Below are 44,498 nucleotides of genomic sequence, written 5' to 3'. Positions count from 1 at the left end.
CGCGGAGCGGGTACCCCATCGCTGCGCGATGGGAAAACGAAACGAACCGCTTCGCGGTTCGGACGAAGCGTTGGAAAGCCGCTTCGCGCCTTTCGGATTTCCGCTTCGCTCCAATCCACGGGCTTCCGCTTCGCTCCATCCCTGAAGCGGGGCGGGTCCGCTTCGCTCCCCCGCCGGGTTCCGGCTTCGCCGGAACGGCTGGCTACACGGTGACGGTGCATCACTGCTGGCCTGTGTAGTGTCCCGAAAAAAACCGGCCATCCCTGGGTCGTGACACCCCATCATCCCTGGCCCGGTTGCCGGCCTTCAGTGGCGGGGTGCGGATTTCGCTGCGTTCCATCCGATTCCGCTCACACCCCCTGTCGCACGGAACGAAGGTCCGGAACTTCCCTCCCCGCTGAACCGGGGTACGTTACGGTGATACCTGTGCATCATCCGCGTATCCGTCACATCATGTGTCTCTGATGTACTGTGTAGAATCCCGAACCGGTCGCCACCACCTCTGGTGGACCGCCCTGGGTTTCCGGAGATCCGCTATGCCGAGTACAGGGAAATTCACGCTCCGACCTCATCAGATCGAAGCCGTTGACGCTGTCGTCCGCGGCCTTGACATCCCGCCGGGGAAGAGGATCCCGCGGGCCGGGCTGAGGGCAACGGTGGTGGCGGCGTGCGGCACGGGCAAGACGTTCATCGCCGCGCACTCCGCGCTTCGTCTGGCCCGCAACGGGCGGGTCCTGGTCCTCCTGCCGACCCTGGATCTGCTGACGCAGACCGTGCGGGAATGGAGGGCGGCCGGCCACCACGGCCCCGCCGTCGCGGTCTGCTCACTGGAAGACGACCCGCACCGCAGTTCGTGCGCGTCCTCGGTGCGGCGGTCGACCTCCACCAGGAGCACCGGCACGCCAGCCTCGGGCGCCCGCACCACCAGGTCGGCCCGCTGCACGAAGCTGCTGCCGAGCCGGTGGCCGATCTCCGTCTGGAAGCCGAGCAGGTGGCCGATCCCGGCGCGGTGAAGTTCGGCAGCCGTCGAGCAGCTGGCCGGTGTGCGGCTGCTCCTGGTCACCGGAGGCGGGGCCCCGACCCGCGTTCTGATGGGGCCAGTCCGACACCGCCCGGAGGTCTGGCGAGGGCTCCGTCCGTCGCAGCGACGGCTCCATCAGAGCCCCTCAATACGATCCACAGGCCAGTATTCGCACCCTCACGAACGTCTGGTTCGTCACATTCCACCGGCCGCTGCCGGCAAGATAGTGTTACGAGTTTTCAGCTCTTCGGCGCGGCGAACACCCCGGAAACACTCCCCGATATTCTTACGCTTCAATGCTCAAGCCTCAAAATACTATTTCTCCGTCACCCGTGCGTGTGGTTACACCAATTAACAATGAGGGAATATACAAAGCGGGAACAGAAAGTGTGGGCCCAGCCGTATCTCAGGCTCCGGTGGTAAATGAACAGGCACTCGCTCCTGGTTCCCGTTCAACTGTCCCGGAAGGGCGGTGTCCCTCGGCGCATCGCACGCGCGCGAAGAACTCCTGGAGGCGATATGACCTCAGCATCTACTCCCGCACCGACAGAATCATCATTACCTGCGCAAAACGTGACCGGAGATGTCCGGCGCCCGGTCATGGAGGCATCCGATCCGACGTGCGATGCGCAGGGACCCGCGGGTCCTCAGGGGCCGCCGGGTCCTCAGGGGCCGCCGGGTCCTCAGGGCACGCGGGGCCTCACGGGCTGCTCCGGTCCTGCCGGACCCGCCGGCGCGACCGGGCCAGCGGGCCCGGCGGGGGCGCCGGGGCCGGACGGCCCGCCCGGCCCGCAAGGGCTGCCTGGCATCAGGGGGCCGGCGGGACCGGAGGGTGAGAGTGGTCCGCCCGGCCCCGAAGGCCCCGTCGGGGCCACGGGCCGCGAAGGACAGCCCGGCAGGGACGGCAGGGACGGGAAAGCGGGCGCCAACGGACTGCCGGGAGCCGACGGCCAGGAAGGGCCGGCCGGCCCCAGGGGGCCGCAAGGCCCGAGGGGTGACCTCGGTCCCGAAGGGGCCGAGGGCCCCAGGGGACCCCGTGGCCCCAAGGGAGAACCCGGTGATCCGCCCAGCCCGGAATACCTGAGGCAACTCGTCAGGGATGTCCTGGCCGAGATCGGATTCTGTATCCCTACCTGACCCCACGCTTCACGAGACATGCTGTCCGATGTGAGGATCCATGAAGTGGGGAGTGCCTTCCAGCGCCGAGAAAGAGACCCTGAAAGGTTTTCCCGCCAGCGTCGGAGGCACTTTCCACAGGTAGACCAGACGCCTCCTCACCGACACGGTCTTGCTGCGGGCGGAGAACGTCGGACTCCATGCTCCCACGAGGGTGACATACCCGAAGCGGTGATATCGGACGCACTGGGGACCGGGGAATCTGGGGACCTGTATGGACGGTCATGCGCACTCTCGCTGACCTCTACAGCCCGGACAACGCCCGCCTCATCATCTGGTTCTACTGAGCTTGTTCTTTATCTACCGCGATCTTCCGGGCTTGCCGATGGCCTTGAGGGTCTCGGGGCGTTTGACGGTCTTGCCGACGTCGTAGCGGAGTGCCCGGTGGCTGTTCTTGGCGCCGGGTGGTCGTCCGGAGCCGGCGCCGCGGGGTTTGAGGACGCGGACCGGGCGAGCTTCGAACAGGACGAAGCGCTCGAACAGATCGACAAACGCTGTCGCTCGAAGTGAACGGAACCACGTGGTCCAGGTCGACGGAGACCTGTGGTGACGACGACGCCGTCCACACGGGGGGCGGCACGGGCCGCAGGGTCCGTGACATCACCGGACATGGCGGCGAGCTCGTTCTTCCACGCGGTGGTCTCGGCGGTGGTTATAGACATGGTGTTTCCTCTCATCGGGTGAATGAAAGTGCCTTCGCTTCCATGCGTGCCACCGCATGGAGCGTGGGTCCGGGCAGGTAGCGGTCGCTGTCCTACTCGGCTCTGCTGGGGCCGGCTTCGGCCGGGGTCGCTGTCGTGACGTCGCGGCCCAAGTGAAAGTCATCGACTCGCCTCGCTGTTCAAACTGCCCATTAACCGTTTGGCCAGCCTGCCGCAGTGAGTCGCTAGTGCTCCTCCATGCCAGCAGCCCGCCTGATCCGACTTCGTTGTCCGAGAACTGCCGAGCAGAGCTCGGCGACCCGCCGACCGGGCGCGCCGCGTACACCAGCGCGTGGATGCATCTGTTCTGGCAGCCCGGGCAGCCGCTGGTGCCGGCTGCCGGCATGTTCACCGGCGCCCTCGTCTACGGGGGTGCCTACGGTGCAGACGTCGGTGGCCGCGGCCGGTCTCCAGGTGGTGCCGTTCACCGGTCTGTTGCCGGGCGGAGGCTGGGCAGTGGGCGTGGCTGCCCTGGGTATGGCCGCCTTCACCGCCCGGGCCCGCAGCCGTCAGTCGCGCACAGAGAGGCGATCAGCTGCGGCGGGCGTCGAGAAGGCGCTGCCGGTGCCGTGACCGGCCAGGTGAACGCGTCGTTTGCCTGTTGGACGCCGCACACGGCGACAACACCATGCGGAGGGCGGGAGACATTCCGAGTGTCGCAATCCAACCAGGCGTCGATCGCTCCACCGGATGCTCCTGCCACCGAAACCGCCCACGTAGCTGCGGAGGCACTGGTACCGCGCGCCCAGGCACGCTGGGCTTGGCTGCTCAGTGACGGCGGCGAGCCCCGGAACTGGATGCTCATTCTGGCCCCGTTGCTGGGCTGGCACGCCGATGGCTGGACGGGCTTGGGCTGGGGGGCGTTCGCTGCGCTGTTCACCGCGGTGGGACCCACGCTGATCCTTCACGTCGGTGAGCGCCGCCGATTGTGGGGCGACCGGCATGTGCGGCGCAGGCAGGACCGTATCGTGGCGGCCCCCGGGGTGCTGGCCTCGGTCCTCGCCGGCACCGCACTGTTGTACGCGGGGGATGCCCCTGTGGCAGTGGCGGCGCTGGTGACGGCGATGGTCGCCGTCCTACTGGTCCTGCTGGCGATCACGTTCTTCTGGAAGGTGTCGGTGCACTCGGCTGTCGCCTCCAGCGCCCTGAGTATTCTCGTGACGGTCTTCGGCCCCTGGATGCTCGTGCTGGCCCCCGTGGTGGTGCTGATCGGCTGGTCCCGCGTACGGCTACGCTGCCACACCGTCGGCCAGGTCGCCGTCGGGATGGTGACCGGCGCCGCAGTGAGCGCACCCCTCTTCGCGCTGGTGGGATGAGGCAGGTGAAGTGGTTCGCCGGCCCCGGCCTGTTGCCTCGTCCCGGTCAGGGCTGAAACCGGAGCTCCCGCCCGCACGGCGGCCCTGCTGTTCCATTGTGATCCGGCACGTCCGGTCCAAAGAGGTCGAGGGAGGGAGGTCGGGGGAAGAACCGGAAATCCTGCAGGCAGCTGGCGGACACGGACCTGACCGCCAGCGCGCCTGCCGTCCTCAACGATGCTCGCGCTGGTCACCTGGCTCGCTCAACGCTCCACAGCGGCAGCTGCTCGAAGAAGCTGACCGCTTCCTCCCGCCACCGCTGCCGCCAGCCGGGGCCACTGAGGCTGCTTGCTGCGCGTAACGGCGCATCTCTGCCTCCATGTGGCCCGGTACGCCGCGGCGTTCGCCGATCTCCCTGATGACGGCGAGGGTCTCCGGGGTGCAGGCCGCGTCTCCGAGCGCGGTGTCCACCACGCGGCGCTCGGCGTCGTCGACGGCGGCCAGGAGGGCCTGGACGGTGTAGCTGCGCTTGCCGTCGCGGATGTCGGTGCCTGCCTGCTTGCCCACGGTGGCGGCGTCCCCGAACAGGTCCAGGTAGTCATCGCGCATCGTCTCGCCGATCCCGACCAGCCGGGCGTAATCCCGCAACTCCTTGTCGAAGCGGGAGGGCTGCTCCCCTGCGGCCAGCAGGCCCAGCTGCACGGGCGCGAGAATCGAGTAGCGGGCGCCCTTGTAGTCGGCCACGCAGTGCAGGACGTCCTCGTCCAGGCGGGTCATGAAGTCCCGCTCGACGTCGATGATCTGCCCCATGAAGGTGTCGGCCGCAGCCCGGGTGTGGACCTCGGTCATGGCCTGCCGCACCTCAGCAGGTACCTTCGCCTCCAGCAGCACCTGCAAAGACAGCGCGAGCGCGAGATCACCCGCGAGCACGGTGAGTCCGACCGCCGCGCGGGGATGGTCGGGAAACCTCGAACGGTAGGCGTAGTAGGTGGAGGGTCCTCCCCGGCGGACGGGCCCGTCATCGATGACGTCGTCATGGATCAGGCCGGACACGTGCAGCAGTTCGAGGCTCAGTGCGGCAGCGTCCAGCCCCTCGACCGGCTCATCGACCACCAGGCGAGCCGCCTCGTTCACCAGGACGGCCCTGAACCGCTTTCCGCCGCGCAGGCAGACGTCCCGCAGCAAGCCCAGGCAGTCCGGGGTGAAGCGGCTGAACGGCGGCACGTCCAGCCTGGTACCCAGGGTGTCGAAGTATTCCTCGAAGAGCGTGTTGAAGCGGCGTTCATATCCGGCAACGCGGTGCATTACCTGCTCGGGCATCGAGATTCTTTCTCTTCATGTCGGGCGGCAATTGGGCCGTGCGGCAGCCACGGCCGTAGGAGGAGCACGGTGGCCCGGCCTTGCTGTCAGGAGGTGTACTGGGTGGCCTTGGCGGCCAGGCCACGCAGTGCGCGGTTCGCGGCGGGCGGCAAGCCGGCCTGGTCCAGGACGCGCAGCACGTGCCCGTAGCGGGTGGCGATCATCCGCTCGGTCTCCTTACGCGCGCCTGTGACCTGCAGAATGTCCCGGACTTGCGCCGCTTCATGCTCTTTCAGGTCCGCGCGGCCCACCAGGCGGTCGAGCCGTTCCCGCTGGACCGGGTCGGCCAAGGACAGCCCCAGGGGCAGCAGGACAGTCTTCTTGCCTTCTCGCAGGTCGCTCAGTCCCGGCTCGCACGCCCCGTCCGGGCTGCCGAAGACGTCCAGCAGGTCGTCCCTCAGCTGAAACGCCTCCCCCAGCGGCAGACCCAGCTCGGTGAAGGTGTCCATCACGGCGCCACCGGCACCGGCCATGGCGGCTCCCAGCTGAAGAGGCCGCTCGATCGTCGCCGTAGCCGTCTTGTAACGGATGATCCGCAAGGCCGCCTCGATGTCGTCGGCTCCCCGGCCGGTCCCCATGACGTCCAGGTACTGCCCGTACATCACCTCCCCCAGCATCGCGTCATACAGCTCGTGCACCCGCCGCAACCGCCCGGACTCGACCGGAGCGGTGTGCAACAGCTCCTGCGCCCACATCAACGCGACGTTGCCCACGAGCAGCGCGCCGCCCGCTGCCAGGAAGCCGCGCACGGTCTGCACCACCTCAGGCGGATGCCCCCGGCCAGCCGCTACCCGGGCCTTCTCAGCCAGGAACTCCTCAAGCACCGCATCAACCTGACTCCGCACCGCGCGCAGGTTGGTCGCTCGTGCGTCGGCCACACTTGATGTCACCGGCTCACCGCTCCCGAGCGGGCAGAGCCCGGCCCAAGGAGGCCGGATCGAAGTGAACCTTGCGACTGCGCCGTGCGCCGGCGAGAGCCCATGACTGGCCACGTCACCCGTTTGATCTGCATGATCAATTCAACGATCCAGCCCGCTGAAGAACACGCCCCCATACCTGTGCAGCTGCTCAACCGTGAGGTGCGAGCCTGCAGCATTTTGATTGTGAGAAGTGGCAGGAGTTCCGCTTGCCTCCAGGGGCAGTTGACCCCGCCCCATGGACCGAGCCGCTGGCAGGAAGCCTGCGTGGCAGACAACTCGGGCGAGCACTCCGTGGCAGCGTCGGGGCTTGTCGGCATTTCCTGCCAGATCGCCCGGTGTCCTTTCCCCGGTCAGTTCAGCTCCACCGTGGCTCCGGCAAGGTGCAGTGCCCGCTTGGCCTTGTGGGCCCGTTCCTCGTCCACGGTCTCCAGCACTGTAGTGGGCACACGGCCTGTCATCGCCTTGGCCTCCGCAAGGCCAAGACCGGTCAGTTCCTTCAATGCCTTGCAGACGGCGACTTTGTCGACGCCTGCGTCCACCAGCACCACAGTGAACTCGTCCTGCTCCTCACTCATCTTCGGGGTCCTTCAGTCATCGGTTTCGACGTGCTCCCGGATCTGCCGTGCCACAGCTCTACGCGGTGATCAGCAGGTACAACCACAGCGCTTCCGGAAAGGACACGGGTCAGCCGACAGCGCGCGATTCCGTGCCTGAGGCGCTGCCGCTGGCGACTCGGTAGACGGGGTCTCCCGCCCACCATCGGGCGAGCTCGGCAACGGTCTTGCTGGTGGGAGCCGGTGGTCAGCGCATCCCCAGGGCGCTGCCGGGCCTGTACCACCGGGGCGCCGGGCGGCCGGCTCGTACGGTGCGCACCGTACGACGGCACGGCCGGGGGCGGGTGGTCAGCAGATGGGCAGCGGTTCCGGGTCGGCCCGCGCAGTACCTGGGTCAGGGGTGCAGGCGGCAGGTTCGCCGCGACACTGCCTGGCTGTTCGCTCGTTGATCACCGGACCGTACGAAGAGACAGGAGTGAATGGTCATGGCCATCCAGATCACCGAGGACTGCATCAACTGCGGCGCCTGCGAGCCCGAGTGCCCGAACGAGGCGATCAAGGAGGGTGACGAGATTTTTGTGATCAACCCCGATGCCTGCTCGGAATGCGTGGGCCTCTTCGACGAGATCCCGTGCCAGGCCGTGTGCCCGGTCGATTGCTGCCTGCCGGACCCCAACAGGGTGGAGACCGAGGAAGTCCTGATCAACCGGACCCTGCGTCTGCACCCTGATGACGCCGCGCTCCGGGACAAGGCAGCCGCCGACGACTACCCCAGCCACTTCCGGAAGTGACCTCTCACCACTCTGCGGGTCAGGAGTGGAGACCGTGTTCGGCGTTCCGTTCCCGCACCGCCCGCAGGGTGGCCTCCTGCCGTGGCGACGGCCCGGTTCCCCGGTAGCAGGTGGCGGGCCGAGCGAGGGCTAGGCGGCTTCGCCGATGTGACGGCTGCGGAGGGGATGTGAGCACCGGTGTGGGGATGGTGGCCGCGAAGGCGTGCCGGACGGTGGGCCGCCGTGGATGCAGCTGTCTCTCGTCACGTTCGCGCGGTTGTGCGCGTCTTGATGGTGAGGGCGGCCAGGGACATCATGACCGCGCCGAACAGGGCGGCGCAGGCGTACATGGTGAAGCCGATGTCGGCGTTGCCGGCTTCGATCAGCGCGCCGCCGATCCAGGGGCCGAAGATGGCGCCGAAACGGCCCATGCCGGAGACCCAGCCGATGGCGGTGGGGCGGTCCTCGTCGTTGTGGTGGGTGCCGACGGCCGCGTAGACCATGGTCTGGCCGGAGAAGAGGAGGAGTCCGGCGAAGAAGACGACGGCGTAGAGGATGCCGACCGACATTTCGACGCCCATGAGGTAGACGAAGACCGCGGTCAGTACGAACCAGGCGATGACGACTGTGCGGGGTCCGATCCGGTCGGCGGTGCGGCCGGCGATGAGCATGCCGCAGATGCCGCCGACGTTGAGGAACGTGGAGAAGAGGAGGGAGTCGCCGGTGTCGTAGCCGAGGTCGACCATGATCTTGGGCAGCCACTGGCCGACGCCGTAGACGAGGAGCAGGCCGGCGAACGACGTCAGCCAGAAGCACAGTGTGGTGGCCCACTGGCTGCCGCGGAAGAGGTTCTTCAGGGCGTCCAGCTTGTCCGTGGTGTTCGCCTTGGGTTCAGGCAGTTCGGTGCCGAAGTCGGCGGCGAGTGCCTGGGCCTCGGCGCGTCGGCCGCGGGTGAGCAGGTTGGTGGGCGACTCGGGCAGGAGTTTGAAGGCGATGGGGAGCAGGATCAGGGCGGGTATCGCGGAGGCGATGAAGGCCGTGCGCCAGCCGTGGTCGTCGACGAGCCACAGCGCGATCAGCGGAGCCAGCGCTCCGCCGGTCTGGTGCGCGGTCATGATGACGCCGGTTGCGAGGGCGCGGCGGCCCTTGGAGGTGAATTCCATGCCGTAGGAGATCGCGATCGGCAGGAGCGCGCCGAGTCCGAATCCGCAGACGAAGCGGAAGGTCCCGAACTGGCCGGCGGTGTGCGACCAGCCGGTGCCCAGGGTGGCGAGGGTGAAGATCACGACGCTGGTGAAGACGGTGACACGGCGGCCGATCCAGTTCGAGGCCATGCCGGAGAGGATCGTGCCGAGCAGCATGCCGAAGTTGGCGTAGCTGCCGATGGTGCCGGCGGTGTCGGGGGTGAGGCCGAGGCTGTGTCCGCCGAGCATTTTCGGGAGCACGGAGCCGTAGATGAAGGTGTCGATGCCGTCGAGGAGGACGAGCGCCCAGCACAGGGCGATGACGGCGTTTCGGCTTCTGCGGGCTGTGGCCCCGGTCGCCTGGGCGAGCGGGGAGGTGGCGGAGGAGGACATCGTTGTTTCCTCTCGTGCGGGATGTCAGGGCGGGGCTTGTCCTGAGTCCTGGGGTGCAAGGGGTGGTGGGGCCGGTGCGGCTCGCGGCCGGAGGGCCGCAGGGGGTGGGGCCGGGCGTCCGATGGGGCTGGGGACTTCGTGGGAGCCGGCGGATCGGTGTGGCTAGACATTAAGAAGGCGCGCCCAGCTCGTCAACACTTTTGTTAACAATTTCGGCAACGATTAGCCCCGGGGTGCCGCGCGAGCCTCGGAAGGTGCGTGTCGCGGCGGCCCCGGGGCCGAGGTCGCAGGTCAGGCCTGGACGGGTGGGGTTCCGTGGGTGTGGAACGACTCGATGGTCTGCAGACCCCAGGCCTGGCCCTTCTTCCGCTCCTGCTCGGTCCAGGTGACCAGGGGCCAGTCGGGGGCGAGTACGAGCCGGGTGAGCGGGTTGCAGAGCTCGATGCGGTTGCCGCCGGGCTCGTAGACGTACAGGAAGAACGTCTGCTGGATGGCGTGCTTGTGCGGGCCCGTCTCGATGAACACCCCGGAGTCGATGGCGAGGTCCGCGGCGCGCAGGATGTCCTCGCGGGTGTCGGTGGCGAAGGCGATGTGGTGCAGGCGGCCCTCGCTGCCGGTCCAGTCGGACGTGTAGACCACGTCGTATGACTTGTCGGTGAAGGTCAGCCAGCGGGCCGCGATCTTCCCGGAGTCGAGCCGGATCTGCTCCGTGGGGCGGGCCCCGAGGACCTGTTCCTGGAACTCGGCGTTGGCCAGGACGTCGGCGGCGAGGAAGTTGATGTGGTCGAGGCGGCGCACGCCGACGCCGCGGTTGGGTTTGGCCTGCGGCTGGTTCTTGAGGGCGGGTTTGAGCGCGTCGGGGGCCCGGTAGTACTCGCTCTCCCAGTACAGGGCGTGCTCATGGCCGTCGGGGTCGGTGGTGACGTAGAGCCTGCCGAGTCCGGGTTCGTCCTCCGCCCAGTGCCCCGTACCGCCCGCGGCCTCGACGGCTTCGACGCGGCGTCGGAGGGCTTCCTCGCTGGAGGTGCGCAGGGCGAGCCGGCCGAGGCCCGGCTGCTCGCGGGCGGTGAGGACGAGGCTGTGGTGTTCGTAGTCGTCGAAGGTGCGGAGGTAGACCGTGTCGCCGTCCTGTCCGTTGACGGTGAGACCGAGGAAGTCGGTGAAGAAGGCGACGGAGGCGTCCAGGTCGGGGGTGAAGAGCTGGGCGTGGCCGATGTGCGCGATGTCGCCGAGCGGCGGAGTCATCCTTGGTCTCCTGTGAGGGGTGTGGTCGGCGGCGTGCGCGGGGAGCGGGGGAAGACGGTGCCGTCGAAGATCTTGCGGGCTGTGCGGATCACGGCGGTGCGCTGGGCGCGTGGCCGGTTGCCGGATGCGGGGTCGATGCTGCTTTCGATGTCGGTGAAACCGGTGGGGTGCTCGATGCGGAGCCGGTCACCGCGTTGCGGGAGTGCGGCTATGCCGTGGGCGACGCTTCCCCCGATGCGCAGTCCGGCGGCCACGCTCGCGGCCCCGAGAACGCCGATCGCGGTATGGCAGCGGACCGGGATGAACGTACGGGTGGTGACCACTCCCCCGTGCCGGGGCGGGGCGAGCAGGGTCAGCTTGGGCACCGTGGCGGCGGAGACGTCGCCGAGGCCCATCAACTCGCCGGCTGCCAGCCGGATGTCGCGGAGGCGTGCGGCCAGCGTGTCGTCGGCCTCCAGTTCGGCGGGATCCTCGTAGCCGGTGACGCCGAGGGATTCGGCGGGGACCAGCACGGTGGGCATCCCGTTGTCCACGCAGGTGACCTCGACGCCGGCGATGTCGTCACGCACGTGTCCGGTCGGCAGCAACGCCCCGGTGCGGGGCGGGAACTCGATGACGACGGCGGCAGCGCTTCCGGGCACTCCGGAGATCTCGGTGTCACCGCCGTACTCGGCACAGCCGCTGGGCGTCGGGAACTTCGCTGTGGCGAGGTCGCCGGAGTTGAGCATGCGGATGCGTACGGAGGTCTCACCGTCGCCCGGAGCGACCAGGCCGCGTTCGACGGCGAAAGGGCCGACTCCGGCGAGGAGGTTTCCGCAGTTCTGCCGGTCCGACACTTCCGGTTCGCCGACGCCGATCTGAAGGAAGAGGTAGTCGATGTCGGCCTCAGGGTCGGCGGAGACCGACACGACGGCCACCTTGCTGGTCAGCGGATGCGCGCCGCCGAGGCCGTCGATCTGGCGTGGATCCGGGCTGCCCATGATCCTCAGGAGCAGATCGTCCCGGTCGGCGGGGATCCGGGGCAGGTCGTCGGCCAGGAAGTAGGCGCCCTTGGAGGTGCCGCCCCGCATGAGCATGCAGCGGATACCGCCGGGCCCGGTCACGCGGTCGGCTCCTCGTAGGCCTGGTACTCGACACCGAGTCGCCGCAGGGTGTCCCGCAGCCCGTAGCGGTCCAGGCCGAGCCGGCCTTCCTGGAAGGCGGCGCGCGCGGCGGCCTCCTTCCGCTCGCGTGCCTCGGACGCCTCAGCGGTGGTTTGGGCGCGCTCGCGGGGGACGACCACCACACCGTCGTCGTCGGCGACGATCACGTCGCCCGGGCGGATCACCTGGCCGCCGATCACGATCGGTACGTTGACGCTCCCCCCGGTGGCTTTGACGGTGCCCTGAGGGCTGACAGCCGCAGACCACGCGGGGAAGCACATCGCGCGCAGTTCGGCGGTGTCCCGGATACCGGTGTTCATGACCACGCCCCGCACGCCACGGCGTTGCAGGGCCGTGGCGAACAGCTCGCCGAACAGGCCGTCGGTACAGGGCGAGGTGGTGGTGACGACGAGAATGTCGCCCTCGGCGCACTGTTCGACCGCCGCGTGAATCATGAGGTTGTCACCGGGCCAGCACAGCACGGTCACAGCGGTGCCCGCGACGCGCACGTCCTGCTGGACCGGGCGAAGATGCGTGCCGAGGAACCCGGTGCGGCCCATCGCCTCACCGACCGTGGCCGTTCCGTAGCCGGCGAGGGCCTCGACGACCTGCGCCTCGGCCCTGGGCGGGTTGGTGACGATGACGCCGGGCATCAGGCGAGCTCCTTCGCGATCTGCGGGTAGGGGCGCATGTACGCCTCGGCCATGGTCTTGTGCGCGAGGCCCAGGTTCGGGCCCGCGTTGCGCTTGAGCTGGACTCCGCGGCGCACGGCGAGATCGGTGTAGTAGTCCCACAGATGCTGCTGGGCACCCAGGCACTCCATCGCTTCGCGCTTGGTGTCCCAGACCTCGGTGATGTCGAGGAGGACCTCGGGCTTGAAGCCGCTCATCTCGGGCTGGTGGGGTTCGAAGTAGAAGACGGGCGGGGCGCCGATGATCTCGCCCTCACCGGGGTAGCCGATGGCCTGGGCCAGGACGCGGGCCTCCAGGGCCATGCGGTTGGCAGCCGGGTGGTCACCGTTGTAGGGGTCCTCGACGGGGTGCGTGAGGACGACATCGGGCTGCGTCTCCCGGTAGAGCGCGACCAGCTGGTCGGTCAGGTCGGCGGTGGCCACCAACGGGTAGTCACCCGCGTCGTAGAAGCGGACATCGGCGCCGAGTACGGCGGCGGCGCGTTCGGCTTCGTCGCGCCGCATCGCCTTGATCTCTTCGAGCTTCCTGCCCTCGCGCCAGGCCCTGGCGGATTCGCCGCGCTCGCCGAACGTCAGGCAGGCGATGGTGACCTTCTCCCCGCGCGCGGCGGCCAGCGCGATGGCACCGCCGGCGCGCCACACGAAGTCCCCGGCATGGGCAGTGACGACCAGTGTCGATCGAGTGGTTTCGGCGTGCGCGCCGGTGGCGTGGGTCATGCTGTATCTCCTTGGTGACAGGTTCGCGCCCGCCCCAGGGGTGCGTCAGTCGTCGCGCAGAGCGTCGATCACGCTGCTGAGGTGAGCGCGCACGGCCGCTTCGGCCGCTCGCGGGTCCCTGGTGGCGATCGCCTCGATCACCGCCAGGTGCTCATTCAGGGACTGCTGCGGGCGCCCCGGTCGCAGCGCCAACTGGAAACGGTGACGCACCAGTTGTGCGTTCAGCCGCTCCAGCAGACCGACGGCCGTCTGCTGGCCCGAGATGTCCCGGATGCGGGCGTGCAGGTCGTGGTTGAGCTCGGAGTAGAAGACCGGATCGCCGTCGGCGACCGCCTTGGACATGGCTTCGCCCAGGCCGGTCAGTTCATCGAGCTGTGCGTCCGTCGCGACCTCGGCGGCCTTGGCCGCGCACAGCCCTTCGAGGGCCATCCGGCACTCCGTGATCTCCACGGCCTCCTCCACCGTGACCACACGCACGCGCGACCCGCGGTTGCGGACCCGCTCGACCAGCCCCTCGGAGGCCAGGTCCAGCAGCGCCGCCCTGATGCTGGCGCGGGTGACGTCGTACTGCTCGGCGAGTTCGTTCTCCACCAACCGCTGGGCCGGCGCCATCTCTCCTTGCAGAATCGCCTTCCGCAACCGCTCCAGCGCGTACTGCTTGGCCTGCTCTCCGGAGCCTGGACGGGCTTCCTTCGGCATGTGCCCTCCCTGAGTGAGTGCCTGTCGAAGCTAAATCTAGCGAACAGAATTGTCAACGATTTTGTTCACATCTAGCTGGGGAGGGCTGGACCGTGCGGCCGGGCGTCCTCGCGCCGGGGAGCTCGTCCGTCACCGGTGTCCGGTGGCGGATGCGGCGCAAGGTGACGGCCGCGGCGAGGGTCGCGCAGGTGGCTACCGCGAGTGCGGCGAGGGGCCAGCGGGTGTACGCCGTCGTGCCGCCGTAGCCCAGGGCCACGTACAGCGTGGTCCAGGACGCCTCGGCGAGGACCATGGCGCGGGCGAAGCCGCCGGCGCGCATGCCGCTCGTGGCGGCGCCGACCGTGCCGGTGAAGCGGCCCGCCGGCAGGTAGCGGAGCACCAGCAGGAGCGCACCGCGGCTCTTCAGCCGGGCCGCGACCGTGCGGACCGTGGTGGAGCGCCGGCCCAGCGGGAGACGGCGGGCTGCCGCGTACAGGAGCAGGTCGCCGCCGAGGGCGCCGGTGAAGACGGCGGCCCAGACCAGGGGGAGCAGCAGTTGGCCCCGGGCGGCGAGGGCTCCTCCGGCGAGTACCAGGGCGCCGTTCGGGACGAGGGGGGTGGCGAGTGCGGCGGCCACCACCAGGTAGTACCAGGCGGCGGCGTCCGGGCCGGACAGCAGGTCCATTCCTGTCCCCCTTCGTCCGGCGCCCCGCCGGCCGCCCCTGTTCCACGTTAGGGACGGGGCGGTCCCGACGACAGCACCCCTGCCGTACGGCCGGGGTTCAGCCAGCTGCACCCCGGCTCGTCCTGAGCAGTTCGGCGGTGCGGAAGGCGAGGTCGAGGGACTGGCCGTGGTTGAGGCGGGGGTCGCAGACCGTCTCGTAGCGGAGCGGGAGGTCGTGCAGGCCGAGCTCGCCGCTGCCGCCGACGCACTCGGTGACGTCGGTGCCGGTGAGTTCCACGTGGATGCCGCCGGGGTGGGTGCCGAGTGCGTGGTGGACCTCGAAGAAGCCGCTCACCTCGTCGAGGATGTCGTCGAAGCGGCGCGTTTTGCGGCCGTCGGGTGCGGTGAAGGTGTTGCCGTGCATCGGGTCGCAGACCCAGGCCGCGCGGACTCCGTCGGCGGTGGCCTTCTCGATGAGGGCGGGGAGGCGCTCGCGCACCCGGTCCGCGCCCATCCGTACCACGAAGGTGAGGCGGCCCGGTTCGCCGCGGGGATCGAGCCGGCGGGCGTAGGCGAGGACTTCGTCGGGCTCCGTGCCGGGACCGAGCTTGACCGCGACCGGGTTGTCGATGCCGGCGAAGAACTCGACGTGGGCGCCGTCCAGGGCGCGGGTGCGTTCGCCGATCCACAGCAGGTGACCGCTGGTGGCGTACCGGCGGCCGGTGCCCGGGTCGGTGCGCACCAGTGCCGATTCGTAGTCGAGGAGCAGGCCCTCGTGGCCGGCGTAGAACTCCATGGTGCGCAGGGCGGCGGGGTCGGCTCCGCAGGCGCGCATGAAGAGCAGGGAGCGCTCGATCTCGTCGGCGAGAGCTTCGTAGCGGCGGCCCGCGAGTGAGGAGTCCACGAAGCCGCGGTTCCAGGTGTGCACCTGGTGGAGGTCGGCGTAGCCGCCCGTGGTGAGTGCTCTGAGCAGGTTGAGGGTGTTGGCGGAGGCGTCGTACATCCGCAGCAGCCGGCCGGGGTCGGGGCGGCGGGCTGTCTCGGTGAACGCGATGTCGTTGACCGCGTCCCCCCGGTAGGCGGGCAGGGTGATGCCGTCGCGGGTCTCGGTGGGGCTGGATCGCGGTTTGGCGAACTGCCCGGCCATCCTGCCGATTTTGACGACCGGCACGGCGGTGGCGTGCATGAGTACGACCGCCATCTGGAGCAGGGTGCGCAGTTTCGCCTCGACGGCCTGGGCGGAGAGGCCGTCGAAGGCTTCGGCGCAGTCGCCGCCGTGCAGCAGGAACGCCTCGCCCCGGGCCACGGCGCCGAGGCGTTCGCGCAGCCGGTCGCATTCCTCCGCGAAGACCAGTGGGGGTGCGGTGGCCAGGTGTGCGGTCACCTCGCGCAGCCGGTTCTCGTCGGGCCATTGCGGCTGTTGGGCGGCCGGCCGGGACCGCCATCGGTCGGCGGCGCCTTCCGCAGCAGCGTCGGTCATGTCAACTCCCGCTCTCCAACTGGTATCTGACGCCCAGGCATATGGGCCGTGGGACATGCAATCCGGAGGGCGGGCCCGGGGCAACGAAGGCGGGCAGTGGTCCGGTGCCCCGTGCCGTGAGTGGCCTGCGTGGCCGGGCCCGGCGGGCCGGGTTGCCTAGCATCCCGGCATCTTCCAGCACGTCCCGGCACAACGAGAGGATCGCGATGCCAGACGCCCCGGCCCGGGCGGCGAGCAGGCTGCTCCGGGTCCGCCTGACCTCCGCCCCGCTGCCCCCGCACGATCCGCTGGCCCTGTACAGCGCGCTCGTCGCCGAGTCCGGGCGGCGCGAGGTCTTCCTGTTGGAGAGCCTGGCCGGGCCGGAGGACGAGCGCCGCCCGGCCGTGGTCGGTCACGGCCGGCTCGCCGAGATCCGCGTCTTCGCCGCGCATGTCCAGGTGGAGGGCGCCGATGCGGTGCGCGCCGCTCTGGGGTGGGCGGCGGTCGCGGCGGGCCTGCGCGGTGGGCCGGGGGGCCTCGACGGCGGTGACCGCTTTCTGTTCGACGAACCGGCGCCGATGTGGGACTTCCTGGCGCGGGCCCAGGCGCTCTTCGGCGTCGAGACGGACGTGCCGTCCTCGGAGTTCGCGTTCGGGTTCCTCACCACGGTCGGCTACGCGGCCGCCTGGCACATGGAGTCGCTGCCGGTGCGGGAGGACCCGGAGCGTGGCGGGCCGGATCTCACGCTGACCCTGTTCCGCGAGACCGTCCGGTACGACCACCGCTCCGGCCGGGTGGTCCATCTCGTCGCCACCGCTCCGGACCTCCCCGCGCCGCCGGGGCCCGATGTGTACGCGCTGGCGGTGCGGGCGGCCGGCCTGCCCGCGCCGGGCTGTCCGGCGGCTCCGGCGCCGGTGGGCGTGCGGGACTCCGTGGACCGGGAGACGTTCCTCGGGTGGGCGGCGCGGTGCCTGGAGCACATCGGGGTCGGTGACATCTACCAGATCCAGATCGGCCACCGCCTGGATGTGACGACCGGGCTGGCACCGGAGGAGGTGTACGCGCGCCTCCGGTTCCGTAACCCCTCCCCGTACATGTATCTGTGCCCGCGCGGGGACAGCACTCTGATCGGGGCCAGTCCGGAGCTGCACATCCTGATCGAGGGCGACCGGATCCGGATGCGGCCCATCGCGGGGACGGCGCGGCGCTGCGACGATCCGGTGGAGAACGAGCGGCGGGTGAAGGAACTGCTGGCCAGTTCCAAGGAGCAGGCCGAGCACGTGATGCTGGTGGACCTGTGCCGCAACGACATCGGGCGGGTGTGCCGGCCGGGGACGCTGTCGGAGGACGCGCTGATGACGGTGGAGGAGTTCTCCCACGTCTTCCATCTCGTGTCCACCGTCAGCGGGCGGCTGGAGCCGGGGGTCACCGTGTGGGAGGCGCTGGCCGCGACGTTCCCGGCGGGGACGATGACGGGCGCGCCGAAGCTGCGGGCCATGGAGATCATCGACGGGCTGGAGCGGGAGCCGCGCGGGATCTACGCGGGCGCGGTGGGTCTGGTCGATGTGCGCGGCTGGTGCGAGCTCGCGCTGTGCATCCGTACGATCGTCCACTCCGGCGGTACGTACGCGACGCAGAGTTCGGCGGGTGTGGTGGCGCAGTCGGTGCCGGAGGCCGAGTGGCAGGAGACGCTGGCCAAGATGGGCGCCGCCTACTGGGCGCTGACGGGGGAGGAGTTGCGGTGAAGGTGCTGCTGGTGGACGCGTACGACAGTTTCGTCCACATCATCGATCAGTATCTGCGGACGCTGGGGGCGCGGACGGAGGTCGTCCGGTCCGGGACGCGGACGCCGGAGCAGCTGGCGGGGGCGGCGCCGGATGCCGTGGTGCTCGGTCCGGGGCCGGGGCATCCGGCGGCCAGTGGCCATGTGGAGCTGGTGCGGCACTTCGCGGGCCGGGTGCCGTTGCTCGGGGTGTGTCTGGGGCATCAGGCGATCGCGCTGGCCTTCGGGGGGCGGGTGGCGGTCGCCGGTCACCTCATGCACGGGCGCAGCAGCGCGGTGGTGCACGACGGGTCGGGTGTGTTCGAGGGGCTGCCGGAGCGGACCGTCGTGACGCGCTACCACTCGCTGGTCGTGGAGCGGCCGCTGCCGCCGGTGCTGCGGGAGACGGCGTCTTCGGTGGACGACGGCTATGTGATGGGGCTGGCTCATCGTGATCTTCCGGTCGAGGGTGTGCAGTTCCATCCGGAGAGCATTACGACGGAGGCGGGGCTGAGCTTCTTCGAGAACTTCCTGGCCCGGGCGGCGGGCGTCCCCGCCGGGTGACCGCCGGGTCGCGTCACGCGGTGCGTGCCCGTCGTCCGTCGGTCAGGCCGGCGCAGACCTCGCCGAGTACGCGTACCGCCTCCGCGAGGGCGGTGCGGGTCGGTGAGGCGTAGCCGACGACGAGGGTGGGGCGGGCCAGCCAGGGCCGGTGGTGGTACGCGCGGCCGCCGCGCACCAGGACGGAGTGGCGCCTGGCCCCGGCGATGAGCGAGGGTTCGTCCACGCGGTGCGGGAGCTGGAGGCAGGCGTGCAGTCCGGCCGTGGTTCCGGCGATCCGCGCTTCGGGGAGGTGCCGGCGTACGGCCTGGTGGAGCGTTTCGGCCCGGGTGCGTAACCGGGCGCGCCGGCGGCGCAGGTGGCGGTCGAAGAGGCCGGTGGCGAGGAACTCGGCGAAGGCGAGCTGGGTGAGCGCTTCGCAGCCGAGGTCGCGGCGGGCGCGTGCTTCTTCCAGCGGTCCGTGGAGCCGGGGCGGGACGGCCAGCCAGCCGAGCCGCATGCCGGGTGCGAGGGACTTGCTCGCGGTGCCGGCGTACAGGACGCGGGAGGGGTCGAGGCGTTGCAGGGCGGTGGGGCGGCGGCCGTGCGTCAGCCAGAGGTCGCCGTCGTAGTCGTCCTCGATGATCCAGCCGTCCGCCTCCTGGGCCCAGCGCACGAGCGCGGCCCGGCGTTCGGCGGACAGGACGACGCCGGTGGGGAACTGGTGGGCGGGGGTGACGAGCACGGCGTGGGCGCCGCTGCGGGCGAGCGCCGTCACGTCGATGCCGTTCTCGTCCACGGGCACCGGCAGGCAGCGCAGTCCGGACTCGCCGATGAACTGGCGCTGCCGGGGGTGGCAGGGGTCCTCGACGGCCAGGGTGTCGATGCCGAGGCGGGGCAGCACTTCGCACACCATGCCGAATGCCTGGGCGAATCCGGCGACGACCATGACGTGTTCCTGTGCGGTGTGGACCCCGCGTGCCCGTCCGAGGTAGCCGGCCAGTTCGGCGCGCAGCTGGGTGAGCCCGGAAAGCGGGGGGTAACCGAGGTCGCGCGGTTCCATGCGGCGTACGGCTCTCTGGTACGCGGTCAGCCACTCGCGCTCCGGGAAGGCGGCCGGGTCGGTGGTGTGGGCGCGCAGGTCCCAGCGGGCGACCGGCTCGGGGCGGGAGTCGGCCAGCAGGGTCGGTGTCTGGGCCGCAGCCGTGAGGTGGGCGGCGACGCGGGTGCCGGAGCCATGGGCGGCTTCCAGGTAGCCCTCGGCGACGAGCTGCCCGTATGCCTCGACCACCACGCTGCGGGAGAGCCGGAGGTCTTCGGCGAGCTGCCGGCTGGACGGCAGCCGGGTGCCGGGGTGGAGGGCGCCGTCGGCTATCTCCCTCTTGATGCTCTGCTGGATCTGGACGGTCAGCGGGAGCTCGTGCTCCCGGCTCACGTCGATAAGGGTGTTCCACGGCATGGTTCGGGGCTCACTTCCAGGACGGGCGCGCGCGTGTTCCGGTAACTGGTCCGGGCGCGGCGCGGCCAACTGGTCTTCGGGCGGGCGGTTTCCGGCACGAGACTGAGACGTGGTCACGTTGGGGAATCAGGCGCTGGAAACACGCCGGGGAACACGGAGGAGACGTCCCGTGACGGAGCATTCGGATCCGGCCGGCTGGCCCGCTCTTCTCGCCTCGCTGCTCGGCGGCCGGGCGCTCACCTCGGAGAGCACGGCCTGGGCGATGGACCAGGTCATGCGCGGGCTGGCGTCGCCCGCCCAGCTCGCGGGTCTGCTGGTGGCGTTGCGGGCGAAGGGCGAGACGGCCGAGGAGGTGCTGGGGCTGGTGCGGTCGATGCACGCGCACGCGGTGCGGCTCGATGTGCCCGGACCCGCCCTGGACATCGTGGGTACCGGTGGCGACGGGTCCGACAGTGTCAACATCTCGACCATGGCGGCGATCGTGGCGGCGGGCGCGGGCGCCCGGGTCGTCAAGCACGGCAACCGTTCCGCCTCTTCGGCGTGCGGTTCCGCAGACGTGCTGGAGGAGCTGGGGGTGCCGTTGCGTCTGCCGCCCGGGGCGGTGGCGCAGGTCGCCGCCGAGGCCGGCATCACCTTCTGCTTCGCGCCCGTCTTCCATCCGGCGGCCCGTCACGCCGCCCCGGTCCGGCGGGAGCTGGGGGTGCGGACGATCTTCAACTGTCTGGGGCCGCTGACCAATCCGGCGTCGCCCACGGCCTTGGCGGTGGGGGTCGCGGACCCCGCGCTGGCGCCGGTCGTCGCGCGTACGCTCGCCCTGCGCGGGGTGTCGGCGCTGGTGTTCCGGGGTGACGACGGCATGGACGAGCTGACGGTCACCACTACCTCCCGGGTGTGGTCGGTGCACGGCGGCGAGGTGCGCGCCGAGTCGTTCGATCCGCGGGACGCCGGGGTCCCGCTGTCGCCGGGCGGTGCGCTGCGCGGCGGTGACGCCCGGTTCAACGCGGAGGTCGTACGGGCGGTGCTGGGCGGGGAGCGGGGCGCGGTGCGTGACGCGGTGCTGTTGTCGGCAGCCGCCGGGCTCGCCGCGCTGGACGCGTCGGTGGCCGGACGGCCGGTCACCGGAAGCGTCACGGAGCGCATCGCGGCGGGACTGGACCGGGCGGCGCGCGCCGTGGACTCGGGGGCGGCGGCCGGTGTGCTGGACCGCTGGGTCGCCGTCTCCGGGAAGCTGGCGGGCGCCGCGGGCTGATGGTGCGGCACCCACCGGGTGGTTACCGGCCGGCCGGGACCGCGCGCCCCGCTTCGAGCAGTGCGGTGACGGCGGCGGACGGGCGGTCGGACCTGACGAGGCTTTCGCCCACGAGGACGGCGTCGGCGCCGAGGGCGCCCAGGTGCGCGACGTCGTCCGGGCCTCGCACCCCCGATTCGGCGACCGTGATGACGTCGTCCGGGACCCGGGGGGCCAGCTGCCCGAACAGCGAGCGGTCGATGTCCAGGGTGCGCAGGTCGCGGGCGTTGATGCCGACGACGCGGGCGCCCGCGGACAGGGCCCGGTCCAGCTCCCGGCGGCTGTGCACCTCCACCAGCGGGGTCATGCCGAGGGAGACCGCCCGGTCGACGAGGTCGGTGAGTTCGGGCTGGCGGAGCGCCGCGACGATGAGCAGGACCAGGTCGGCGCCGCAGGCCCGGGCCTCCCACAGCTGGTACGGGGTGACGTGGAAGTCCTTGCACAGTACGGGTGTGCGGACCGCGTCCCGTACCGCCACCAGGTCCGCCTGGGAGCCGCGGAAGCGGCGGCCCTCGGTGAGCACGCTCACGGCGGCCGCGCCTCCGGCGGCGTATTCGGCGGCGAGGGCGGCCGGGTCCGGGATGGCGGCGAGTGCGCCCTTGGAGGGGCTGCCGCGTTTGACCTCGGCGATGACCTGGACGCCCGTCGGGCGCCGCAGGGCGCGGGCCGCGTCGAGCGGGGGTGCCGCGCGGTGCGCGAGGTCGACCAGGTGGTCGAGGCCCCTTTCGCGTTCTCTGCGGGCGGCGTCCTCGCGGGCGCCGGCCACGATGTCCTGGAGTACGTTCACGTCCTTCTCCTCCCGTTGTGGTTCAGAGGGCTTTGAGGTGGCGTGGCCGGGGTTCGATGCCGGCCGGCGGGAGCGGGGGCGCCTCGGTGGTCGGGGCGTCGTCCTCGGGGGCGTACCGGTCGATGAGCCACAGCAGCGGGGAGCTGAGCGTGGTGGTGGCGAGCGCCATGATGAACAGGGCGAGGAAGAGCGGCGGGCTGAGGATTCCGGCCTGGTAGCCGGTCTGGAGCGCCGCGATCTCGGTGAGCCCGCGTACGTTGAGCAGGGCGGCGAGCCGCATGCTGGTCGCGGGTGGCCTGCCCGCGGCCCGGGCGCCGAGGTAGCTGCCGGTCAGCTTGGCGCCGACCGCGAGGGCCAGGGCGAGGACGACGGCCTGCCAGGAGAAGTCGCCGAGCGGTGCCGCGCCCAGGGACATCCCGGTCACCGTGAAGAGGAGCGGCAGGGCGGTCCGGCCCCAGCCGCCGACGGTGCGGGCGGCCCCGGTCCAGGCGCCGCGGCCGTCGTCGGACGGCAGGGCGAGGGCGATCAGGAGGGCGCCGAGGACATCGGTCAGGCCGAGACGTGCGGTGATGAGGACCGCGGCGACCGCCGCCGCCGCGGTCAGCGCGAGGGGCACGGTGCGGGGCACGCGGGCGGCCCAGGCGCGGGCGGATGCCGTGCCGCCGGCCCGGCGTACGGCCCAGGCCAGGAGCAGGCCGACGGCGAAGGCGGTGTACGGGTCGGCCTTGCCGCCGCCCGCGGCGAGGCTCACGGCGACGGCGAGCAGCATCCAGGTGATCGCGTCGATGGTGACGGCGACGGCCATGGAGAGCCGGCCGACGGGAGTGTGCAGCAGCTCCCGGTCCGCCAGGATGCCGGCCAGGACCGGTACGGCGGTCACGGCCAGGGAGACGCCGAGCATGAGCACCAACGCGCTGGTGGGGGCGTCGCCGCGGAGTTGCGGGCCGCCGTGGCGGAGCACCCAGACGGCCAGCAGCGCGCCGCAGCCCAGCGGGAGCAGCGCGGAGCCCGCCGCGGTGAACGCGACGGTGCGGCCGCGCAGTTGCCCGGTTCCGGAGCGGATCTCGTGGACGGCGCCCACGAGGAACAGGGCGAGTGCGAGGTGGCCGGCCTTCTCCAGCAGGGGCCAGCCGGTGAAGTCGTGCGGCTGCCAGTCGAGTCGGGCGGCCAGAATCCAGCCGAGCAGCAGGGAGGCCATGATCTCGCCGACGATCTCGGGCTGGCGCAGCAGCCGTGCCAGCCGGCGGCCGAGCACGGCCGCGGGGACGATCAGTGCGCACGTCGCTACGGCGGGGATGTACGAGAGGCCGTCCACGGGCCTTCCTCTCTGGGATGCCGCGCCGCGGCGCGCACGCCCGTGCGCCCGGCACCTTCGTCGTGCCGGTGCGGGGCGTGCGGATGTGGCGTGCGCGGGCGGGGCAGTGGCGATCGTTCCGCGATCGGCGGCGCGACGGTGCGGGCCGCGGGGAGCACCGGGGTGGCGGCACGCGCGGCCCGGTCGTGTCCCTGGCGGGGCATGACCGGGCACCCGGTCGGGGCCGGGCGGCCGGCCGGGCCGGTGTGCCCGTCCGGCCCTGACGTGCAGCATCCTGCTCGGTGGAGGCCGCGCGGACCATGCCTTTTAGCCCCAGCGGAAATACGCACACCACGCGAGGCGGTGCGCGGGGCGGGCCGGCCGACTCGGCCGGGTCAGCCGGCCCGGTCGGCGAGCAGGAGGAGGGAGAGGTGCCGGTCGTCCGGCTCCTGGCCGACCAGGCGCTCGTGGATCAGGGCGTCTCCCAGCGGGGTGAGCGCGTGCTGGACGCTGTTCGCGGTGCGGACCGTGGTGATGAGCCCGGCGGTGCGCAGGACGGAGGTGTGCTGGCTGACGGTGGCCGAGGAGACGCCCGCGCGTTCGCTGATCTCGGTGGTGCTGCCGCTGCGGGTCAGGGCGAGGAGGACGGCGGCCCGGGTGCGGCCCATGAGGGCGCTGAGCGCGCCGCCGACGCCCTCGGACGCCTGCCACAGGGAGTTCGCCCACTTCGGGTCGATCGGGACGGGGTACGAGAGGATCAGCCGGCCGCTTTCGGCTCCGAGTCCGGTGAGGATGGGCGGGCGCCCGGCGAGGAAGACCGAGGGGGCCAGGATGAGCGTGGTGGCGGAGCCCACGTCGTGGCCGCGCCCCGGGACCTCCAGCAGGGGCGGCTTCCAGTGGACGGCCGGGTGGAGGGTGGCCAGCATGCGTCCGATTCCGTGGCTCAGCATGATCTGGCCGCGCGCGGTCCGGTCGGCGCTGAGCCGGCGGCTGATGCCCTCCCAGTACGGGAGCACCGCGACGCGGCAGAACCGTTCGAAGTCGCGGGCGATCTGGGACTGGTTCCGCAGGACGTCGGTGTCGGCTCCGAATTCCGGGTCCTCGTCCTGCATCACGAGCTGACCGATATCGGTCAGAGGGCGTACGCTCCGCGCCAGCCTGATGAGTTCCCTGACATCTTCCGAACCACCCAGGCGGCGCCGCCATAACTTGAATGCGGAACCACCCGCGCCTAAACTCAGCATTTCCAGAGCAAACAGTGTTTCTCTTCTGAGGCTCCCTTCCGGAAGCACGCTGACTCTCGACAGTGCATCCGCTGTGAGATGAACGCGCCGCACAACTAACCCCTCCCCCGCGAAGGACCTTTGATATTTGCGGTCATTACCGCCCTTAATCCTGCACCCGCTTCCGGCCGAGCACAGTACCGACCACGACACTGTCGGGGTACAGCCTGCTGTACCCCGACAGGTTCAGCGGCCCTATCGGTCCGCGTACGGTCGCTCCCGCGCCGCCCCGTACCCGCCGAGTGCCGGGAGCCAGTCGGAGCGCCCGCGTTCGTAGGCCGCGATCCGGTCGGCGTGCCGCAGGGTCGCCGCGATCGGGTCCTCACCGGCCAGCATGCGCCGCCGCGCTCGCGGTTCGATAGCGAATGGCCAGTCCCGGCCGGCCGCCGCGATCCGGCACCGCGCCAGGTCGACGGTGACGGCGAGCCCGGTGTCCTTTTCCGCCAGCTCCATGAGGGACCGCACGGCCGGTTCCAGAAGATCCACGAGAAGCAGTCCGTTATTGGTTGCATTACGCCGGAAGATATCTCCGAAGCCGGTCGCCACGACGACCTTGAAACCGCCGTCCCGCAGCGCCCAGACGGCATGCTCCCGTGAGCTTCCGATACCGAAGTCGCGGCCGGCCAGCAAAATGCTGCTGCCCCGGTGCTCCGGCCGGTCGAGCACGAATCCGGGCTGTTCGCGCCATCGGGCGAAGAGCGCGTCCTCGTAACCGCTCTTCGTCACCCGCTTACAGAACTCACCCGGCACGATCTGGTCGGTGTCGATATTGTCCCGGCGCAGCGCGACGGCGCGGCCGACGTGCACGATGAACGGTTCCACGAATCCTCCTGTGCGGATGCCGGCCGGGATCAGCCGAGGTCGGACGGTGCGGCGAGGCGGCCCGCGACGGCGGAGGCCGCGGCCACCTCGGGCGACACCAGGTGGGTGCGGGCGTTCGCCCCCTGCCGGCCCTCGTAGTTGCGGTTGGACGTGGAGGCGCAGCGCTCCCCGTTGCGGAGCCGGTCGGCATTCATGCCCAGGCACATCGAGCAGCCGGGGAGCCGCCACTCGGCGCCCGCGCCCAGGAACACCTCGTGCAGCCCCTCCGATTCGGCCTGGCGGCGCACCTGTACCGAGCCCGGCACCACCAGCAGCCGGGTCCCGGGGGCGACGGTACGGCCCTGGAGCACGTCGGCGGCGGCGCGCAGGTCCTCGATGCGGCCGTTGGTGCACGAGCCCAGGAAGACGACGTCGACGGGCACGTCCCGCAGCCGTGTTCCGGGCTTCAGGTCCATGTACTCCAGTGCGCGCCGGGCCGCCTGACGCTCCGCCGGGTCGGCCATCGTCTCCGGGTCGGGGACCGCTCCGCCGAGCTGGGCGACCTGGCTCGGGTTCGTGCCCCAGGTCACCAGGGGCGTCAGGCCCGACACGTCCACGGTCACCGTGCGGTCGAAGACCGCGCCCTCGTCGGTGCGCAGGGAGCGCCAGTGCGCCTCCGCCCGGTCCCACCGGGCGCCCGACGGGGCGTGGGGCCGGCCGGCGAGGTAGGCGAGGGTGGTGTCGTCCGGTGCGATCATCCCGGCCCGGGCGCCCGCCTCGATGGTCATGTTGCACAGCGTCATGCGGGCTTCCATGGACAGGGCGCGTACGACGTCGCCCCGGTACTCCACGAGGTGGCCCTCGCCGCCGTTGGTACCGATCTCTCCGATGAGCGCGAGGGCCAGGTCCTTCGCCCCGACGCCGGCCGGGAGCCGGCCGGTGAATTCTGCGGCCATGGTGCGGGGCCGGTCGATGGCGAGGCACTGGGTGGCGAAGACATGCTCGACGTCGCTGGTGCCGACGCCGAAGGCGAGGGCGCCGAGCGCGCCGTGCGTCGAGGTGTGGCTGTCCCCGCATACGACGGTCATCCCCGGCTGCACCAGGCCGAGTTGGGGCCCGACGACGTGCACGATGCCCTGCCGGTCGTGGCCCGCGCGGTACAGCTCGACGTCATGGCGTTCGCAGTTGGCGCGCAGGGTCTCCAGCTGTGTCCGGCTGACCGGGTCGTCGAGCCGGTAGGAGTCGGTCGGTACGTTGTGGTCTTCCAGGGCCAGGGTGAGGTCGGGCCGGCGCAGGGCGCGCCCGGCGAGGCGGAGGCCGTCGAACGCCTGCGGCGATGTCGCCTCGTGCGTCAGGTGCAAATCGACGTACAGCAGATCGGGTTCGTCGTCCCCCTGGTGCACGACATGACTTTCCCATAGTTTTTCGGCCATCGTTCTCGGCTTCGTTGCCGAAATCATTCCGCCTCCGCACCGGATCTCGAAATTTTCCTTACCTTCACATCGGCGCGAATGGACGGCGAGACCATTTAGCGGAGCATGAAAATCGCTGCTCAAATGGCGTCCCGCAGGCGGCCGGTACAGCTCGCCGTAGCATCGGCGTTCATTCAGTGTCACCCCGGCCGGGGTTCTGCCCTCACTGTGTTTCCTGCCGCCCGGCGGCACGATGTGCGGCATGAGGGAGAAATGCCGTGGGGTGGGGGCCGAAAATGACGCGTACGGCACGCTGGAAGCGGACCGGGATCTCTCTCGTGCTGAGCGCCGTCGCGGTGCTCGGGGCGGGGAGCTGGACCGCGGGTGTCGAGCAGATCGCGGTCACCGGCCCGGCGCCGGGTGCGGCTGCCTGGCGCGCTGACCATGTGCTGGGCCTGTCGTTACCCGACCCGGCCACGGCGGCCCCGTCCCGCGTCGCGGGGTTCTTCGCCCGGCTCGACGCGCGGGAGCGGGAGCTGCTGGCGCGCCGTCACCCGCTGACGGTCGGCAACCTGGACGGGGTCCCGGCCGAGACGCGCTACCGGGCCAACGAGCGGGCGCTGCGGGCCGAGTACTCCGCTCAGCTCGGGCGCTCCGCCGACGCCTCGCTGCCCGCCAGGGAGCGTGAGCACGCCGCGGAGCGGGCCGGCCGGGTCCGCCGCCTGCTGGCCGGGGGCCGCCGCATCCTGGCCTTCGACCCGCGCGGCCGGGGCCAGGTCGCCGAGGTCTTCGGGGACCTGGGCCGGGCCCGGCACGTGGCCGTCGTGGTTCCCGGCTCGGACGCGGACCTGATGTTCTACGACGGCGAGGAGGCCGGTCCGCACGTGGGCTGGTCCGGGCGGGCCCGGTCGCTGTACGAGCGGATGCGCTCCGACGCGCCCGGGACACCGGTGGCCGTCGTCGTCTGGGTGGGTTACACCACGCCCGTGGGGCTCGGCGTGGACGCGGCGACGGACCGGCTCGCCGAGGCCGGGGCGCCGCGCCTGGAGCGCTTCCTGGCCGGTCTCGCCGCCATCGGCGCCCCCGTGCCGACGGTGCTGTGCCACAGCTACGGCTCCGTGGTGTGCGGGCTGGCCGCGCCCCGGGCGGGCCGTGACGCCATCTCGGACCTGGTCCTGTTCGGCTCCCCCGGGGTGCGGGCCGGTTCGGTGGCGGATCTGGGCACCGATGCCGCGGTGTGGGCCGCCCGGGCGCCCTCGGACTGGGTGCGCACGGTGGCCGGGGTGAACTTTCTCGGCCTCGGACACGGCACCGACCCGGTCGATCCGGACTTCGGCGCCCGCCTTTTCTGCGCCTCCCGGGTGCGTGACCACGGCGGCTACTTCGACCCGGGCAGCGACGCGTTGAGGGCGTTCTCCGCCATCGCGCTCGGCCGCTTCGCGACGCCGTGCTGACCGGGGTGCGCCGTGTGGTGCGTTCCGTGGAGGAGCGCACTCCGCAACGCCGTGACCGGGCCCTCGACGGGCTGCGCGCGCTGGCGCTGACCGCGGTCCCGCTCGGCCACTGGCTGCTCGGCGGGTTCACCCTGGACGCGGCGGGGCGCTGCGCAACTCCAGTCCGCTCGCGGCGTTCGGCGGCCTGGCGCCGGTCAGCTGGGTCCTTCAGATGCTCGGCATCTTCTTCCTGGTCGGCGGTCGTGCCGCGGTGCTGTCCCGGGACCGGGCCCGGGAGCGCGGGGTGGGCGGCCGGGTGTGGCTGGGCCGCCGGGTGGCGCGGCTGGGCCGGCCGGTGGTGGCGGTCACCGCGGTCTGGGCGGTGCTGCTTCTGGTGCTGCGGGCGGCCGGGTTCCCGGCGGGCACGCTGCGCAGTGCGGTGACGCTGGTGGTCCAGCCGCTGTGGTTCGTCGGGGTGTACGTGCTGCTCACCGCGCTCACGCCGGTGTGCGTGCGCGCGGCGCGGCGGTTCGGGCTGTGGTCGGCGGGGGCGCTGTTCGCGGCGGTGGCGGTCGTGGACTTCCTGCGGTACGGGCCGTGGTCGGGGGTGCTGCCCGGCTGGATCGGGCTGCTGACCGTGGTGCCGGGCTGGCTCTTCGCCTACCAGTTGGGCATCGTCTGGGCCGGGGGGAGGCTGGACCGGCGGCGGGCGCTCGGGCTGCTCGCCGGCGGGTGCGTGGTGTTCGCGGCGCTGCTGACCGTGTTCGGGTACCCGGCCAGCATGGTCGGTGTGCCCGGTCAGGGGCGCACCAACTCCCACCCGCCGTCCCTGCTGGTGCTGGCGCTGGCCGCCGCCCAGTGCGGCGGGGCGGTCCTGGTCCGCGCGCGGCTGGCCCGGGTGCTGGCCCGGCCCGGGCTCTGGGCGGTGACGGTGGGGGTGAACCTGTGCGCGATGACCGTGCTGTGCTGGCACCAGTCGGCGATGCTCGCGGTGGCCCTGCCCGCCTCGCGGGCCGGGGCGGTGCCGGGGCTGATCGGCGCGCCGGACACGGTGGGGTGGATCGCGGCCCGGCTGCTGTGGCTGCCGGTGTTCGCGTCGGTGCTGTTCCTGGTCACGCTGGCGGTTCGCCGGTTCGAGCGCCCCTGGACGGGCATGGCCCGTGTCCCGCGCACTGTGATGGGCGTCCTGGCCGTCGGCTTCGCCGCGTACGCGCTGTACGGATGACCCGGGTGACCGGGCACCTCATGGGGGCATGGCTCCGCCGCGGGCTTCCGGCCGACTGCGACTCGGCCGGAACCCCGGGGCGGGCCGGCGCGCGGGGTTCAGCCCGCGGCCGGAACGGCGGCCTGGCGGACCGCCGGGCGGGCGGGCGCCGCGCGCGGGCCGGTGCGGGCCCGCTGGACGGCGGCGCGCAGGGACCGGCGGGCCGCTTCGGCGGGGCTCGCGTCGATGCCGACGCCCCAGACGGCGCGGTCGCCGGTGGTGAGTTCGCAGTACGCGGCGTGCTGCTCGCCGCCCCGGCCCGCGCGGGCCACCGCGAAGTCCCCGACGGCGGCCTCGACCGGAGCGGTGGCGACGGCGGTACGGGCCCACTCGGCCCAGTCGCCGGACCCGTCCTCCACCGGCCCGGGCAGCCAGTCGGGGTCCGCGCCCAGGCCGGGCAGGGCGTACGTCTCCTCGAAGACCAGCCACAGGCCGTGGGCGGAGATCTCGCCGCCGGCCCGCTCGCACACGCGCTGCATCACGGCGGCGAAGTCGATCTGCAGGCGTCTGGGCAGGTCCAGGCCGCGTTCGCGGCGCAGCAGGTGGGCGATGCCGCCCTTGCCGGACTGGGTGTTGACGCGGATGAGGGCCTGGTAGTCGCGCCCGATGTCGCGCGGGTCGACCGGCAGATACGGCACCTCCCAGACGGCGGTGTGGTCGTCGCCGGCCTCCTGCCTGGCCCGCAGGCCCTTGCTGATGGCGTCCTGGTGCGTCCCCGCGAAGGAGGTGTACACGAAGTCGCCGGCCCAGGGGTGGCGCGGGGGGACGGGCATGTGGGTGCAGTCCTCGGCGATGCGGCGCACCCGGTCGATCTCGCGGAGGTCGAGCATCGGATCGACGCCCTGGGTGAGCAGGTTCATGGCAAGTGTGACCAGACAGACGTTGCCGGTCCGTTCGCCGTTGCCGAAGAGCGTGCCCTCCACCCGGTCGGCGCCCGCGAGCACCGCCAGCTCCGCCGCCGCGACCCCGCTGCCCCGGTCGTTGTGCGGGTGGACGGAGAGGAGGACGCGGTCGCGGTGGGCGAGGTTGCGGTGCGTGTACTCGATGCGGTCGGCGAACTCCTGGGGCGGGAAGACCTCGACGGTGGCGGGGAGGTTGACGCGCAGCGTGGACCGGGCCCGGGGCGCCCAGAAGTCGAGGACGGTGTTGCACAGGTCCAGGGCGTAGCCGGGTTCGGTCTGGGTGTAGGACTCGGGGGCGTACTGGAGGTACAGCTCGGTGCCGGGCAGCGAGTCCTGGAGCCGCAGGGCCTGTTCGGCGCCGTTCAGGGCGAGGGCGCGTACCTCGTCGCGGTCGGCCCGCAGCACCAGCCGGCGCTGCACCTCGGAGGTGGGGTTGAACACCTGGAGGACCGCGCGGCGTACGCCGCGCAGGCAGTGCACGGTGCGGTCGATGAAGTCCTGGCGGATGGGCGCCATCACCTGGACGACCACGTCGTCCGGTATGGCGTCGTCCTCGATGAGGTGCCGGACGAAGTCGTGGTCGTCGCGGGAGGCCGTCGGGTAGCCGACCTCGATCTCCTTGAAGCCCATCGACACGAGGAGGTCGAACATCCTGCGTTTGCGGCCGACGTCCATGGGGTCGATGAGCGCCTGGTTGCCGTCGCGCAGGTCGACGCTGCACCACAGGGGCGCCTTGCGGGCCACCCGGTCCGGCCACGTGCGGTCGGCGAGGCCGATGGGTTGGTACGGGAGGTATTTGGCGGCCGGCATCAGGCTGGGGCGCTGCACTCCCCGGTCCGCCCGTTCGCGTTCCTGGTCTCCTTCTCGTCCCGCGCTTCCCGTTCTTCCTGGTTCGCTGGTGTCCATGAGCGCTGTGCCCTTCCTTTGTTCTTCCATGGGGAACGGAAAGCGCCGTGCGGGAGGAGAGGTCCGCACGGCGCTTCCGGATCGGGGCCGGTCCGGCCGTCAGTCGCGGAGTTCGAGGGTGCAGCACTTCACGCTGCCGCCGCCCTTGAGGAGTTCGGACAGGTCGACGCCCATCGGCTCGAAGCCCCGCTCCCCGAGCTGCCGGATCAGCCCGGTGGCGGATTCGGGGAGTACGACATGGCGCCCGTCGCTCACCGCGTTCAGCCCGAAGACCGCCGCGTCGGCCGGGGAGGCGAGGACGGCGTCGGGGAACAGCCGCCGCAGCACCTCCAGGCTGCCCGGCGAGAACGCGGCCGGGTTGTACATGACCTCGTCGCCGTCGAGCACCGCCAGCGCGGTGTCGAGGTGGTAGTAGGCGGGGTCCACGAGCCGGAGCCCGACGACCGGGCGGCCGAAGAACTCCTGCGCCTCGGTGTGGGCGTCGCGGGAGCTGCGGAAGCCGTGGCCGGCGAGGACGAAGCTGTCGGTGACCAGGAAGTCGCCCTCGCCCTCGTTCACGTAGCGGGGGTCGTGGCATGCGCGGTAGCCGTTCGCCCGGAACCAGTCGAGGTAGGCGGGGCCCTCCGGCACCCGTTCGTTGTTGCGGAAGCGGGCGCCGAGCACCTTGCCGTCGACGACGGTGGCGCCGTTGGCCGCGTAGACCATGTCCGGCAGGCCCGGGACGGGGTCGATGAGCTCGACCGTGTGCCCGAGGTCGAGGTAGAGGGAACGCAGCCGCTCCCACTGGGTCACCGCGAGCGCGGTGTCGACCGGTTTGGCGGGGTCCATCCAGGGGTTGATGGCGTAGGTGACGTCGAACGCGCTGGGCCGGCACATCAGATAGCGCCGGGGTCGCGCGGTCCTGCTTGCGGGCGCGGTCATTTCGCTCCAGACGGTGGATGGTGTACGGGGCGGCGCCGGGTGGCGGTGCGGCGCGGGCTTCAGTCGACGGGCCAGGAGCCGTAGGTGCGCAGCCCGTACAGAAGGGGCCGCGGTTCGGTGAGTTCGGTGATGCGGAAGACCTCGCCGAAGACCATGTGCTGGCCCCCGATCCGTACGGAGTGCACGATGCGGCAGTCCGCGACGGCGTGCGCGGCCCGGGTCAGGTGGGGGCCGCCGGCGCCCTCGGGAAGGGACCAGTCGACGGCGTCGAAGCGGTCGGGGTCGCCGGAGGCGAACAGCTCGGCGCTGCCGCGGGCCTCGGCGTGCAGGAGGTTGACGGTGAACCGGCCGCGGTGGAGGGCGGCGGCCAGGGTGGGGCTCTCGCCGCGCATCCCGACGGCGAGGGTGGGGGGCTCCACGGTCACGCTGCACAGTGCGGAACACGTCATGCCCCAGGGCCGGTCGTGCTCGTCCAGCGCGGTGATGACGCTGACGCCGGTCGGGAAACCGGCCATGAGGGACCGGAAGGCCATGGGAGTGCCGGGCCGGACGCTGGAGGACAGGGAGGTCATGGGGTCCCGTTCGGCTGGTGGGTGGGGTGGTCCGGCCGGGTCGTGCGGCGAGGACGCGGCGGTGCGCCGGCGGTACGCGCCCGCCGCCGGGGCCCGTCCGCCTCCTCGTCGCGGGCCGGTCAGTGCATCTGGGCGAGGTACTCGTACTGGCTGGGCAGGCGGCGTACGAGGTCGCGTGCCTGGTCCTTGATGAGCTGCATCTCCTTGGCCGCGCGGGCGCCGTCCATCAGGGCGACGGCCCCTGAGGGCTTGAGGTCGACGCCGCCGAGGCCGAGGAGCATGGACAGGTACGAGTACGACTCGAATCCGTGGTAGCGCGGGTAGATGGTGTTCTCGGTGGGGAGCTTGGCCTGCCACTCCTCCAGGCGGGCGGCCAGGCCGTCGGGCAGCTCGCGGGTCTTGGCGTCGCGCCAGTAGGCGTTGTCGTTGCGCGCGGCGCACCGGTAGTGCAGGACGAGGAACTCGCGCACGCCGTCCTTCACGTCGGCGACGGCGCGGTTGTACGTGTCGCGCAGCCGCGGGTCCCAGGTGGCGTCCGGGAAGTGCTTGACCAGTTCCTCGATGCCGTGCTGGATGAAGAAGATGCCGGTGGACTCCAGCGGCTCGACGAAACCGCTGGACAGGCCGATGGCGACGCAGTTGTTCACCCAGGAGTTGCGGCTGCGGCCGATCCGCATCCGGATGTGATTGGCCTCCGCGTCCTCCGCGCCGGGGCCGACGAACTCGCGGAGGGTGCGCTCGGCCTCCTCGGGTGTGGTGTAGTCGCCGGAGTACACGTAGCCGGTCCCGATGCGCCCGAAGAGCGGGATCGTCCAGATCCAGCCGGCGTCCTGGGCGGTGGCGGTCGTGCACGGCCGCAGGCCCCTGGCCTCCATGTCCGCCGGCACGCGCAGGGCGACGGCCCGGTCGTTGGGCAGCGTGTCCTGGTAGGAGATGAACGGCTCGTCCAGCGCCTGGTTGAGCAGCAGGCCGCGGAAGCCGGTGCAGTCGATGAACAGGTCGCCGTGGACGTCGCCGTGCTCGCGCGTGCGGAGGTGGCTGATCCAGCCGCGCTCGTCGCGTACGACGTCGAGCACGTCGTCCTCGATGTGCCGGGCGCCGCGCTCGGTGGAGAACTCGGTGAGGAAGTCGGCGAGCAGCGAGGCGTCGAACTGGTAGGCGTACGGGAACTGCGTGTCCTGCTCGGAGAGCGTGCTGCGCTCCGGGCTGCCCTCGGTCCGCTCCACGAAGTCCTGCTCGAAGAGCTTGCCGTCCAGGTAGCGCGGGGAGCGCTGGGCGTCGCAGATCGCGGACATCAGGAAGACGTCCTGGTCGAAGCGGTCGCTGGGCTTCTGCTGGAGCCACCAGTCGGTGAGCGGGAAGCCGTCGACCACCCGCAGCCGCTCGAAGGGGTGGTAGAAGTAGTGGCCCTTCGCCCGCCAGTTCTCGAACCTGATGCCGAGTTTGTAGGTGGCGTTGCACTTGGGCATCCACTCGTTCTCGGACAGCCCGAGGTATTCGAAGAAGTGCCGCACGGTGCTGAACGTCGCCTCGCCGACCCCGATGGTCTTGATGCGCTTGGATTCGACCACCGTGACATCGATGCTGTCGCCGAGGGCGGTCCGCAGATATGCGGCCGTCATCCAGCCCGATGTTCCGCCGCCGACGATGACAACTTTGGAGAGCACAGGAATTCCTCCGCTGAGAGCCGTTCATGAGGTGGTGCTTCTGACAGGGGTGGTGCGGGACCGCGCGGTGCCCGGTCGGGCTGCTATTCGGTGATGGGCGCGACGGTGGGGCCCGCCAGCGCGCGGTAGTCGTCGGTGTGCAGGGCGACGGAGAGGTCGAGGCGGGCGGCGTTGAAGTAGAGGACGGGTTCGCGCAGCAGGACCGGGTCGGCGAGCACGTCGAGGCTGCCGTCCAAGGAGAAGGGGATGATGCTGCCGCTGACGCTGCCGGCCAGTTCCTCGGCCCGGGCGCGACCGGTGAAGCGGGCCTTGCGCCCGCCGCACAGTCGGGCCACCCGGGCGAGGTCCACCCGCCGGTCGCCGGGGACGACCGCGATGACGTGGCTGTCGGGGCGGCCGTCGCCGGAGACCGTGACGACCATGGACTTCGCGGCGGCGGGGAGGGGGTGGCCGCGCAGCCGGCTCGCCCGGTCCGTGCGGCCCTCGGCCGGGTGCGCCAGCACCTCGTAACGGACGCCGGAGGTGTCGAGGAGCCCGAGCAGCCGTCCGTACAGGGAGGTGCCGGTGGAAAGTCCGGGGCCGGTCACGCCGCACCCGCCGGGGCGGTGCCGGGGACCGGGCGCAGCCAGCCGCGGTGGTCGGTCACGGCTCCGCGCTGGACGGCGAACAGCTCGCGCGAGAGGCGTGCCGTCACCGTGCCCATGGTGCCGTCGCCGACGGCCCAGGACGTATCCGCGGTGCACACCTCGTTGACGGGGCTGACCCGGGCGGCCGTGCCGCAGGCGAACACCTCGGTGATTTCGCCGGCCTCGCAGCCCTTGCGCCACTCCTCCAGGCTCACCGCCGCCTCGGTGACGCGCAGACCGAGGTCCGTGGCGAGCCGCACGACGCTGTCGCGGGTGACGCCCGGCAGGATGGTCCCGCCGAGCGGCGGGGTGACCAGGCGGGCGTCGTCCCCCGTGCCGTACACGAAGAACAGGTTCATGCCGCCCATCTCCTCGACCCAGCGGTGCTCGGCCGCGTCCAGCCAGACGACCTGGTCGCAGCCGTGGGCGCGGGCGGCCTCCTGGGCGAGCAGTCCGGCCGCGTAGTTGCCGGCGCACTTGGCGGCTCCGGTGCCGCCGGGGGCGGCGCGGCTGAACTCCTCGGTGACCCAGACCCGTACCGGCCGCTGCGCGCGCCCGAAGTAGCCCTCGGTGACGCAGGCCAGCAGCAGATAGCGGAACTCCCGGGCGGAGCGCAGCGCGAGGGTCGCCTCGCTCGCGAAGACCACCGGGCGCAAGTACAGGCTCATGTCGGGGTCGTCGGGCAGCCAGGCCTGGTCCTGGGCCACGAGGGCGTCGACTCCGGCGAGGAAGAGGTCCTCGGGCAGTTCGGGCACCATCAGCCGGCGGGACGACTCGCGCAGCCGCCGGGCGTGGTCCTCGGGGCGGAAGACGGCGAGGCCGCCGTCCCGCGTGCGGAACGCCTTGAGCCCTTCGAACACCACCTGCGCGTAGTGCAGCCCCACGGTGGCGGGGTCGAGCGACAGGGGTGCGTACGGTTCCAGCTGGGCGTCGTGCCAGCCGCGTGCGGTGTCGTGGCGGGCGGACACCATGTGTTCGGTCAGCACCGTGCCGAAGGCGGGCGCCGCGGTGCGCCGCGCCCGTTCGTCGGCCGGCAGCGGCCGGGCTGCCGGTTTCCTGACGAGTTTCACAACGGACTCCTCAGTGGCGGGTCGTGGGGCCGCGGTCGGGGCGCGGTTCAGACCAGCGGGGTGTGGAAGTAGGTGTCCCGGCGGACGAAGCGCCGGTCCGTGTCGAGGACGAACACGTCGGCGAACTTCAGCGTCACGTGGCGGCCGTCCTTGAGGTCGCCCTCGAACGCGCCGGTGACGGCGACCTTGCGGCCGTCGGCGACCACGGTGTCCAGGGTGTGCCGGCCGCACTCGATGACGCGCTCGCCGAGGTAGAAGGACTCCAGTCCGGCGTGGCCCTCGATCGGCGGGTAGCCGGGGCGGTGGTAGACGGCCTCCTCGGCGAAGAGGCCGACCAGGCCGGGCACGTCGCAGGCGTCGACCAGGCGGTAGTACTCGCGGACCCGGGCCACTTCCTCGTTCTCGCCCGCCGGGGCCGGGTGCTCGGTGATCACAGGGCGTCACCTCCCTTGCCGGCCATGGCGACCAGGGTCTGGCGCTGCCCGGTGTAGGGCCTGCGGCCGTGCGAGACGAGCAGGTTGTTGACCATGAGCAGGTCGCCGCGCTCCCACGGGAAGGCGTGGACGCACTTGTCGAGGGCGGCGCGGACCAGGTCCATGTCCTCGTCGGCGATGGGCGTTCCGTCGCCGTAGTAGGCGGACCTCGGCATGTCCTCCTCGTCGAACATCTCGCCGAGCGCTTCGCGGGTGGCGGGCGGGAGGTTCGAGGGGTGGAAGAGGTGGGCCTGGTTGAACCAGCTCTCCCGGCCGCTGACCGGGTCGGTGACCAGGGCGGGCCTGTGGTGCCGGGTGCGCAGCCCGTCGTCGTCGGTCCAGGTGTACTCGATGCCGTTCGTGCGGCAGTACGCCTCGACCTGCCGGCGGTCCTCGGTCTGGAAGGACTCCTGCCAGGTCAGGCCCATGCCCTCGCGGAAGGCGCGGGTGTAGACGATGCCGTTCTCCCGGAAGCGGGCCACCAGGCCGGCGGGGAGCTCGTCCACCACGGACCTGCTGTCCGCGAGCGGTGTCTCGCCGCCGGTCTCGGCGGGCACGACGGACGCGAAGAACAGCCACCGCGGGTAAGCGGCCGAGTAGGCGCTCTCGTTGTGCTGGACGATCGTCTGGTTCGCCGGGTACTCGGTGGAGGTGTAGACGTTGCCGCTGACCTTGCTGCGCGGGGTGGACCGCTCGGTGTAGGTGAGCAGTTCGCCGCCGACGGCCTCGGCCACGGCGTTCAGCGTCGCGGCGTCGTACGCGGCGCGCCGGACGAGAACGGCGCCGTGGACGGCGAGGATCTCCATCAGCCGGGTGCGGTGTTCGGTGGCCCAGCGCTGCGCGTCCAGGTCGTCGGTCTCGGGTTCGTAGACCGCGAGCGCGGTCAGTGAGGTGCCGTCCAGCCGTCCTCGGCAGTCGCCGAGCACAGCGGGCGGCGCGGGCACGGGCCCGTTCATCGCCGTCCTGCCTTTCGTTTCCGGGGGTCGGTGTGGGGTGGTCAGGCACCCATGGCCGCGATCAGGCTTTTGGGCCGCATGTCCGTCCAGTGCTCGTTGACGTAGTCCAGGCACTCCTGCCGGGGGGCCGCGCCGAAGACGGCCTCCCAGCCGGCCGGCACGTCGGCGAAGTCGGGCCACAGGGAGTGCTGGCCCTCGGCGTTGACCAGCACGCGGTAGGCGGCTTCGTCGTTCTCGAAGGGGTTCGTCACGGGTCTCTCCTCAGGGGTGTCCGACGGGATGTCCGACGGGGTGTCCGGTGGGTGGGCGGCGGGCCTTCCGGCTCACCGGCCGGCGATCAGTGCGCGCAGCTCCGTCGCCAGGGCGGCGGCGAAGCGGGCGATGGTGTCCGCGTCGTGGAGGTCGCGCGAGTACCGCACGGCGATGCGGAGGCGGCCGTCCGTCACGGCCGCCGTGACGTCGAGCAGGTGGGGGCGCGGCAGGGAGCCGCTGTGCTGGTGGTCCGCCGCGGCGACCGACCGGACGAGGCCCGTGCCGCGGTCGTCGGCGTCGAACCGGCCGAGGTAGTTGAAGAGGATCTGGGGCGGGGCGGCGGGGGCCAGGTCCGCGACGCCCCGCAGGTGGCGCAGAACGCCGTAGCCGACGCCGCTGCCGGGGACCGCGCGCACCTGGCGGGCCACGGCGCGCAGCCTGCTCCGCGCGTCGCCCTCGGCCGGGACGTCGAGGTGGAGCGGGTGGAGCACGGTGAACCAGCCGACGGTGCGCGACAGGTCCGTCGCGCCGACGGCCTCGTCGCGGCCGTGGCCCTCCAGGTCGAGGGTGAGGCCGCCGGGGCCGGCCCAGGACCGGACCGCCGCGCCCAGCGCGGTGAGGAGGATTTCCTCGGTCCTGACCCGGTGTCGCCCCGGGACGGTACGGAGAACGGATTCGGTTTCGCCCTCTTCGAGTTCCACCGTGTATTCCGCCTCGGACGCTACCAGATTTTCTCCGGACCTATCCAGAGGTATTGCGGAGAATTCCCGGGACACCAGCTCCCGCCAATACGGAATTTCTTCTTCCCAGGCGCCTTCGGCGGCCCGGCAGGACAATTCCGAGATCCATTCCGGGAACGAGGTGGCGACCGGCTCCAGTTGAATGTCCCGGCCCGCCGCGCGCAGTTCGCAGGCCGTGACGAAATCGTCCACGAGAATGCGCAGCGAGACCGCGTCCACGACGAGGTGGTGCATCACCAGGAGCAGCGTCGGGGCGTGGTGCTCGCCGCCGTCGAGGAGGAGGCAGCGGGCGACCGGGCCCCGTTCCAGGTCCAGGGACTCCTGGGCCCGGACCAGGTGCCCGGTGACGGTGTCCTCCCACCGCTCCGGTTCCACCGCGCGCAGGTTCTCGCGCTGTACGCGTACCGCCTCGCTCTCCGGTGCGAGGCGCTGTCGGCGCTGCCCGTCCCGGGTGCCGAACCGCAGCCGCAGGGCGGTGTGGTGGGCCAGCACGGCCTGGGCCGCGTCGGCCGCGGTGCCGAGGTCGGTGCCGGGGGCGAGGGTGAGGCGGACGGACATGTTGTAGTGCGGGGTGTCGCCGTAGGAGTCGAAGAACCACTGCTGGATGGGCGAGACGGGCACCGGGCCGGTGCCGGCGGCCGTGTTCTCCGTGGCCGACGGGGTCTCCCCGGCCGGGGCGGCGCCGTCGGCCAGGGCGGCCAGGGCCCGCACCGAGCCGCTGCGGAAGACGTCCTTGGAGGTGAAGGCGGCGCCGGCGCGGCGGCAGCGGGCGATGAGCTGGATGCTCAGGATGGAGTCGCCGCCCAGCTCGAAGAAGTTGTCCTCGACGGAGACCTGTTCCAGGCCCAGGAGTTCGGCGAAGGCGTCGGCGACGATCCGCTCGGTCGCGGTACGGGGCGGCGTCCAGGACGGCTGCGGGGCCCGGGCGGCGTCGGGGTCCGGGAGCGCGGCCCGGTCGACCTTGCCGTTGACGGTCAGCGGCAGCACGTCCAGGACGACGAAGGCGGACGGCGTCATGTACGCGGGGAGCACCCGGGCGGCGTGGGCGCGCAGCGCCTCCTCGTCGCAGCCGGGGCCCTCGGGGCGCGGGGCCGCGTAGCCGACCAGCCGCTTCCCGGAGGGGCCGTCGGCAGCGACCACGCAGACCTGGCCGACGCCGGGGCAGCCGGCGAGCGCCGCCTCCACCTCGCCGAGTTCGACGCGGTGGGCGCGGATCTTGACCTGGTCGTCGGTGCGGCCGAGGTATTCCAGTGTCCCGTCGGCCCGGCGGCGTACCAGGTCACCGGTGCGGTACATGCGGGTGCCCGGCTCGCCGGACGGGTCGGCGACGAAACGGTCGGCGGTCAGCCCGGGGCGGCGCAGGTAGCCGCGGGCGAGCTGTCCGCCGGAGAGGTACAGCTCGCCGGGGACCCCGGCCGGGACGGGGCGCAGGTGGCCGTCGAGGACGTGGGCGCGGGTGTTCCACGCCGGGGTGCCGATGGGGACGGGGCCCGGGGTATCGGGGTCCGCGGGCTCCACGGTGTGCACCACGCAGCCGACGGTCGCCTCGGTGGGGCCGTATTCGTTGACCACGCGGGCCCCGGGGTGGCGGGTGCGCCAGGCCGCCAGGGTCTCGCCGCGCAGCTGTTCGCCGCCGATGACCAGGTCTCCGGTGGCGAGCACGTCGTCGGTGAGGGATTCCAGCAGCGGGAGGTGGCTGGGGGTGGCCTTGATGAAGGTGGGGGCCGGGAGGCCGGTCCAGGGTGCGGGGCCGGTGTCGTCCAGGGCGCCGATGTGGACGGTGCCGCCGACGGCGAGGGGGGCGAAGAGGGTGGTGACGGTGAGGTCGAAGGAGATGGACGAGTGCAGGACCGCGCCGCCCGCCAGCCCGGGGTAGTTGCCCTCGCACCATTCCAGGTAGTGGGTGAGGTTGTGCTGGGAGACGACGACGCCCTTGGGGCGGCCGGTGGAGCCGGAGGTGTAGATGACGTACGCGGCGTTCCCGCCGTGCGGGGGTGTTCCGCGGTCCTCGTCGCGGAGGTCGGTGCCGGGCAGCGCGGCCAGCAGGGCGTGGGTGGCGGGGGCGTCGAGCGCCGTGGCGGTGACGCCCCGGCCGGGCTGCTCGCCGTGTTCCCCGTGCTTCCCGTGCGTGAGCAGGTGTACGGGGCGGGCGTCGGCGAGCAGGGTGGCGACGCGTTCGGCGGGGTAGGCCGGGTCGATCGGCAGGTAGGCGGCCCCGGCCTTGTGCACCGCGTACAGGGCCGTCAGGAGGTCGGCCGACCTGGGCAAGGAGACGGCGACCACGTCCTCGGGGCCGACGCCCTGGGCCACCAGGTGGCGGGCGAGCCGGTTGGCGCGCGCGTTCAGCTCGGCGTACGTGAGCCGGCCGCCTGCTCCGGCCACGGCCAGCGTGTCCGGGGTGCGGGCCGCCTGCTGCTCGAAGCGTTCCACCGCGGTGGCCGGGCGCACGGGGCGCGGCCGGCCGGTGAGGTCGCGTTCGGCCTGCTCGCGCTCGGCCGGGGTGAGCATGGGCAGCCGGGACAGCGGTGCGTCGTCGTCGGCTCCGCCGAGCGCTTCGGCCAGCGTGGACAGGTGGCCGACGAGCCGTCGTACGGTGCTCTCCTCGAACAGTTCGGTGCTGTATTCCACCGAGCCGCACAGGGCGTCCTCCTCCTCCCAGAAGTTGAAGGTGAGGTCGAAGAGCGAGTAGTCCCGGGTCAGGGGCTGGGCGGAGAGCCGCAGTCCCGGCAGGACCAGCGGTTCGTCGGGGGTGTTCTGGAAGGCGATCAGCGCCTGTACGAGCGGGGGCCGGCTGAGGTCCCGTTCGGTGACCACGGCGTCCACGACCCGTTCGAACGGCACGTCGGCGTGGGCGAACGCCTCCAGCACCGTTTCGCGCACCGCGCGGAGCGACTGCCCGAAGGAGGCGGACTCGTCGACGTCGCCGCGCAGGACGAGCGTGTTGACGAAGAAGCCGATCAGCCCTTCCGTCTCGGCCCGGTCGCGTCCGGAGCCGAGGGCGCCCAGCACGATGTCGCGCTGCCCGGACCAGCGTGCGAGCACCAGCCGGGTCAGCGCCGTGACCGCCATGAACAGGGACGCGCCCTGGGTGCGGGTGGCGCCGGTCAGGGCGGCGGTGGCCTCGGGCGACAGCCGGAAGGGGTGCAGGGCGCCGGCGTAGCCGCGTACGGCGGGGCGGGGCCGGTCGGTGGGCAGCTCCAGCGGGGGCGCGCCGGCGAGGCGTTCCCGCCAGTGGGCGAGCTGGCGTTCGAGTTCGGCCTCGGCGAGCTGTTCGCGCTGCCAGACCGCGTAGTCGGCGTACTGCACGGGCAGCGGGTCGAGTCCGGCGTGTTCCAGCACGTCACGGGCGTCGCGGGCGCCGGTTTCGCGGGCCGCGCCGTACAGCGCGCCGAGCTCCCGGGCGACGACGCCCATGGACCAGCCGTCGGTGACGATGTGATGCAGGGTCACGGCGAGGACGTGCTCGTCGGGCCCGAGCCGGGCCAGGAGGGTGCGCAGCAGAGGCCCGCGCCGCAGGTCGAAGGGGACCGCGATCTCCTCGCGGAGAAGCGTGTCGAGCCGTGCGTCCCGCTCCGCCTCGTCGTCGCCGCCGACGACGGCCACGCGCAGCCGTACCTCGTACGGGTCGCCGATGACCTGTACGGCTTCGCCGTCGACGACGTCGAAGGTGGTGCGCAGGACCTCGTGGCGCAGGACGAGGGCGGACAGGGCGGCGGAGAGGGCGCCGGTGTCCAGCTCGCCGCTCAGGCGCAGCACGCCGCCCGCGTTGTAGGCGGCGTTGCCGGGTTCGAACTCGTCCAGGAACCAGAGCCGGGCCTGGGCGAAGGAGAGCGGCAGCCGCCGGTCGCGGCCGGCGGGGACGATGCGGCCGGTGTGCGCGGCGGCCCGGCCCTCGGCGACGGCGTGGGCGAGGCCGGCGATGGTGGGCCGGTCGAAGAGGGCGCGCGCGGAGAGCTCGATGCCGAAGGTCTTCCGGACCCGGGAGATCACCTGGATGCTCAGGATCGAGTTGCCGCCCAGCTCGAAGAAGTTGTCGGTCACACCGACGGCGCCGAGCCCGAGGACCTGGGTCCAGATGCCGGCGAGTACCTCTTCCACCGCGGTGCGGGGCAGCACCCGGGTGGCGGCCGCGGCGAAGGCTGCGGGGTCCGGTGCCGGGAGGGCCTTGCGGTCGACCTTGCGGCTGCTGGTGGTGGGCAGGGCGTCCAGGGCCACCACGGCGGTCGGCACCATGAAGTCGGGGAGGCTGCGGGCCAGCAGTTCGCGGAGTTCGGCGGTGCCGGGTGCGGTGGCGCCGGGCCTGGGCACGACGTAGCCGACGAGTTGCCTGCCGCCGGTGCGGCCCTCGCGGGCGACGGCGACGGCCTGGGCGACGTCGGGGTGGGCGGCGAGCGCCGACTCGACCTCGCCGAGCTCGATGCGGAATCCGCGGATCTTGACCTGGTCGTCGGTGCGGCCGAGGTATTCGACGGTGCCGTCGGCGGTGCGGCGGACGAGGTCGCCGGTGCGGTACATGCGGGTGCCGGGCGGGCCGAAGGGGTCGGCGACGAAGCGTTCGGCGGTCAGTGCGGCCCGGTTGAGGTAGCCGCGCGCCAGCTGGGGGCCGGCGAGGTGCAGTTCGCCGGGGACCCCGGCGGGCACGGGCCGCAGCAGCCGGTCCAGGACGTACACGCCGGTGTTGTCCACGGGCCGGCCGATCACGGGCCGTTCGCTGAGGTCGAGGCGGCACCACAGGGTGTCCACGGCGGCCTCGGTGGGGCCGTAGAAGTTGTAGCCGGTGGTGGTGTCCCCGCTCTCGCGCAGGGTGCGCCACAGGGGCTCGCCGACGCCTTCGCCGCCGAGCATCAGCACGGCCGGGGGGTGCTCACCGGTGAGGAGTCCGGCGGCGACGACCTGCTCGGCGTAGGTGGGGGTGAGGTCGAGGAGGTCGATGCGTTCCTTGCGGACGTGGGCGACGATCGCCTCGGGGTCGCGGCGTGTCTCGTCGTCCAGGACGTGGAGTTCGTGTCCGGCGATCATCCACAGCAGCCCCTCCCACGAGGTGTCGAAGGAGAAGACCGCGGTGAGCGCGGCCCGGAAGCGGCGTCCGCCGGCGGCCTCGGACTCGGGCTCGATGAACCGCGTCAGGTGGTTGCGGTAGAGGTTGAGCAGTCCGGCGTGGTCGGTGAGCACGCCCTTGGGCAGTCCGGTGGAGCCGGAGGTGTAGATGAGGTGTGCCGGGTTGGCGGGGCGCAGCGGGCGCACCCGGTCGGCGTCGGTGAGGGTGTGGGCCGGGCAGGCCGCGAGGAGGGCGCGGGTGTCCGGGGCGGCGAGGTCGAGGACCTGGACCCGGGCGAACGCCCCGGCGCGGTCGGCCGTGGCGTCCGGGTGGACCAGCGCGAGGGCGGGCGCCGCGTCCTCGATCATGAAGGCGATGCGGTCGGCGGGCAGGTCGAGGTCGATCGGCAGGTAGGCGGCGCCCGCCTTGAGGACCGCGAGGATGCCGATGACCATGTCCTCGGTGCGCGGCAGGGCGAGCGCGACGAGGTCCTCGGCGCCGATGGAGCGGGCGGCGAGGTGGTGGGCGAGCCGGTTGGCGCGCTCCTCCAGCTGGGCGAAGGTGAGCGCGGTGGCGCCGCAGACGAGTGCCACCTCGCCGGGGGTGCGGGCGGCCTGTTCGGCGAAGACCTGGGGCAGGTTGGTGGCGGGCAGCGGGTGGGCGGCGCCGCTCCAGCCGCGTACGGCCAGCTCGTGTTCCTCGTCGGTGAGCATGGACACCTCGGCCATGGGGCGGTCGGGGTCCCGGGTGAGGCGGTCGGCGAGGACGCGGATGTGGTGGCAGAGCCGTTCGACGGTGGCGGCGTCGAACAGGTCGGAGTTGTACTGGACGGCTCCGAGGAGGGTGTCGTCCCGCTCCCAGAAGTCGATGTCGATGTCGCACAGCGCCTGGTCGCGTTCGAAGATGTACTCCTCCGACAGCAGGCCGTGCAGGGCCATCGGTTCGGCTGGGGTGTTCTGGAGGGACACCATGGCCTGGGCGAGGGGCGGGCGGCTGAGGTCCCGTTCGGTGACCACGGCGTCCACGACCCGTTCGAACGGCACGTCGGCGTGGGCGAACGCCTCCAGCACCGTTTCGCGCACC

Annotated in this window: 33 protein-coding genes and 2 pseudogenes; 8 read left to right on the top strand and 27 right to left on the bottom strand. The window is 71.8% G+C overall.

From position 1 onward, the window contains the following. Positions 1-464: 464 nt before the first annotated feature. Together FKN01_RS33750 and FKN01_RS28505 are read left to right on the top strand one after the other, a co-directional pair. Positions 465-1,013: a DEAD/DEAH box helicase family protein gene (locus FKN01_RS33750; RefSeq protein ID WP_398933359.1), complete on the top strand. Its 549-nt coding sequence runs from the start codon at positions 465-467 to the stop codon at positions 1,011-1,013. 2,538 nt (positions 1,014-3,551) lie between these two features. Further along, a complete protein-coding gene (locus tag FKN01_RS28505) occupies positions 3,552-4,214 on the top strand; it encodes a hypothetical protein (RefSeq protein WP_260697048.1) in 663 nt (220 codons plus the stop codon). Between the two features lie 229 nt (positions 4,215-4,443). Here the strand turns inward: FKN01_RS28505 and FKN01_RS28500 are convergent. The 3 genes and pseudogenes from FKN01_RS28500 to FKN01_RS28490 form a co-directional block, all read right to left on the bottom strand. After that, positions 4,444-5,513: pseudogene (locus FKN01_RS28500) on the bottom strand (polyprenyl synthetase family protein). A gap of 86 nt (positions 5,514-5,599) precedes the next feature. Next, positions 5,600-6,430, bottom strand: a complete 831-nt coding sequence (locus tag FKN01_RS28495) for a polyprenyl synthetase family protein (RefSeq protein WP_260697047.1) — start codon at positions 6,428-6,430, stop codon at positions 5,600-5,602. A gap of 392 nt (positions 6,431-6,822) precedes the next feature. After that, complete coding sequence (locus FKN01_RS28490; RefSeq protein WP_143625537.1) at positions 6,823-7,047, bottom strand: 50S ribosomal protein L7/L12; 225 nt, start codon at positions 7,045-7,047, stop codon at positions 6,823-6,825. Positions 7,048-7,511: 464 nt separating this feature from the next. Between FKN01_RS28490 and FKN01_RS28485 the strand changes: the two genes are divergently transcribed. Next, on the top strand, positions 7,512-7,817 hold the full coding sequence (locus FKN01_RS28485) for a YfhL family 4Fe-4S dicluster ferredoxin (protein ID WP_143625536.1): 306 nt from the start codon (positions 7,512-7,514) through the stop codon (positions 7,815-7,817). Between the two features lie 242 nt (positions 7,818-8,059). Here FKN01_RS28485 and FKN01_RS28480 read toward each other — a convergent pair whose 3' ends face one another. The 8 genes from FKN01_RS28480 to FKN01_RS28445 form a co-directional block, all read right to left on the bottom strand. Continuing rightward, positions 8,060-9,373 (bottom strand): aromatic acid/H+ symport family MFS transporter, encoded by a 1,314-nt coding sequence (locus FKN01_RS28480; RefSeq protein WP_143625535.1) that lies wholly within the window; start codon positions 9,371-9,373, stop codon positions 8,060-8,062. A gap of 291 nt (positions 9,374-9,664) precedes the next feature. Next, on the bottom strand, positions 9,665-10,618 hold the full coding sequence (locus tag FKN01_RS28475) for a catechol 2,3-dioxygenase (protein ID WP_143625534.1): 954 nt from the start codon (positions 10,616-10,618) through the stop codon (positions 9,665-9,667). Next, entirely contained in the window at positions 10,615-11,721 is a 1,107-nt protein-coding gene (locus FKN01_RS28470; RefSeq protein ID WP_185993022.1) for a 4-oxalomesaconate tautomerase, read from the bottom strand. Before FKN01_RS28470 ends, FKN01_RS28475 begins: the two co-directional genes overlap by 4 nt. After that, on the bottom strand, positions 11,718-12,413 hold the full coding sequence (locus FKN01_RS28465; RefSeq protein ID WP_143625533.1) for a 4-carboxy-4-hydroxy-2-oxoadipate aldolase/oxaloacetate decarboxylase: 696 nt from the start codon (positions 12,411-12,413) through the stop codon (positions 11,718-11,720). Before FKN01_RS28465 ends, FKN01_RS28470 begins: the two co-directional genes overlap by 4 nt. Further along, positions 12,413-13,168, bottom strand: a complete 756-nt coding sequence (locus FKN01_RS28460) for a PIG-L deacetylase family protein (RefSeq protein ID WP_143625532.1) — start codon at positions 13,166-13,168, stop codon at positions 12,413-12,415. The genes FKN01_RS28465 and FKN01_RS28460 overlap by 1 nt, the downstream gene beginning before the upstream one ends. Before the next feature lie 45 nt (positions 13,169-13,213). Next, entirely contained in the window at positions 13,214-13,867 is a 654-nt protein-coding gene (locus tag FKN01_RS28455) for a GntR family transcriptional regulator (RefSeq protein WP_143625531.1), read from the bottom strand. A gap of 52 nt (positions 13,868-13,919) precedes the next feature. Next, complete coding sequence (locus FKN01_RS28450) at positions 13,920-14,531, bottom strand: DedA family protein (RefSeq protein ID WP_143625530.1); 612 nt, start codon at positions 14,529-14,531, stop codon at positions 13,920-13,922. Positions 14,532-14,628: 97 nt separating this feature from the next. Beyond that, on the bottom strand, positions 14,629-15,990 hold the full coding sequence (locus FKN01_RS28445) for a class II 3-deoxy-7-phosphoheptulonate synthase (RefSeq protein WP_143625529.1): 1,362 nt from the start codon (positions 15,988-15,990) through the stop codon (positions 14,629-14,631). A 206-nt stretch (positions 15,991-16,196) separates the two neighbouring features. Between FKN01_RS28445 and FKN01_RS28440 the strand changes: the two genes are divergently transcribed. Both FKN01_RS28440 and FKN01_RS28435 read left to right on the top strand, forming a co-directional pair. After that, positions 16,197-17,714, top strand: coding sequence for an anthranilate synthase component I family protein (locus FKN01_RS28440; RefSeq protein ID WP_143625528.1), 1,518 nt, complete (start codon positions 16,197-16,199; stop codon positions 17,712-17,714). Further along, entirely contained in the window at positions 17,711-18,295 is a 585-nt protein-coding gene (locus FKN01_RS28435) for an aminodeoxychorismate/anthranilate synthase component II (protein WP_143625527.1), read from the top strand. The genes FKN01_RS28440 and FKN01_RS28435 overlap by 4 nt, the downstream gene beginning before the upstream one ends. A 13-nt stretch (positions 18,296-18,308) precedes the next feature. On the opposite strand, the gene FKN01_RS28430 is transcribed toward FKN01_RS28435, so the two are convergent. Further along, on the bottom strand, positions 18,309-19,706 hold the full coding sequence (locus tag FKN01_RS28430) for a PLP-dependent aminotransferase family protein (protein ID WP_260697046.1): 1,398 nt from the start codon (positions 19,704-19,706) through the stop codon (positions 18,309-18,311). 193 nt (positions 19,707-19,899) lie between these two features. On the opposite strand from FKN01_RS28430, the gene trpD reads away from it, so the two are divergent. Continuing rightward, on the top strand, positions 19,900-20,979 hold the full coding sequence (gene trpD, locus FKN01_RS28425) for an anthranilate phosphoribosyltransferase (protein ID WP_143625525.1): 1,080 nt from the start codon (positions 19,900-19,902) through the stop codon (positions 20,977-20,979). Positions 20,980-21,001: 22 nt separating this feature from the next. Here trpD and trpC read toward each other — a convergent pair whose 3' ends face one another. From trpC to leuC, 5 genes are all read right to left on the bottom strand, one after another. Beyond that, positions 21,002-21,805, bottom strand: coding sequence for an indole-3-glycerol phosphate synthase TrpC (trpC, locus tag FKN01_RS28420; protein WP_143625524.1), 804 nt, complete (start codon positions 21,803-21,805; stop codon positions 21,002-21,004). A gap of 22 nt (positions 21,806-21,827) precedes the next feature. Continuing rightward, positions 21,828-23,120: a cation:proton antiporter gene (locus FKN01_RS28415; protein ID WP_143625523.1), complete on the bottom strand. Its 1,293-nt coding sequence runs from the start codon at positions 23,118-23,120 to the stop codon at positions 21,828-21,830. A gap of 374 nt (positions 23,121-23,494) precedes the next feature. Then, positions 23,495-24,211, bottom strand: a complete 717-nt coding sequence (locus FKN01_RS28410) for a helix-turn-helix transcriptional regulator (protein ID WP_260697050.1) — start codon at positions 24,209-24,211, stop codon at positions 23,495-23,497. A 366-nt stretch (positions 24,212-24,577) separates the two neighbouring features. Then, on the bottom strand, positions 24,578-25,204 hold the full coding sequence (gene leuD, locus FKN01_RS28405) for a 3-isopropylmalate dehydratase small subunit (protein ID WP_143625521.1): 627 nt from the start codon (positions 25,202-25,204) through the stop codon (positions 24,578-24,580). Positions 25,205-25,233: 29 nt separating this feature from the next. After that, a complete protein-coding gene (leuC, locus tag FKN01_RS28400) occupies positions 25,234-26,643 on the bottom strand; it encodes a 3-isopropylmalate dehydratase large subunit (protein ID WP_143625520.1) in 1,410 nt (469 codons plus the stop codon). Positions 26,644-26,891: 248 nt separating this feature from the next. On the opposite strand from leuC, the gene FKN01_RS28395 reads away from it, so the two are divergent. Further along, positions 26,892-28,049: an alpha/beta hydrolase gene (locus FKN01_RS28395; RefSeq protein ID WP_143625519.1), complete on the top strand. Its 1,158-nt coding sequence runs from the start codon at positions 26,892-26,894 to the stop codon at positions 28,047-28,049. Further along, positions 28,046-29,253, top strand: a pseudogene (locus FKN01_RS28390) (acyltransferase). The gene FKN01_RS28395 and the pseudogene FKN01_RS28390 overlap by 4 nt, the downstream one beginning before the upstream one ends. Positions 29,254-29,351: 98 nt before the next feature. Here FKN01_RS28390 and FKN01_RS28385 read toward each other — a convergent pair. The 10 genes from FKN01_RS28385 to FKN01_RS28340 form a co-directional block, all read right to left on the bottom strand. Then, entirely contained in the window at positions 29,352-31,022 is a 1,671-nt protein-coding gene (locus FKN01_RS28385; RefSeq protein WP_260697045.1) for a 2-isopropylmalate synthase, read from the bottom strand. Between the two features lie 177 nt (positions 31,023-31,199). After that, entirely contained in the window at positions 31,200-32,021 is an 822-nt protein-coding gene (ddaH, locus tag FKN01_RS28380) for a dimethylargininase (protein WP_143625518.1), read from the bottom strand. A 59-nt stretch (positions 32,022-32,080) separates the two neighbouring features. Continuing rightward, complete coding sequence (locus FKN01_RS28375) at positions 32,081-32,593, bottom strand: flavin reductase family protein (RefSeq protein ID WP_143625517.1); 513 nt, start codon at positions 32,591-32,593, stop codon at positions 32,081-32,083. Between the two features lie 119 nt (positions 32,594-32,712). Beyond that, complete coding sequence (locus tag FKN01_RS28370) at positions 32,713-34,260, bottom strand: tryptophan halogenase family protein (protein ID WP_143625516.1); 1,548 nt, start codon at positions 34,258-34,260, stop codon at positions 32,713-32,715. Between the two features lie 83 nt (positions 34,261-34,343). Next, complete coding sequence (locus FKN01_RS28365) at positions 34,344-34,847, bottom strand: YbaK/EbsC family protein (protein WP_143625515.1); 504 nt, start codon at positions 34,845-34,847, stop codon at positions 34,344-34,346. Then, positions 34,844-35,956 carry a branched-chain amino acid aminotransferase gene (locus FKN01_RS28360; RefSeq protein ID WP_143625514.1) on the bottom strand — a complete coding sequence of 371 codons (1,113 nt, stop codon included), beginning with the start codon at positions 35,954-35,956 and terminating at the stop codon, positions 34,844-34,846. Before FKN01_RS28360 ends, FKN01_RS28365 begins: the two co-directional genes overlap by 4 nt. 47 nt (positions 35,957-36,003) lie before the next feature. Beyond that, positions 36,004-36,390: a nuclear transport factor 2 family protein gene (locus FKN01_RS28355; protein WP_143625513.1), complete on the bottom strand. Its 387-nt coding sequence runs from the start codon at positions 36,388-36,390 to the stop codon at positions 36,004-36,006. Next, positions 36,387-37,385, bottom strand: coding sequence for a TauD/TfdA family dioxygenase (locus FKN01_RS28350; RefSeq protein ID WP_143625512.1), 999 nt, complete (start codon positions 37,383-37,385; stop codon positions 36,387-36,389). The genes FKN01_RS28355 and FKN01_RS28350 overlap by 4 nt, the downstream gene beginning before the upstream one ends. Positions 37,386-37,426: 41 nt before the next feature. Continuing rightward, a complete protein-coding gene (locus FKN01_RS28345) occupies positions 37,427-37,636 on the bottom strand; it encodes an MbtH family protein (protein ID WP_143625511.1) in 210 nt (69 codons plus the stop codon). Positions 37,637-37,708: 72 nt separating this feature from the next. Beyond that, positions 37,709-44,485, bottom strand: coding sequence for a non-ribosomal peptide synthetase (locus FKN01_RS28340; protein ID WP_260697044.1), 6,777 nt, complete (start codon positions 44,483-44,485; stop codon positions 37,709-37,711). Between the last annotated feature and the right edge of the window lie 13 nt (positions 44,486-44,498).

The organism is Streptomyces sp. 130 (assembly GCF_007096885.1).
Classification (GTDB): Bacteria; Actinomycetota; Actinomycetes; order Streptomycetales; family Streptomycetaceae; genus Streptomyces.
This window is presented reverse-complemented; position numbering and strand designations above follow the sequence as displayed.

Excerpts from the sequence above, each read along its gene's own strand:
- FKN01_RS33750 (WP_398933359.1), top strand. The coding sequence starts at position 465 with ATGTACTGTGTAGAATCCCGAACCGGTCGCCACCACCTCTGGTGGACC.
- FKN01_RS28490 (WP_143625537.1), bottom strand. The coding sequence starts at position 7,047 with ATGAGTGAGGAGCAGGACGAGTTCACTGTGGTGCTGGTGGACGCAGGC.
- FKN01_RS28485 (WP_143625536.1), top strand. The coding sequence starts at position 7,512 with ATGGCCATCCAGATCACCGAGGACTGCATCAACTGCGGCGCCTGCGAG.
- FKN01_RS28480 (WP_143625535.1), bottom strand. The coding sequence starts at position 9,373 with ATGTCCTCCTCCGCCACCTCCCCGCTCGCCCAGGCGACCGGGGCCACA.
- FKN01_RS28475 (WP_143625534.1), bottom strand. The coding sequence starts at position 10,618 with ATGACTCCGCCGCTCGGCGACATCGCGCACATCGGCCACGCCCAGCTC.
- FKN01_RS28465 (WP_143625533.1), bottom strand. The coding sequence starts at position 12,413 with ATGCCCGGCGTCATCGTCACCAACCCGCCCAGGGCCGAGGCGCAGGTC.
- FKN01_RS28460 (WP_143625532.1), bottom strand. The coding sequence starts at position 13,168 with ATGACCCACGCCACCGGCGCGCACGCCGAAACCACTCGATCGACACTG.
- FKN01_RS28455 (WP_143625531.1), bottom strand. The coding sequence starts at position 13,867 with ATGCCGAAGGAAGCCCGTCCAGGCTCCGGAGAGCAGGCCAAGCAGTAC.
- FKN01_RS28450 (WP_143625530.1), bottom strand. The coding sequence starts at position 14,531 with ATGGACCTGCTGTCCGGCCCGGACGCCGCCGCCTGGTACTACCTGGTG.
- FKN01_RS28445 (WP_143625529.1), bottom strand. The coding sequence starts at position 15,990 with ATGACCGACGCTGCTGCGGAAGGCGCCGCCGACCGATGGCGGTCCCGG.
- FKN01_RS28440 (WP_143625528.1), top strand. The coding sequence starts at position 16,197 with ATGCCAGACGCCCCGGCCCGGGCGGCGAGCAGGCTGCTCCGGGTCCGC.
- FKN01_RS28410 (WP_260697050.1), bottom strand. The coding sequence starts at position 24,211 with ATGCAGGACGAGGACCCGGAATTCGGAGCCGACACCGACGTCCTGCGG.
- leuC (WP_143625520.1), bottom strand. The coding sequence starts at position 26,643 with ATGATTTCGGCAACGAAGCCGAGAACGATGGCCGAAAAACTATGGGAA.
- FKN01_RS28395 (WP_143625519.1), top strand. The coding sequence starts at position 26,892 with ATGACGCGTACGGCACGCTGGAAGCGGACCGGGATCTCTCTCGTGCTG.
- ddaH (WP_143625518.1), bottom strand. The coding sequence starts at position 32,021 with ATGACCGCGCCCGCAAGCAGGACCGCGCGACCCCGGCGCTATCTGATG.
- FKN01_RS28375 (WP_143625517.1), bottom strand. The coding sequence starts at position 32,593 with ATGACCTCCCTGTCCTCCAGCGTCCGGCCCGGCACTCCCATGGCCTTC.
- FKN01_RS28350 (WP_143625512.1), bottom strand. The coding sequence starts at position 37,385 with ATGAACGGGCCCGTGCCCGCGCCGCCCGCTGTGCTCGGCGACTGCCGA.